Below are 50,125 nucleotides of genomic sequence, written 5' to 3'. Positions count from 1 at the left end.
CGTCCGACGCGAGGGCGCGGTCCCGGTCGGCGACCCCCGTCGCCCCTCCCGTCGTCGGGCAGGAGCAGAGCCCTGCGTCCACGGCCCCCGACGGCGCGGTCGCCGGGCGGGGCGCCGAGCCCGGGGCGACCCCAGCGTCCCGGCGGGACGCGGTCGCCCGACAGGGACCGCTGCTGTCACCGGAGTGGGGAAAGATCACGACCGGGGGGCAGGGCGAGGCGCGTCCCCGCACGGCCCCGGCCGCCCCGGCCCGCAAGAACGACGAGTCGGAGCAGGGCGGTAGCGGCGCAGGGCGCAGGCTGCCGTTTCGTTGGTGACGCCCGGGCGCCCGGGCGGATCGCAGCCCGGTCGACCGGTGCGCGTCCTGGTCCTCGACCACACGGGTGCGCTCGGCGGTGCCGAGCTGGCCCTGGTCCGGCTCCTCGAGGTGCTCGGCCCGGGCGTCGACGTGCGCGTGCTGCTGTTCTCCGACGGTCCGCTGGTCTCCCGGCTACGTGCGGCGGGTGCGGTCGTCGAGGTCCTGCCGCTCGACCCCGGGACGGCGTCCACGTCGCGGAGCGCGGTGGGGCGGGCTGGGCTCGCCCAGCTCGTCTCGCTGGTGCGGCTCGTCCCGTTCACGTGGCGGCTCTCCCGCCGGGTCCGCGCGCTGCGCCCGGACGTCGTGCACACGACGTCGCTCAAGGCCGACGTGCTCGGCGTGGTTCCCGCGCGGGTCGCGCGGGTCGCGCTCGTCTGGCACGTCCACGACCGGATCGCTGACGACTACCTCCCGGCGCCGGTCGCGAGGGCCTTCCGTTGGGCCTCGACGCGGTTCCCCGCGGAGGTCGTCGTGAACTCCCGCGCCACCGCGTCGACGCTCCCCGGCCCCTCGACCGTGGCGTACCCGGGGTTCGCCGTGGAGCAGGTGCGCGTGGGCGGACGTCCGCCGGCCGGTCGGTCGCCGGTCGTGGGCATGGTCGGCAGGATCAGCCCGACGAAGGGGCAGCTCGAGCTCGTGCGCGCGGCGCGCCGCGTGCTGGACGAGCACCCGGACGCGACCTTCCGGGTCGTGGGCGAGCCGAGCTTCGGTGCGGAGGAGTACGCGGAGCAGGTCCGCGCCGAGGCGCTGCGGCTCGGCGTGGCCGAGCGCATCGTCTGGGCCGGCTTCGTCGCGGACCCGTCGGCAGAGCTCGACGGTTTCGCCGTGTGCGTGCACGCCTCTCCCGTCCCCGAGCCGTTCGGCCAGGTCGTGGTCGAGGCGATGGTTCGCGAGGTCCCGGTCGTGGCGACCCGGGCGGGGGGCGTCGTGGAGATCCTCGCGGGGACGCCGGACGACCCGGCCCCGCTCGGCGAGCTCGTCGAGCCGGGGGACGTCGAGTCGTTGGCCCGGGGGATCTCGGCGGTGCTCGCCGACCCGGAGGCCGCGGCGGACAGGGCGCGCCGCGCCGCTGACGTCGCCCAGGACCGGTTCGCGGCGACGCGCACCGCGGAGGTCGTCAGCGAGGTGTGGCGGCGAGCCGCCAGGCCCGCTCGATGACGTCGCGCATCGCGCGACCCTGGGCGTCCCACGTGGGGATGTCGTCGTCCTGGTGGGTGTCGGTCGCGGCCGGTGCGGTGAGCGCGTCGCGCACGGCCTGCGGATAGTCCGCGGGCCCGGAGACCGTGACCCGGGGGTCGTCGGCGTCGCGGAAGCCCGCGACCGGGGTCGCGACGACCGGTCGCCCCACGGCCCGGTACTCGTAGAGCTTGAGCGGGTCGAGGCTGTCCGTGAAGTCGTCGACCAGGTGAGGGACGAGGAGCGCGGTCGCGTGCTGGAGGTAGGCGGGCACCTCGGTCCAGGGGCGCGCGCCGAGGAGCCGCACGCCCGCGGTCGTGAGGTCGTCGTACTCCTGGCTCGTCAGGTCGAGCACGGGCCCGACGACCACGACCGTCCCCGCCTCGGCCGTCGCCGTGGCGGTCCGGGCGACCAGGTCGAGATCGAAGCGGTCGCGGTGGACGGTGCCCAGGTAGAGGGCCACGGGCCCGGCGGGCAGGTCTGCGGGACGTTCCCTGGGCTGCCGGTAGCGATCGACGTCCACACCGTTGGTGAGGAGCGTGACGGCCCGTTCCGCGCCCTTGCTCGCGGCGAGGTGGGGCGAGCACACGGTCACCTCGTCGCACGCCTCGAGGAGGTGCGCCTCGTCCGCGAGGAGCCGACGGCGGATCTCGGGCGGTCGGTCGGCCGCGACCCAGTCGTCGGTCACGTCGTACAGTGACGGCCAGTCGGTGTCCCGGACCAGGGTCGACGCGGCGGGGTCGTTGACCCACAGCACGGGGCGCGTGAGCCCGACCCGGCGCGCGGTGCGGCGCACGAGCGACGCGAGGCGGGCGTCGACCCGGGGGTCGATGCGGCGCGGCAGGATCTTGGTGGGCTGGTAGAGCCAGAGCTGGTCGGGGCCGACGCCCTCGACGGGGTCCGCGCGACGGAGCCCGTGCCCGGCGCGCGGACGGAAGCCGCGACGGGCCTCGTGCAGCGGGTCGGCGGCGGGCTCGACGAACAGGACCACGAGCGACGGGTCGGCACGCAGCAGCTCGGTCACGAGGTACTGGTTGCGTCGCCACACGAGGTCCCAGGACTCGAGCGAGACGACGACGAGCTCGTGCACCGCAGAGGGAAGGTCGATCACGGCGTGGGGCTCCGATGCTCGTCGTGCGGGCGGCCCCCCGGACGGACGACGGTGCCGTAGACGGTCGCCGTCCCCCGGACCTGGGCCTCGGGCGTGAAGTGCGTGCGCTGGACCGTGCGCGCGGCCTCGCCGAACGCGTCGCGCCGGGCCGGGGACCCTGCCAGGGCCGCGAGGTTCTCGCCGGCGCGGTCGACGTCGGTCGACGGGTAGAGGGCGAGCGGGTCGAGCCCGGCGAGCGTCTCCAGGTGGCCGCCGGCCCCGGCGGCCACGACCGGCAGCGCGTTGGACATCGCTTCCAGGACGCTGAGCCCGAGGCCCTCGACCGGGCAGGGTGCCAGGAGGACCGCCGCGCGCTGCATGAGGTCGTCGACGTCGGACCGGGCGCCGAGGAACCGGACGTGACCGGCGAGCCCCTCGCGGGCGACGAGGGCCTCGAGGTCTGCACGCTGCGAGCCGTCGCCCGCGACGAGGAGCTGCCAGCCGTCGTCGTGCAGGCGGGACGCGGCGAAGGCGAGCACGCCCAGGTCGGTCCGCTTCTCGGGTTCGAGGCGCTGGACGAGCAGGACGGCCCGGTCGCGCCCGGCCGCGGGCGGGGAGGTGGGGCGGTCGTCGATCCCGGGGTGGACGACGACGCTCGCGCCGTCGACGTGGTCGGCGACGTACCGGCTGATGGAGATCTGCGCGCGCACCGGCCGGCGGGCGACCGTGGCGGTCAGCCCGGCGGCGGGCCCGCTGCCCCGGGTCCGTGCGAAGTGGCGCGTGGCGACGACGGGCGGCATGCCCCGGAGCGTCGCGCCCGCGAGCGAGGTCGCGATCTCGGCCGACGTCATGTGCGCGTGCAGGACGTCGGCGCCCGTCGCGGTCGTGCGGATCGTGCGCACGACCTGCGCGAGCGAGCCCGCGGGCAGGACCCGCACGGTCGGGTCGTCGACGGTGGCCCGCATGCGGGGCACGTCGCCGCCGACGACGACCACCTGGTCACCGTGCGCGGACTGTGCGCGCGCCAGCCGGGCGACGTGCCGTTCGACGCCCGCGAAGGCGTCGGAGTGCACGACGTGGAGCACTCTCACGGGGTGGGGTCCTTCCGGTGGCGGCCTGCGGGCTCGGGCTGGGGGGCGGGGATCGCGGAGGGGGTGAGCACCAGGTGCTTCGAGGGACCCGTGGCGTCGATCATCTCCTCGACCGACCGGAGGTCGTCCACGGGCAGCGTGTCGCCGGTCTCCTCGCGCGCGGCGCGCCGGGACTCGGCGTAGGCGTCGGCGCCCACGCAGACTCCCACGATGAGGAACGGCACGGACACCTGGACCGAGACCCAGAAGAGGTCGAACTGTCCCTGGATGAAGCGCATGAGGAGCACCGAGAACGCGAGCGTCCCGAAGCGCGGGTTGAGGCGCCACAGCACGACGAGCGAGCCGAAGAACAGCACGATGAACGCGACGAGCCCGACGATCCCGGCCGACGTGAGCACCTCGAGCTCGGCGTTGGGCGGCTGGAAGGTGTACTCGGTGCGGTTCGCGACCCACCAGCGCAGCCCGACGCCGACCCACGGGCTGCGTTCCCAGACGTCGATGGCCTGCTCGTACCAGGTGAGCCGCTGGTAGGCCGAGTTGAACTGGTCGTTGGTCGCGAGCTGCTCCTGGACCGCGGCCCACACGAAGTACACCGCGGGGATCGCGGCGAGCAGGATGAGCTTGGACCGCTTGCGGTCGGGGTCCGCGCGCAGGGTGATGAGGACGACGCCGATCGCGAGACCGATCAGTGCCTGGCGCGACTGCGACGCGAGGATCGCGAGGCCGAAGAGCCAGAACGCGGGGTACGTGAACGCCTTGGGCCACCCCACCCACCAGGGGCGGGCGTAGGCGAGCAGGGCCGCGCTCCCCAGGACGCACCCGACGAAGTTCTTGTGCATCGGGAACGGGATCTGGAGGTACACCGGTCCCGTGTCGCCGGCCGCGAGCTGCTGCAGGGCCGTGAAGCACGTCAGGGCCGCGATGATCAGGCACGGGATCATGAACAGCGTCAGGCCGAGCCGCGCGCGCCCCGCCCGGCCCACGGCCCACCCGACGAGCAGTGCGCCGCCGACGGAGAGCCAGGCGTGGAACCACTCGACGGTGTTCGCGGTGTACGGGTTGGCGATGACGGTGAAGAGCGTGGCGACCTGGTAGAACGCCGAGAGCCACAGGAGCGAGCGCATGGGGCGCGAGAGGGGCCGCTGCGTGAAGAAGAGCGCGAACCAGAACGCCCCGAAGAGCGCGAAGTCGCTCAACGAGAGGTTGACGGCGTCGCCGCCGACGCGCTGGACGATCACCATCGCGGGCATCGCGAGGATCGGCATGGCGGCCGGCTCGTAGATCGTCATCCCGACGACGAGGACCAGCGCGGCGACCGCGACCGAGATCGCGGTGTACTCGGGCACCAGGAGGCCGATCCCGACCAGGACCACCGCGACCGCGACCGATCCCGCGGCCCAGGCGAGGGACCGGCGGATCACGTCGTGGGGCCCGTGGTCGCGAGGCGGGCGAGCATCTCCGCCTCGGCGGACAGGGGGCCGCGCGCGTACAGCCGGAGCCGGAGCAGGGCCAGGTCGCGTCCGGTGCCCCGGAGCGCGACGGCTCGCGCGGCGGAGCCCGCGAGGACCCCGGCGCGTGCCACGTGCCAGCCCGCCGCGCCGAAGTGCTTGCGCAGGTACCGTTCCTGGGACGCGTGGAAGTGCGTCTCGCGGCGGGTCGGGTCACCGCTCGTGGCTCCGCCGAGGTGCAGCGCCTGCACCTCGGGCACGGCCAGGTGGCGCCTGCCCAGGAGTGTCGCCCGGTAGGCCCAGTCGGTCTCCTCGGCGTAGAGGAAGAAGTTCTCGTCGAACGGCCCGACCTGCTCGAGCGCGTCGGCACGGAGCATCAGCACGGACCCGATGACGAAGGACCGGTCGGCGGTGGCGCGGCGCAGCGAGCCGAGGCCCACGGCCTCGATCCAGGTCCCGGCCGGGGACGGATAGGGCCAGACGACGCGTGCGGTCTCGCCGTCGCCGTCCACCTGCGCCGGGCCGACGCTCGCGAGGTCCGGCGCCTCGTGGAGCCGGGCCTGGAGGGTCAGGACGTCCTCGGGGCTCACGACGGCGTCCGGGTTGAGCAGGAGGACGTCCGACCCGGGGGTCTGGCGGTGGTGCAGCGCGTGGTTGACGCCCGCGGCGAAGCCGCCGTTGCGCCCGGGATCGAGGTAGCGGGCGCCCGCGAGCTCGGCGACCTCCCGGATCTGCGGCAGGGACGAGTTGTCCACGACGGTCAGCGGGAGCTTGCCGACGAGGGGGGCCAGCGCGTCGCGCACCAGGTCGGGGGAGCCGTACGCGACGAGGACCACCTCGGGCGGCATCCGCCCGCCGCCCGACGGCGGAGCACCGGTTCCCGGGGTGTGCTCGCCGTCCGCACGGGTTGGGAACCCGGCGGGGGACGCGGGCGCGGGGTGCGCCGTCGCGTGCTGGTAGAGGGCGAGGTAACGTCGGGCGACCTCGGGCCACGAGCACGACGCGGCGCGCGCCAGGCCCCGCGCGCGGAGCGTCTCGGCCAGGCCGGGCTCGTCGGCGACCCGGACGAGCGCCTCGCGCAACGCCCCGGCGTCACCGGGTGGGACGAGCAGGCCCGCGCCGCCCACGACGTCGGGCAGAGCGCCCGAGTCGCTCGCCACCACGGGCGTGCCGCACGCCATGGCCTCGACCGCGACCCGACCGAACTGCTCGATCCAGCCGGGGGTGTCGAGGGACGGGACGGCCAGGACGTCGAGCGAACGGTAGAACGCGACCAGGTCGTCGCCCGCGAGCGGTCCGACGAACCGGACCCGGTCGCCCAGCGGCCGCGCCCGGTCGCGGAGCATGCGGGCCGACGGGCCGTCGCCCGCGAGCGTCACGTGCAGGCGGTCGTCGTCCCGGGCCGCTGCGAGCAGGACGTCGCCGCCCTTGTGCGGGGCGAGGCGCCCCGCGTAGCCGACGTGCACCGGCTCCCCGGCCGGCCCCGTCGCGGGGCGACCCGGACCAGGAGCGGGTGCGACGCCGTCGGGCAGGAGGGCGGACAGGCCGGGGGAGACGGCCTCGCCCGGGGAGAAGACCGACAGGTCCACGCCCAACGGGACCACCTCGACCGCCCCCCGGGCGCCCTTGTCGCGGACGATGCGCGCCGCGGCCTCGTTGCACACCGACACCGCGGCCGCGCCGCGCAGGGCCGCAGCCTCGAAGGCACGGAACGGCCAGGGGTAGCGCTTGGGGATGTTCTGCGCCGAGTACAGGACGTAGGGGGGCGCCGGGCGGTGGCGACGTCCCGGGAGGAGGGCGCGGAGCCGTCGCAGGGACAGGATCTCCGCCGTCGCGAGCGCGAACGGCTCCTCGTGCAGGTCCAGGACGTCCCACTCCTGGCCCAGGGCGCGCCAGAGCGGGCCCGGGGCGTAGACGAACAGCGCGGGGTGCGAGCCGAACGTCCGGACGCCCTCGACGGGTTCGCCCGCCCGGGGCGTCAGCGGGACCGTCGTGCCGCCCTCGTCCCACTCCCGCGCCGACAGGAGCCCGACGTCGAGCCCGGTCGCCCGGAGCTCGCGCTCCCGCTCTCGCCACGCGTCGACCACGGCGCTGTGCGAGACGCGGAGGATCCTCATGTGGGAGATTGTCCACCAGCGAGGGGTCCCCGCCCCTGCGATCTCACCGAATTCACCCCGACCGAACCGAGGAGCGCCGTGCCCGACCGAGGTCCTGACGCCGCGGGCGCGACCGTGGCCGAACCGCTCGTGAGCGTCGTCGTCGCCACCAACCGGGGCGGGCCGTTCCTGGCCGAGGCGCTGTCCTCGGTCGCGGCCCAGACCTACCCGCACGTCGAGCTCGTCGTGGTCGACGACGGGTCGCCCGACCCGGCCGTGATCCGCGGCCTCGTCGAGCAGGCGGGTGTCGGGACGGTCCTACGTCTCGACCCGTCGGGCGTCTCTGCCGCGCGCAACACGGGCGTCCGGCACACCCGCGGCGAACTGCTCGCGTTCCTCGACGACGACGACCGATGGCACCCCGACCGGCTGCGCCTCGCGGTCGACGCGCTGTCCGCCCGACCCGACGCCGTGATCTCCTACTGCGCGATGCGTACGGTCGACCCGGCGGGCGAGGAGCTCGTGGCCGCCGACCAGCGCCCGGCCCGCGACGCACGGGACGTGGTCCGCGGCCTGACGGGGATCATGCTGCCCAACCTCGTGATCCGCCGCGGCGCCTTCGACGCCGTGGGCGGCTTCGACCCCGCGTACCGGCAGGGCGAGGACCTCGACCTGGTCCTCGCGGCCGCGACGCTCGGGCCGTTCGTCTTCGTCGACGAGGTCCTCGTCGACTACCGGTACCACCCCGGCAACACGACGCGGGCCTACCGCGACCTCGCCGCGGGAATCCGGGTGATCCTGCGCGAGCGGCGCTCGCAGGCCCGCGTCGCTCGCCGGACCGGCAGTGCGCGCCGGGCCGGCCATGCCGATCTCGACCCGGCCTACCGTGACCGGCTGCGCGCCAACGACCGCTTCGCCGCGTGGAGCGCCGCCCGGGCCGCGCGGGCCGACCTCTCCGAGCGTCGGGTCCGCGCCGCGTTCGGGCACGTCGCCTGGGCTGCGCGGTTCGCACCGCTCGTGCCCCTTGACTGGGCCCGCGAGCGGGGGCGACGGCTCGTCGGCAGGGTGACGGGCGGGACGACAGGCAGAGCGACGGGCGCCGCCGCCGGCGAGACGAAGGACTAGGACGCGTCCTGCCGCCAGCTCGGCGGAGGGACGATCGGCGGAGCCGCCGGAACCCGCCCGAACGTCCACCCGGCGCTCCAGCTCAGCCGCCACACCAGGTCGGAGAGGTCTCCCGGGCGCCGGATGGTGGAAGCCTTGCGGAACGCCTTCCGGACGAACGAACCACCACGGACGGCGAACGCCCGGCCGCGCCGCGCGAGCCTCGCGAGGCGGCCCGGGACGCCCGCGGGCTGCTCGTCCGCCACCGGCGCGGAGTCCGCCCGCACGCCCGTCGGCTCGTCGTCGCCCGTCGTGCGCGGGGCCTGCGCGTACAGCAGCGCGTACCGGTGGCTCAGCCAGCGCTCGCCCGCGCCGTACGCGAAGGACTGCCGGGCGATGTTCCGCAGACCGTCGCGGCGCCGGACGTGCAGCACGATGTCCGGATCGAACACCAGGTCGTGCCCCGCGAGCTGGACCCGGATGCAGAAGTCGTCGTCCTCCGCGGTCCGGGCCCCCTCGTAGAAGCCCCCGACCTCGTCGAAGACCGCCGTGCGCACGCCCATGTTGCCCGAGCCCGCCGTGACGAACTGCTCCAGCCCGGGCTTGACCGTCAACCGGTCCGTCTGGGCCGTCCACGTGACCGACGACGTCAGGTCGGCGTTCAGCCGCGCACCCTCGAACGGGCCCGCGACGAACTCGTGCTCGGCCAGGGCGCGGTGCATCGCCTCGACCCAGCCGTCCGCGACCATGTCGTCGGCGTCGCAGAACGCCAGGGCCTGCGACCTCGCCTGCGCGACCGCGATGTTGCGGGCCGCGCTGGGCCCGCGACGGGCCGAGGCGTCGACGAGCCGGAGCTCGGGCATGCGACCGGTCCACTCCTGGACGAGCCGACGGGTCCCGTCGCTCGACCCGTTGTCGCTCACGATCACCTCCCAGGGCCACGCGGGACGCTGCGCGAGCAGCGCGCCGAGCTGGACCCCGAGGGTCGCCTCCGCGTCGTACGCCGGGATGATCACCGAGAGCTCCGGGCGGGCCTGCGCGCCGGTGGGTGTGCTCATGTCTGACGCATCCTCTCGCGGGCCATGCTCATGACGGGCTGGTAGGTCGTCACCAGGTCGTGGGCGGTCACGGTCCGGTAGCCGTCGGCCGCGAGACGGTCGAGCAGCAGGTCCAGGACCCGGGCGCGGTCGAAGGCCGGGAACACCTCGTCGGCCGCGAGCGTCTCCGGGTCGCCCCGGTCGTCGTGGAGCAGGAGCATGCTCCCGGGGAAGATCGTCGACAGGGCACGGTCGGCGATCCGCTCCTCCTCGTCGTCGACCCAGTCGAACGCGTCGCCCGACCAGATGAGCACGTCCATGCCCAGCCCCGCGATGCCGTACGCCTGACGGACCGTGTGCGCGCCGTACGGAGGCCGGAACGAGACGAGCGGTGCGGAGACGATCGACTCGACCTCGTCCTTCGCGTCCCGCACGTACCGGACCGCCTCGCCGTCCCCCATCGTCAGCAGCGACCGGTGGTCCTGCCCGTGGAGCGCGAGCTCGTGGCCCTCGGCGAGGATGCGGCGGGCGATCTCCGGGTGCGCCCGGACCTGCCGGGCGAGCGCGAAGAACGTCGCGGTCTCGCCGCGCGCGGCGAGCAGGTCGAGCAGGCGAGGCGTGTGCTCGGGGTGCGGGCCGTCGTCGTACGTGATCGACACGACCCGGTCCGACGTGTTGACGCAGAACGTGCCGAGCGCGCGGGTCAGCGCGCGGGGGAGCGGGAGGCGCGTGTACGCGACCTGCGCGAACCCGCCCCCCACGGGCGCGGGCCTGCTCTCGATGTCGCGGCGACGGACCACGATCCCGCGGGGGGCGCGACGGGCCGTGGTGCGGGATCCGCCGGGCAGGGACTCGGACATCGGCTGACCCTCTCTGGTCGTCCGGGACGGGGACCGCGCCGGACGGGCCGGGCGGGATGGTGCAGATGCTACGGGTGAGGCAGGGCGGGCGCGTGCGCGTCCCGTCTAGGTACGGACCCCGTCGAGCGCCTCGAGCCTCGCGCGGGCCGCGGGGTCGCCGGCGCTCGCGGCGACGAGCCGGGGCCGGAGGGTGTCGACCGCGTCCTGGAGGCTCACGCCGAGCATGTGGTGGAAGGACCAGTCGTCCTCGGGGTCGAACGCCGGGTCCAGGCTCCGGTCTCGCGGTCGCGGGTCGTTGCCCGTGATGTCCCCCGAGTCGAGGAACGGGATGCCCGGCGTCCGTGGCCCGAACGTCTCGAAGTCGGTCACGACGGGCCTGCCGTCGAGCATCCAGATGTTGTGCGGCTGCAGGTCGCCGTGCAGGTTGCCCGTGAGGTAGATCTCGAGCAGGACGTCCAGGGTCCACGCCCCCATCTCGACGCGCTCCTCCCGCGAGAGCTGCTGCCCGGCGACGTCGAGCCGGGAGTCGTCAGGCAGTCGGGGGACCGTGAACCCGCGGCGGTGCCACCGGACCACGGGCATGCGCCACGGTCGGTCGCCGAAGAGGTCTCCCGTGGCCTTCTCGGCGAGGAACGCGTCCTTGCCGACCCGGGTGCGGGCGAAGTACTTCGAGACGGTGGGCCGTCCGCCGGTCGTGGTGTAGACGGTCACCGAGCGGTCGGTGGCCTTGACGAAGGTCGCGCCGACGGGGCTGCCGAAGATGTAGACCATCCGCGCCCGGTCCACGACCCTGCGGACCAGCGAGCGGGGCGGCCCCTCCGCCTGGACGGCAGGCATGCTCATGACGACTCCTCGACTGGTGGTGTGCGGTCGCGGACCCCCACGATCGATCCGGCAACGGTAGCGGTGTGCGCCGCGGCGGGTCCATGGCAGGACGTCGCGGGAGCGGGCGAAATCGGCACGGGCGAGCGGGGCGTCGGCGTCGACGGTCCGCGCCGGTCGCGTGCCGGACGCCGACCGCGGCGTGCCCGACGCCGACCGCGGCGTGCGCGACGCCCCGTCAGGCCCGGCGGTCCTTGAGCGCGTGGACGGCGGAACGCAGGCGGTGGTAGGCGCCACGCACCACGCGGGACCTGCCCAGGGCTCGGGCCACGGGGCTGCGCTTCGCGGACTGCCACAGCTCGGCGGTCGCGACCTTGAGCGGCGGGTCGGCCATCGGCGTGAGCCGGAAGAGCGCGAGGAACTCGGCGTTGCGGTGCACCGCGGGATCGACGGGCAGCGGCACCGTGAACCCGTGCCCCGCGAGGTATCCGTCGAGCTGGGAGGCCGCGACCTCGTCCTGCGTCAGGGTGCGGGCGACCTGCTCGGGCAGCCCGACGTCGAGGGCGAGCTGCGTGAGCCGCCCGACGTAGGCAGGCTTGACGGCCGGCTTCTGCACCTTGGCGTGGTAGAGCAGCGAGAAGAGGTGGTCGTCGTGCCGGGGCACCGCGACCAGGTCGTCCCGCCACTCGCGGCGCGCGAGGATCTCGCGCTGCCACTCGGTGTCGAGGTAGCCGTCACCCACGTACCGGGTGTCGAAGAAGACCTCCTCGCCCCCGACGAGGGTCCGGAACTGCGCACCCTCGGGCCCCGGGTACACCTCGGTCGCGTTGAGGACGGCCGCGAGGTCCGTCTGGTCGTCGCACAGCACGTCGATCTCGTGGTCGTCCTCGAGGGCTCCGGGGAGCTCGTCGAAGTTGCGCAGCACGACGTACCGGGAGGTCCAGCGCAGGGTGCGGAACACCTGGTCGAGGCTGTGCCACCCGCGGCTGCCCACGACGTCCTCCGCGAGCACGGACGTCCCCTCGGCCGGACGCTCCTGCGCGATGATCTCGCGCAGGCGCTCGGGACCCAGGACGAGCGTCGCGTCGCGGAAGAACTCGCGGATGTTGTTGCTCGAGTGGATGCGGTACCCACCCGTGAGCGCGCGGGCCGCGGCCTTGACGCGTGCGACGTTGACGTTGGTGAGCTCGACGTAGCCCGTGACGTTCTGCCGGTAGGAGTAGGCCGGGGCGTGGTCCTCCAGTATCAGCAGGAGGAACGGGCCGTCGCCCACCTCCTCGTGCTTGGGGGACGTGCCCCACAGGGTCTGCCCGTAGAGCCGCTCGAAGTCGTTGACCATCTTCTCGGCGCTCCACCGGACCTCGACCTGCGCGAGGATCGTGAAGTCGGCCGCGACGCGCTCGAGGATCTCGGTCTCGTGCGCCCGGCCCCCGGACCACACGACCAGGAGCTGGAGGTCGCGGTCGTACTGGTGGGCGAACGCGCCGACCTCGGGTGACCAGCGGTAGGTCAGGTCCGCGGGGTCGTACGAGGAGACGGGCGTCCGGGCAGGGGGCTCGGTCCGCGCAGGGGCGAGGTCGCTGCCGGGACGGTTCATGGCGCGACAGTAACGCACACCTCGTGCGTGGCGCCGGGCTGCGACGCGCTGGGAGGGGGCTCTCGCCCGGGTGAACTTTGGCCGTCGACCTTCCGCAGGATTCCGCGCCGATGGTTCGATGGGACGTGGTGGCCGCTCCGGGGGTACGTCGCGAGCCGTCGCTCGCCGCGTACGGATCCACCACCAGTGACTCCGGACAGGATCGATCATGACGGCTCGCCCCGACGGCCCGCCCCGTCGACCGACGAACGCCCGCCGCAGGATCGCGCGCGTCGTGGCGCCCCTCGTGGTGGCCGGGCTCGTCCTCGCCACGGCCGGTTCGGTCGTCACCGGGGACGTGGGGCCAGCTTCCGCGTCGGCGCCCACGCCCGTCCCGGTCACCGCGGTACAGGGCGACAGCCGGTCGGAGAGCCGCGCCGTCGGCGGCATGGTCGGGCAGGACGTCGCACCCAACTTCTCAGCCGACGGCGCGGGCCCCGAGACGCCGTCGACGGTGGCGAAGTCGCTCTGGTGGCGGTGGACCGCCCCGGCGTCGGGCCCCATCAGCTTCTCGACGAGCGGCAGCGAGCTCGACACGACGGTCGCGGTGCGTCGGGCGTCGGCACCGAAGACCGTGGTCGCGACCAACGACGACGACGGCGACGTCTCGACGTCCCGGGTGACGTTCGACGCGGTCGAGGGCGAGGAGTACCTCGTCGAGGTCGGCACCAAGGCCGGCGAGCCGGGCCTCGTGACGCTGGCCTGGCAGGAGCCGGCCCCGTCGCTCGACGCGGCGCCGAGCGGCCCGAGCGCCCTGTCCGCCGAGAACGCCCTCACGACGACGGCGGTCCCGCTGAGCGGCAACACGGGGGAGAAGCCGCAGTCCAAGCTGTGGTTCGCGCACGACACGTGGTGGGCCGCGCTCGCGTCGACGAGCACGGCTCCTGCGGGGACGTGGGTCTGGCGCTACGACCAGACCGCAGGGACCTGGACGAACGTCGTGCGGATCTCGGACCGCACCGACGTGCGCGCGGACGTCAAGGTCGTGGGCGACGTCGCGCACGTCCTGCTCCACGGCCCGACGACGTCGCTCGTCTCGGTCGAGTACGTCGCCTCCTCGAACTCCTACCAGCCGTGGTCCCAGCGCCAGACCGCGACCGCGGTCTCGCTGCCGGGCAGCGAGACGGGCACGATCGACGTCGACACGACGGGCCGGTTGTGGTTGGTCTCCGACACGAGCACGAGCATCCAGGCGCGCTACGCCGACTCCCCGTACACCTCGTTCTCGGCCCCCGTCACGGTGGCATCGGGCGTCCTGGACGACGACATCGGCATGGTCACGGCGATGCCTGGCGGGAAGATCGGGGTGCTCTGGTCCAACCAGAGCACCGAGCGTTTCGGCTTCCGCACGCACGTCGACGGTGCCGCTCCCGCGACGTGGACGGCCGACGAGAAGCCCGCGCAGTCCTCGGCGCTGAACCTCGGCGACGGCATGGCCGACGACCACATGAACGTCGCGGTCGCGTCCGACGGCACCCTCTACGCCGCGGTCAAGACGTCGTACGACTCCCAGGGAGCCACGGTGATCGGACTCCTCGTCCGCCGGCCGAACGGCACGTGGGACCCGATCTACGAGGTCGACCGGCTGGGCACGCGCCCGATCGTCGAGATCGACGAGGTCACGGGCCTCCTGCGCGTCGTCTACACGCACAGCGAGGTCCTCGACGACATCATCGAGAAGGTGACGCCGCTCGCGTCGATCAGCTTCGCCCAGAACGCCACGACCGTGCTCGACGGGACGTACAACAACGTCACGGGCGCCAAGCAGAACGTGCCGGGCGCGACGCTCGTCATGGCGGCCTCGAGCTCGACCGCGGGCACGGCTCGGCTGGCGTGGATCGACCCGCGCGGGCCCGTCGCCACGGCAGGCCTCACCGCGACGTCCGTCGGGGTCGCCGCGACCGGGACCCTCAAGGGATCGTCTCCCGTGGGCGGGGCGCTGACGTTCGAGGTGGTGGCCGCTCCGTCGTCGGGCGCGGTGACGGTGACGAACCCGGCCACGGGGGCGTTCACCTACACGCCCGCTGCGGGCTTCGTGGGGGCGACGAGCTTCACGTTCCGGGTCAAGGCGGGCACGACGTGGTCGAACGTCGCGACCCAGAGCGTACGGGTCACGGAGGTGGCCGGGGCCCGGGGCACGTGGGAGCTCGACGAGGGCGCGGGCGTGCTCACGGCCGACTCCTCGGGCTGGGGGTTCCAGGGCACGCTGACCGGGGGGACGAGCTGGGTCACGGGCAAGGCGGGCAAGGCCGTGCGCCTCGACGGGTCGACGGGCAAGGTGTCCGTGCCGGACGCTGACGGGTTGGACGTGTCGTCGGCGCTGACGGTGTCGGCGTGGGTGCGTCCGGAGCGGACGGCGACGCAGTACGTGGTGAAGAAGGCGGTGTCGGGGTCTGCCGACGGCTACGAGCTGGGCATCTCGAGCGCGGGGAAGCCGTTCCTGCGGGTCAACCAAAAGACGTCGGGGGACACGTTCCGGGTCAACGCCCCCTCGGTGCTCCCGACGAACGGGAGCACGTGGGTGCACCTCGCCGGGACGTACGACGGGCAGCGCCTGCGGATCTACGTCGACGGCGTCGAGCAGGGGTCGACCGCCGGTCCCTCGTCGGTGGGCGTGAACACGCTGCCGCTGACGATCGGCGCGCAGCCCGACGGCCTGTACCCCTTCCAGGGCGCTGTCGACTCGGTGCGCCTGTCCGACCGGGCGCTCACCGCGGCCCAGGTCGCCGAGCTCGTCCAGGGCGGCGGCCCCGTGCCCACGACCCCGGTCGCGACCGACGGGGCCTCCACCACGACGACCGGCACCGCGGTCACGGGCACGCTCGCGGGCAGCTCGCCGGGCGGCGGTGCGCTGACGTTCGAGGTGGTGGCCGCTCCGTCGTCGGGCACGGTGGCCTTGACGAACCCTGCGACGGGGGCGTTCACGTACACGCCCGCCGCGGGCTTCGTCGGGACGACGAGCTTCACGTTCCGGGTCAAGGCGGGCACGACGTGGTCGAACGTCGCGACGCAGACCGTGCGCGTGACCGCGGTCGCGGGGATCCGCGGCCTGTGGGGCCTCGACGAGGGGGCCGGGACCACGACCGCCGACTCGTCGGGCTGGGGTCAGAACGGCACCCTGTCGGGTGGCACCACCTGGGTGACCGGGGTCGACGGCAAGGCCGTGCGCCTCGACGGGTCGACGGGCAAGGTGTCCGTGCCGGACGCTGACGGGTTGGACGTGTCGTCGGCGCTGACGGTGTCGGCGTGGGTGCGCCCCGAGCGCCACGCGACGCAGTACGTGGTGAAGAAGGCGGTGTCGGGGTCTGCCGACGGCTACGAGCTGGGCATCTCGAGCGCGGGGAAGCCGTTCCTGCGGGTCAACCAAAAGACGTCGGGGGACACGTTCCGGGTCAACGCCCCCTCGGTGCTCCCGACGAACGGGAGCACGTGGGTGCACCTCGCCGGGACGTACGACGGGCAGCGCCTGCGGATCTACGTCGACGGCGTCGAGCAGGGGAACGTCGCCGGCCCGGCGTCGGTCGGGGTCAATACGCTCCCGCTGACGATCGGCGCGCAGCCCGACGGCCTGTACCCCTTCCAGGGCGCTGTCGACCAGGTCCGGCTGTACGACCGGGCACTGTCCGGGGCGGAGGTCGCCGCGCTCCGCCAGGCCGTCCAGCCTCCGGCCTCCCCGCCCGTCGCGCAGGACGTGGCCGCGTCGACCGTGAGCGGGACGCCCGTCACGGGCACGCTCGCGGGCAGCTCACCGAGCGGGGGGACGTTGACGTTCGAGGTGGTGGCCGCTCCGTCGTCGGGCACGGTGACGGTGACGAACCCCGCCACGGGTGCCTTCACCTACACGCCCGCCGCGGGCTTCGTCGGGACGACGAGCTTCACGTTCCGCGTGGGCGCGAACGGGCTCTGGTCGAACGTCGCGACGGCGACCGTCCAGGTCGCGCCCGCCGGCGGTCTCCGCGGCGCCTGGGACCTCGACGAAGGCACCGGCCTCGCCGCGGCCGACTCGTCGGGCTGGGGCAACGCCGGCGTCCTCTCCGGCGGGACGACGTGGGTCTCGGCCGATGGCCGGTCCGCCGTGCGGTTCGACGGCGCGACGGGCAAGGTCACGATCCCCGACGCGAATGCTCTCGACGTCTCGACGGCCCTGACGGTCGCCGCCTGGGTGCGGCCCGAGCAGGTCGCGACGCAGTACGTCGTCAAGAAGGCCGCACCGAGCGCGACCGACGGGTTCGAGCTCGGCCTGTCGAGCGCGGGCAAGGCGTTCCTGCGGCTCAACCAGGCGACGTCGGGCGACACGTTCCGCGTCAACGCCACGTCGACCTACCCGTCCGACGGCACCACGTGGGTGCACCTCGTGGGCACCTACGACGGGCAGCGCATGCGCCTGTACGTCGACGGTGTCGAGCAGGGGAACGTCGCGGGCCCCGCGTCGGTCGGGGTCAACACGCTCCCGCTCCTCCTGGGCGGGCAGCCCGGCGGCACGCTCCCGCTCAAGGGGGCCGTCGACGGCGTGCGGCTCTACGACCGCGCGCTGAGCGCGGCCGAGGTCGCCACGCTCAGGACGCAGACTCCGCCGCCTGCCTGACGTCCCGGGTCGGGGGACGCTCGGCCCGGGAACGACGCTCGTCCCGGGCCGCGCGGACCCGGCTCGCGATCACCCGTCGGCCCTGGCCCAGGGCCACGATCTCCCGGAGCAGCAGCTGCCCCGGCCAGCGGCCGAGGGCGGCCGTGAAGGACACCGTGCGCAGCCGCGACGGGTAGAGCTCGTTCTGGTCGGGGTACAGCGACGGGTGCATGCACGAGTCGAGCAGGTCGAGGTCGCCCTGGGCGGCGAACCGCTTGACGGTGAGCAGGCGACCGAGCACCCCGGGCGCGTGCTGCGCCCACTTCTCGGCGTACTCGTCGTACCAGGCGAAAAGGGTGCCTCCGGAGCGCAGGAACGCGGCCATGTAGAGGGTCTCGCCCGCGGGCCGCAGGGCCAGGAGGGTCGCGCGCCCCGCAGCGGCGTGCGCCCGGAAGACGTCCACGAACCACTCGGGTCCCTCGCGCAGCCGGGAGAAGCCGACCCCGTTGCGGTCGGGGTCCGCCTTCCAGGTCTCGAGCTCGAACCGTAAGAACTCGGCCGGGTCCTCGACGACGTCGAGCGTCAGCGTGTCGAGCTCGGCCGGGACGCCCGCAGCCTCCGTGAGGCGGCGGGCCCGACGGCGGACGGCCTTGGCGCGCGACCTCGGGAGATAGCCGAAGCTCCCCGGTGACTCGACGTCGGCGAAGCGCACCGCAGCGCGTTCGTCGCCGCCCCAGACGTGGAGCGTCGAGCCCTCGTCCGCGAAGGCCCGCTGGAGCGCGGCACCGCCCGGGCCGTCGCCCGAGACGAACGCCATCTCGATGCTCCCGCCGAGCTCGTGCGAGAACCGCCGGAACGCCCGCACGAGGCCGGTCGCGGCGCGCCGGGTGTCGTCCGCTCGCAGGAGCGGGACGCCGAGCGAGGTGAACTGGTTGAGGATCGGTCCGTCGTTCGACGCGTGCCGGTGCGGCCAGCGGCGGTTCGCCGGGACCATCTCGTAGGGCATGAGCGCGAGCCACGAGCCGTCCGACTCGACGACCACCAGGCGCAGGGTACGGTCCGGGTCGAAGTGCGCGGCGGTCGGGACCAGGAAGTCGGGCCCGTAGAACACGTTCGGCTCGGCGGCATGGTCGGCGAGCTCCCTCCAGCGGGAGACGTCCTCGGGGCCGAGGGTGGAGACCGCGACGAGGCGGACGGACAGGCGGGGCGAGTAGATCGAAGGCATGGGTTCCCGTTCGAGGGGCAGGCGGCACGGAGGGCCGCACGGCGGAGCGAGCCCTTGCGGGCGGCGCAGGGGGAGCGGCGGGGGCGAGAGGAGATCCTCGATCGACCCGGAGTGGGAGGAGAGGAGGTGTCAGCGAACCGTCGGGAGGCCCGACGGCGGGCCCTCACCGGGGTGCAGGAGGCCGATCTCAGGGCCACGGTAGGTCGTGCGGTGGAGGTGCACGGGGGCGGCCGGTGCGGGGTCGGAGGACGCGTCGGTCCACGCCCTGCCCGTGTGCCCGAGCGTCGCGGCGAGGATGCCGCGGTCGTTCCATGCCATCGCTCGCCCTCCACCGGGTGTCGTCCCGATCATGACGCGTCCTCGGCCGTCTCGCGCGGTGTGCCCACGACGCGGTCGCGCAGCCGGCGCAGGGTCGGCACCGAACGCACGAGGAGGCGCGGGAGGAGACCGCGCGTCGCGAGCACGACCCCGACCAGCGTCCGGCGGTCCCGGTAGAGGCCGCTCGGGCCGACGTTCTTGGGGTGCAGACACGGGTCGAACCGGTCCGCGGTCGTGCTCCCCAGGACGAACTCCTGCTCCATGACACGCCCGATCACGCCGGGGCTGAACTTCGCGAAGCGTTCGTCGTACGTGTCCATGAGCGAGTACAGCGTCCCGCCGGCGCCCAGGAGCATCGACATGTACACCACCTCGTCGCCCGCGACGAGCGTGAGCAGGTGGAGGTTCTTGCGGTCGCGCAGGCCGTCGGTCACGTCGGTGAACCACTCGACGGCTCCCGGCGTCACGTCGAGCGCGCCGCCGTCCTGGCCGACGTCCCCCTTCCAGCCCGAGGCCTCGAGGGCGACGAAGTCCTCGAAGGCCCGCGGGTCCGCCCCGCGGTCCTCCATGACGAGCGGCCGCCCGGTCGACTCCTCGAGGCGGCGGATCAGCCGCTCGACCTGCTTGCGCTTGGAGCGGCTCAGGGCGTCCCGGGGGGCGGGCGCGTCGCTCGCACGGTCCAGGAAAGCCCGCTCGAAGCGCGATCGTTCGAGCATCGGGACGCCGGCGCGGTGGCAGGCGTCGTGGAGGGCGTCGCTCAACGCGCCGTCGCCGGGCAGCAGAGTGAGCTCGACGAGGGGTGGGAAGCCGTTGCGCCGGTCCGCGAGGTGGCCGAGCAGGTGGTCGAGCGCGGTCGCCGCGTGCTCCGTGTCGACGAGGGGCGCGCACAGCGGCGCGTCGTCCTTGAGGAAGGTGCCCGCGGTCGTCGCGTACCGCAGCGGCGTGCCGTGGAACCGCTCGTCACGGCTCAGGGGCAGGAGCGCGATCATGCGGTCGTCGCGCTCGACGACGAGCAGCACGATGCCCGTGGTCCGTGCGAGCCACCGGGATGCCGAGAGCAGGTAGGCGGGGGACAGGAACGGGTTGGGTTCGAGTGCGCGGTCCACGAGGTCGGCCCAGCGCTCGGCCTCGACGGGCGTCACCTCGCCCAGCCGCAGCGTCCGGGCGCGCACGACGCCGGCGGCCGGGTTCATGCCGACCCGCCTGCGCTGTGGGCCCGGGCGCCGGCGAGGACCTGGTCGAGCCGGGTGCGGGCACGGGACCAGTCCATCTCGGCAGCGTGCGCCCGCGCGGCCACCTGGGCGCGGACGAGCAGGGACTCGTCGTCGGCGAGCGCGGCGAGGGTCTCGGCGAGGGCGGCGACGTCGTCGGGAGGCACGAGGATCCCAGCGGTGCCGACGGCCTCGGGGATGCCGCCGATGTCGGAGGCCACGACGGCGGCCCCCGCGGCCATGCCCTCGAGCGCCGTCAGGGCGAAGGGCTCGGCCCAGCGCGAGGGGACCACGACGACGTCTGCCGTGCGCAGGACCTCACGCACCTCGCCGCGAGGGAGGAAGCCCGTGAAGGTCGTCGGCACGGTCGTCCCCGCGGAGCGTCGACGCAGGTCGCGCTCGTAGGGCGTCAGGGGGTCCGCGGCGTCGAAGCCCGCCGCACCGACCACGGTGAGCCGCACGTCGGTGCGCCCGAGGCGCCGGACCGCGTCCACGACGACGTCCACCCCCTTGTCCGGGATGGTGCGACCGACGAACACCACGTGCAGGACGTCGCCGCGCTCCCTACGGTCCGCCGAGGCGGCGCCGCTCGGCGCGTCGACCCCGTTGTGGACCACGGCCACACGGTCCCGGAGACCGGGCGGGAGCAGCGCCGTCGTCTCGTCGGCCAGGAAGGCGCTCACGCACACGATGCGGTGCACAGGCCCGAGGGTGCGCGCCAGCTCGCGGTGGCCGTAGGTGCGCAGGAGCTGGTTGTGCGCGTACAGCACGGGCAGGTGCCGGTCGGCGTCGACGAGCGGGACGAGCTGCGGGGCGTTGTGCGCGAACACGTACGACGGCGACCAGGCGGCCTGGTCGCGGACCGTCGCCGCGAACGCGCGGCGGGCCCCGTGGCGCGGCAGCCCCACGCGTGAGGCTGCCGCGTCGGTGTAGCGCTCCCAGCGTCGCGCTGACGCCTGCGGGTACTCGATGACGTGCGCGCCGTCGTAGCGGTCCGGGTAGGTGCCCCGCGCCACGACGACCGACGACGGCGCCGACCCTGCGGACGCCCCTCGCACCAGGCCGTCGACGACCGTCGGCACCGCGCTCCCCGTGCGCGGGGAGTAGTGGTCACCGGGCGTGAGGACATGGACGTGCCCGCGGTCACGCGTCTGGTCGGACCACTTCATCGGGATCCCTCCTGACCGGGTCAGATCACGTCGGCGAAGCCACGCTCGAGCTTCTGGAAGATCAGCGCGCCACCCGTGAAGGCGAGCCCCGACACCACGACGAGCGCGACGACCTGCCACAGCTCAGGGGCCGCCTGCCCGAGCAGCGACCAGCGGAAGCCCTCGAGCAGCCAGGTGAGCGGGTTGATGTTGAAGATCCACAGCAGGTTCGCCGGGACGGCCTCCAACGAGTACGCGACGGGGGTCGCGTACATGAGGATCTGGATGACCCAGGGCAGCGCGTACCCGACGTCGCGGTACTTGACCATGACGGCAGAGCTCGCGACCCCGATCGCGGCGCCGAGCAGCACGGCCAGGAGCGTCCAGAACGGCAGGAGCAGGATGGGCCACCCGGGGTTGATCCCGTAGACGAACAGCAGGATCACGAAGAGCCCGAAGGCGACCGCGTAGTCCACGAGGACCGCGAGGATCGTCGAGAGCGGAACGAGCATGCGCGGGAAGAAGACCTTCGACACGAGCGACTGGTTCGCCACGAGCGAGGACGACGAGCGGCTCGCGACGCCGCTGAACACGTTCCACGCGAGCTGGCCTGCGAAGGCGAAGATGAAGTACGGGACGCCGTTGCTCGGCAGGTCCGCGACCTGTCCGAACACGATCGCGAAGATCCCGGCCGCCGCGAGCGGCTGCAGGATGACCCAGGCGACACCGATCACGGTCTGCCGGTAGCGCAGCAGGACGTCGCGCCGACCGAAGCTGACGAGGACCTCGCGGGCCTCCCACAGCTCCTTGACCGACGGCAGGTCCCACCGCCCGGGCGGGGTGATCACGGTCTTGCTCATCGTCACCACCTCTCGTACTGGAAGTCGGCCAGCACCATGCCGTGGGTCAGCGCCTCGTCGGACGTGACCTCGGGGTACGGCGGGTTGGGCAGGACCTCGAAGGCGCCCGCGCCCTCCCAGGCGTCGAGGATGCCGGTCTTGCACACGTACAGGTCGTACGTGTACTTGCCGGGCTTGAGCCACAGGTCCTTGATGGTCAGCGCGCCGCGCTGGGGGACGGTCGGGTCGAGCCACAGGCCCACGAGGCGCGAGTCGCACTGGACGACGATGTTGCCGTTCATGTCGTTGACGTGGCACGAGACGAAGTAGTTGCCGACCAGATCCGGGTTGGCGCCCACCGCGAACTCGATGACCTTGTCCTCGGTGGGCTCCATCGTCTCCTCGGCGATCGTCGCCTCGGTGAAGCGGAGCTCGCCGGTGCCGGCCCGCCGGGACGCGTCCTGCTGGGCGACGTGGAAGCTCGTGAAGCTGTTGCGGTACTCGGCCAGCGCGTCCTCGACGTTGCCCGCGTACGTGAGCTTCCCCTGGTCGAGGTAGATCGCGCGGGTGCACAGCGCGGACACGGTCTGCGCCTGGTGGCTCACGTACAGGACCGTACGGCCGTCGCGGGCGACGTCGCGCATCTTCGCGAGCGACTTGGCCTGGAACTCGGCGTCACCGACCGCGAGGACCTCGTCGATCGCGAGGATCTCGGTCTCGAGGTGCGCGGCCACCGCGAACGCGAGGCGCACGTACATGCCCGACGAGTAGCGCTTGACCGGGGTCTCGAGGAACTTCTCGACCCCCGAGAAGTCCACGATCTCGTCGAACCGGCGCTGGATCTCCTTGCGGCGCATGCCCAGGAGCGTGCCGTTGAGGTAGACGTTCTCCCGCCCCGTGAGCTCGGGGTGGAAGCCCGTGCCGACCTCGAGCAGGCTGCCCACCCGGCCACCCAGCTCGATGCGGCCCGCCGACGGCGCGGTGATCCGGGTCAGGAGCTTGAGGAGCGTGCTCTTGCCCGCACCGTTGCGCCCGATGATGCCCAGCGCCTCGCCCCACGGGACCTCGAAGTCGACGTCCTTGAGCGCCTCGAAGTCCTCGTACTCCGGCTTGTGGAGCGGGTGCTTGACGCGGTTGATCATCGCCTCGGCGGCGGTCGTCGGCCGGAAGCCGCTCTTCGCGATGCGGTAGGACTTGCCAAGGCCCTTCACGGCAACAGCGGGATCCGCCACGGTGTCCCCTTCGGCATGGTGTCCGCGCGACTGCGGATCGTGTGGTGGTCGGAGGAGTCTCGACCGGTGAGAACCGGGCCTCCAGCGACACGGGCACACTATCAGCGGGTGGGCGCCGGATCAGGGCCTGGAGCGGGTGGAATTCTCGGACAGCCAGGCGACGATCGGCGCGGTCGTGCGTTCCCAGGGCAGCTCGTCCATCGCCCAGCGGTAGGTCCGTCGGCCCTCGTCGTCGGCGAGAGCGGGGTCGGGACCCAGTCGCTCGACGAGCCAAGCGACCCACTCGTCGGTGTCGTTCGTGACGCGCGCGGGGGAGCCCGGGTGGGCGCTGGCGCCGTCGGTGGTCGCGATCACGGGGCGTCCGGTCGCGAGCGCCTCGCCGAGCTTGACCGGGGCGCCGACCCCGGCGCGCACAGGCACCCCGACCACGCGCGAGGCCGCCGTGAGGTCGGAGAGCGCGGGGACGCGGCCGAGCCCGCGGAAGCCCTCGATCTCGGCGAACCGTGCGGGGGTGCCGTTCCCCGCGACGTGCCACTCGGCGTCGGGCACGGCCTCGCGCACGCGTGGCCACACGTCCTTGGCGAACCACGCGATCCCTGCGGTGTTCGGGGTCCAGGACCAGTTGCCGAACATGCCGACCACGGGCGGCGGCGCGGCGGCAGGGGGCGGCGGCCACTCGGACTCGTCGATCCCGTGCGGCGCGACGATCCGCTGCGCGGTCCCGCCGTCCGGCAGGCGGTCGAGCTCGGCGGGCGAGCAGACCGAGACGGCCGAGGCGTCGCGCAGGACGCGGTCCTCGATCTGGCGGAACATGGCGGCCTCACGCGTCCTGCCATACCGGGTCAGCCAGGGGCTCATGACGTTGTGGACGTCGACGAGGACCGGGACACCGAGCCTGCGCCCGGCCCCGCGCAGCAGCGCCCAGGACTCGAGGTGAGCCACGATCACGTGGTCGTACCGGCCCGAACGAGCACGGCGGCGCGCGAGGAAGTAGCGGGTCGGGTGGGGGAGGCGCTTGTGCAGGAACGGCGCGAAGCGCTCGACGGTCGCGATCTCCCGCAGGGTCGTGTCGTCCTGGTCCCCGGCGAGCGTCATGACGTGGACCGACCAGCCCGCGCGGACCAGGGCACGGATCTGGAAGTACTGGCGTCGTTGGCCGCCCTGACCGTCGCGGTCGGGGGTCTCGTTGCTGAGCCACAGGACCGAGCCCCGGGCACGGGCGTCGTCGCGCGGGTCCGTGTCCATGCGGTCAGCGTAGGGGATGGGCCCCCGCTCGGGCGGCCCCACCGTGGGGGTGAAATCCGCGGCCCGTCGCCCCGCCCGACGGGGGTGCCGGACGTACGATCGAGCCTTGGCCCACCCTTCCGGGCCCGACGGGAGCACCGACGTGACCGACCCGCCAGCGCCGAGCGAGCGCCCCACGCCCTGGTACCGACGACACCGGGCCTGGGTGGTCGGCGTCGCAGGGACGGTCGTGGTCGTCACGGCGGCGGTGCTGGTCGTCCGCGCGGTCGGTGACGGAGCGGCCGCGGACCCCGGGGCGTCCGGGCCGCCCATGCCCACGGTCGTCAGCGCGAGCGAGCCGGGCGCGGCCCCGGTGTGCGGGTTCCCTGTGGTCGACAAGATCACGCACGACGGCGTCGACCCGGCCGACCTGGGCGGTCGTCGCGACGTCGTCGACGACGTCGCGACCCTGACGGACGGCACGGTGCTCTCGATGCGGGTCCGTGACGGGCTCGCCTACGTCCTGGAGTGGGACAGGTCGAGCGCCTACCGCGTGACCCGCTACGACGTGACGACGGGTGAGGCGAAGGGCGCGACGGACTTCGAGCTGCAGCTCGACGAGGGCAACGAGGCGTTCAGCCCCGAGCAGTTCGAGGTCGACGACGACGGCGGCATCTACTTCCTCGACACCCTCATGCAGCGCCGTGACCTGGTTCGCTTCGAGCCCGACGGCTCCCGGTCCTGGACGACGCACCTGCCCGAGGGGGACCAGACCGAGGGCGGGGTCCTCGACCTGTACGGCATGGCGATGTGGGACGACCTCGACGGGCGGCCCGTGATCGGGGTGCACGAGACCGAGCGGACCATGCACCTCGTGGGGACGGACGGGAAGATCGTCGGCACCCGGGACGACGTCCCGGGTCAGGTGCTGGGTCAGCTCCCGGACGGCGGTCTGGTGCTCGAGTCGTCGGGGACGTCGGACGCGGGGGCCACGGACGACCTGACGGTCCTCGACCAGGACGGGGCCGAAGAGCTCCACCTCGGGGCCACGGCGAACGGCAAGTGGGCGTTCGCCAAGCCCTCGCAGCACTGGTTCGACTCCGTGGTCGGCGTCGCCCCGGCCCCCGACGGCGACGGGCTCGTGGTGATCGAGGACGGTCTCGGGTTCGAGCACGTCGGCGCCGACGGCGTCCACCGGGGCGTGTGGCCCGACGCGCGCGCCGACCTCGACGCGGACTTCACGCTCCTCGACGGCTCGCCCCTCGTGCTCGACGACGGCACGTACTACGCCCTCACGACGAGCGAGGGGGCCGTCGCGCTCACCGCGGTCACGGCCGACCGCATGGCGTACCAGCTCGGTGCGCCCGTGAAGTACAACGCGATCAACGACGGCTTCCTCTCGGTCATGGGCGCGGGGGCCGGGCTCGTGACCGACAAGGTCTACAACTACTTCCCGCCGGGAGAAGAGCCCGCGGTCCGCCTGAGCCTCGACGACTCGTGGGGACGCTGGGCCGACCGGTACGAGCTGCGCTTCCAGGTGCGGGGCGACCCGCGGGTGTTCGACCCCGTCGTGGGCGACGAGCAGGTCGTCGACATCCCGGCAGACGGCGGGGACGTGCCCGTGACGCTGCCCGCCACGCGGCCCGGGGTCTACGAGGTCGACGCGGCGCTGGTCGACCGTGAGAGCGGCGACCCGGTCTCGGGGACGTGCCTGCGCTACACGGTCGGGGCCCCCGGCGCGCCGCTCGACCTCGCCGGGCTGGCCGACGGCGCCGACTGGGGCGGGGCCTCCGTCCTGCGCGGGGTGCAGCTCGCCGACCAGCTCGGCGTGGGCAGCTTCCGCTGGCAGCTCGACTTCGGGGCGATCGTGCCCGACCCGACCGGTACCCCGAGCGCCGACGGGCTGGTCTGGGACTCGCTCCCGACCGCCGGCATGCCCGAGCCGGCGGAAGGGGTCGAGACCGACCCGTTCGCCGAGCTCTCGGCCGCCGCGGCGCTCGCGCAGGCGAGCGGCGTCACGCTGACGCTGCAGCTCGGGTCCGGCGGCGAGGCCGAGCGGGCGGCGGTCGACGCGGGCACCTGGGAGGGCTGGTCACGCGAGATCGTCGCGGCGATCACGCAGGAGGCACCTGGGGTCGTGGCGTGGCAGCCGTGGAACGAGCCCAACAACACGGGCTTCGACGACGGCGCGCAGTACGAGGAGCAGATCGGTGCGCCGTTCGCGGCCGGGGCGCGCGCGGCGTTCCCCGGCATCCGGATCGTCGGCGGGAACACCCTGGGCATCGTGCCCGACTGGTGGGCCGCGCTCGTCGAGGCCGGTGGGTGCGCCTCGATGGACGTGGTCGGCATCCACCCGTACACGGGGCTCAACCGCTCGTGGGAGGAGCAGGGCTTCTCCCGGCCGGGCGACGACCTCGACGCGCTGCGCGAGGCCCTCGCCCCGTGCGGGGACCTGCCCGTCTGGGACACCGAGTCCGGCTGGTGGTCCGACGGCGTCGCGAACTTCTGGGCGGGCGGCTCCGACGTCGCGCGCAAGCTCCTCTGGTACGGGTCCGAGGGGATCGACGAGTGGACGTGCTTCTTCTCCGAGGGGGGCTTCGGGGAGTCGGGCAACTCGTGGTCGCTCGTCCAGTACGGCAGCTACGTCAAGCCGTCCGGGGCGGCGTTCGCCGCGACCTCGGGCCTGCTCGCGCCCTACGGGGCGCCGACGTTCGTCGAGACCGGCGTCCCGGGGACGTTCGCGGCCTCGGCCGAGGGGCCGGCGGGAGAGCCGCTGCTCGCGGTCTGGGGCGACGACCTCTCGACCACGCTGCGCGTCACGGCCGACGGCGGCCCGGGCACGCTGCGGATGGTCGACCAGTACGGGGCCGAGACGAGCGTCGACGTCGGCCCGGACGGTGCCGACCTCCCGGTCACGGGAGCGCCGGTCTTCCTCGTCGGGGCACCGGGCCAGGTGCTCGCAGTCGGGGCCACCCAGCCGTTCGGCCCGGACGTCCTGGCCGGGCGGCCCGTCACGGCCACCTCGACCCACGAGGAGGCCGACGCGCAGGTCGTGACGTCCGGGACGTTCGACGTGCGCGACCCGTGGCGCTCGGGTCGACTCGCGGACGACGTCGTCGACGAGAACCCGTCGGTGACCGTGACGACCGACGGGCCGCAGACGATCGACCGCATCGGAGTCGCGACGGCCGGGATCCGGTGCTGCAGCATGGGGCTGCGCGACTACACGGTCTCGGTCCAGCTGCCCGACGGCACCTGGCAGGACGTCGCCCAGCAGAAGGACCAGTTCTCCGACCGGGTCGCGGTGTTCGAGATCGACCCGGTCGAGGTCACCGCGGTGCGCGTCTCGGTGCCCATGACGACCGAGCGGGGAGTGCCCGTGCTCGCGGCGAACTACTCGGGCGTCGTGGGCGGGCTGCACCCGTCCTTCCTGCCGCTGACCACCGAGAGCGCCTACGTCGCGACCGTGAGCGCTCTTCAGGCCTGGGGCCCCGGAGCCTGACCTGCGTCAGCGCGCGGCCACGGCCCGCCACACGGCTGCGTGCTGCGCCGCGCTGCGCTCCCACGTGAAGTCGGCCGAGCGGACCCGGCCGCGCTCGACCATGGCCGCGACCTCCGGGTCGTCGGAGAGTGCGAACAAGGTCGCCTGGGCGATCTCGTCGGGCGTGGGGTCCACCAACAGGCCGCCGTCGCCCACGACCTCGGGCAGCGAGCTCGTGCGAGCCGCGACCACGGGTACCCCCGCGGCCATGCCCTCGAGCGCCGGCAGGCCGAAGCCCTCGTAGTGCGAGGGCACCACGACGACGGCGGCGCCCGCGACCAGGCCGGGCATGACGTCGTCGGGCAGGCGGCCCACGAGGCGCGTGCCCGCGAGCGCACCGAACAGCGCGTCGCGCCGCGCGTTGCGGGGCCCGCTCATGACGAGCGTGAGGTCCGGGCGCGCGCTGTGGATCAGCGGCCACGCCGCGGCGAGGCTCTCGAGGTTCTTGCGCCGTGACGCGCCGCCCGCGTGCAGCACGTACGGGCCCGCGATGCCCAGCGCGTCGAGCGCCGCGACGTCGAGCGGCGGGGTGCGGAAGTAGCGCTCGTCGACCCCGTTGTAGGCGACGTGCGGGCGCTCGACGCCGAGCAGCTCGGCGATCTCGTCGGCGCTGAACTCCGAGACCGTGACGATCGCTGCCGCGCGCCGGGCCTCCTCGGCGGCCGCGCGCACCGGCCGGGACTCGTCGTCGAACCGCCAGGACACCACGTCCTGGATGGTCACGACGTCACTCGTCGGGTGCGGGGGCAGCTCGAGCCCGACGCGGTGCACGACGGCGCCGCGCGGGTAGACGACCCGGCCCGCGGCCCGGCGCAGCGCGGGCGAGGCGGAGCCGAGGCGGGAGAGCGGCAGGCGCAGCGTGCCCGGCAGGGGTGAGCGCAGGGAGCGGGCGACGGTGCGCCGCACGGTCCAGTCCTCGGCCCCTGCGGGAGCCTTGGTCGCGGTGGGTGAAACCGCTACTCCGGTGGGTGCGGAGAGGGCTCGGGCCGCCCGGGTGGCGACCTCCTCCTGATAAACTTGCGCGCCCATGGGCACCTCAACCGCGACGGTCGCGATCACCAGCTGCGGCATGCGGGGAGTCCGTTCTCTCGCGGCACGGGAAGAGCCCCACTCTAGCGGCGCGTGGCGCCCCGACGACGGTCTCCAGGGGGCGAAATGAGTCCCCGCACCGCGCTCGTCACCAGCTCCTACGCGCCCCGCACGGGCGGCGTGGAGACCCACGTCCAGCACGTCGCGCGCGTGCTCGCCGCCCGCGGGGAGACGGTCGAGGTGTGGGCCGTCGACCAGGGCGAGCACCTCGGGACCCGCGTGCTCGACGGCGTCACGGTCCGCTACCTGCCGACCCCCCAGCCCTCGCGCGGTGCTCGCGGCGTCCTGTCCTTCGCGGTCCGCTGGCCCGCGGCCGCCCGGCGATGGTTCGGCGCGTACCGTTCGCTGCGTCCTGACGTCCTGCACGTGCAGTGCTTCGGCCCCAACGGCGTCTACGCCACGGCCCTGGGGCGCCTCACCCGCACACCGCTCGTCGTCAGCTCGCACGGCGAGACGTTCGCCGACGACCACGACGCGCTCGGCACGTCCTGGTGGATGCGCACCTGGTTCGGCGCGGCCCTCGCCCGTGCGGACGCCGTGACGGGCTGCTCGACGATCGTCACCGAGGACCTGGCCGAGCGCTTCGGGTACCCGGGGGCCGTCGTCGTGCCGAACGGCGTGGAGCTCTCGGCGCCGGCCGCAGGCCCGACAGGTCCTCCGGCGCCCCGCGCGGGCCCGACCCGACCCGCGGACCCGCCCGACGCCGTCGGGCGTCCCGTGCTGCTCGCGGTCGGCCGCGTCGAGCACGTCAAGGGCTTCGACCTGCTGCTCGAAGCCTTCGCGTCGTCGAGCCTCGCCGACCGGGCGGGGCTCGTGATCGTGGGCGACGGGTCGGAGCTCTCGGAGCTGCGTCGACGGGCACGGGCACTCGGGGTCGAGGATCGCGTGTCCTTCCCCGGGATGCTGGGGCCGGACGCCGTCGCCGAGGCGCTCGCGGCGGCCACGGTCGTGGTCGTGCCGAGCCGCAAGGAGGCCGCGTCGATCGTGGTGCTCGAGGCCTGGCGGGCCGGGCGTCCCGTGGTAGGCACCGTGCTGGGAGGGCCCCGCACGCTCCTCACCGACGGCGTCGACGGCCTGCTCGTCGACCCCCGGGACGCCGAGGCGCTCGCGGGGGTGATCGAGTCGCTGCTCGACGCGCCGGACGTCGCGGCCGCGCTCGGGGCCGCGGGGCGTCGCGAGGTCGAGCGCTACACGTGGGAGGCCGTCGTGGACCGGTACGACGACGTCTACGAGCGCGTCCTGAGATCCCGGTCCGCCCGGCGAGCCCGCGCGCCGAGGTAGGACCTCCTGCACGAAGTAGAGCTCTGCGGGTACTACCCCGACGCAGGAGGTTCTTCCTCGCGGGCGACGACCCGGCGCTGCGTGAGCGCGAGCACCAGGCACGTGAGCGCCCCCACGAGCGCGAGGGACGCGACGACGTCGCTCGGGCGGTGCGCGTGCTCGAGCAGCGAGGCGACGCACGCCACGAGACTCACGACCACGGCCCACGCCACGAGAGCCCCCGAGCGACGCGGCCAGAGGAACAGGACCGCGACGCACAGAGCGGCCGTCACCGCGACGTGCCCCGAGGGCAGGGTGTTCTGGGGGTAGGCCAGGTCGGCGAGGTCCGGCCGGTCGAGCGCCCCGTCGCGGAGCCAGCGGGCGAGCGGGATCGTGACCACCACGACGGCCACCGCCCGCACGACCGCGCGCCATCGGCGGGCCCGCAGCGCGAGCACCCCGAGGACCGCGCACCCGACCCCGAGCGCCACGGGCAGGGCCGGTCGCAGGACCTGCGCGAACGACCCGAGGAACGGGTTGAGCTGCTGCCACGAGACGAACGCACCGTTGTCGAGCTGCTGCCCCGCGAGCGTGCGGACGGTCACGACGTACGTCGCCGCGAACACCGCGCCGAGCACCAGTGCCCCGGCGAGCAGGAGCGGGACGCGGGCCGATCGCCCGAGGCGGGTGCCGACGTCGTGCAGCTCGTCCGTGGTCACGGGCAGGCCTTCCTGGGAGTACGTCGGGCGGCGCCTGACGAGTGGCTGACGAGCGTCCACGGACACCCGACGGGCACTGTCGGAGGACGACGGCGCGGCGTGGGAATCCGGTCGGGTGAAATCAGTGCTCCCACTGTGGCCCCGGCGTCGTTCGGTGTCTACCGTCGTACTGCAGATGCCCCGGGCACCGGTCTCGCGAGGTCCAGGGAAAGCGATCGCCGGACGACAGAGGGTCCTTCATGGCACGGAGCCGTGTGCTGAGCATCATCGACCTGACGGATCAGGAGATCGAGGCGTGGCGGGCGCTCGCAGCCCGCGCCGCCGAGCCCAACCCGTACTTCGAGCCCGAGATGCTGGTGCCCGCGGTGCGCGAGCTCAGCGGTGGGTCCGAGCTGCGGCTCCTGGTCGTCGACGACCCGGGCGGGACCGCGCCCGGAGAGGTGGAGCCCGGCGGGGCAGACCCCGGCGGGGCAGAGTCCGGCGGGTGGTGGGCCGCGCTCCCGTTCGAGATGGTCCCGGGCGACACGCACTGGCCGTGGCGGCACGCCTCGACCGGGTCGGACTTCCTGGCGCTGTACTGCCCGCTGGGCACGCCGCTGGTCGACGGTGCGCGCGTCGACGAGGCCGTCGAGGCGCTGGTCGACGCGTTCCACCTGCGACGCCGCGAGCTCGGGCAGGCGATCGACCTGCACCTGCTGTCCCGTGACGGCCGGGTCGGCCAGCGGCTCGGAGAAGTGTGCGAGGAGCGTGGCGTCCCGGTGCACACGTGGGGCGGGGACCCCCGGGGTGCGGTCCGGTTCGACGAGGGGGATCCCGGGAGCTGGGCAGAGCGGATGCCTCGGGGCAAGTCGCTCGCGCGCGGTCGCCGACGCCTCGAGCGTGCGGTGGGCGAGACCCTGGTCCTGGAGGACAGGGGGGACGACCCCGAGATCGCGAAGGCGTTCCTCGACTTCGAGCAGCAGGGGTGGAAGGGCGACGCGTCGCGCGGCGGCCTGGGGTTCCGGAGCCGCCGCGGTGGGCAGGAGTGGTTCACGCAGATGCTCGCGGGCTTCGCCGAGACGGGGCGCGCGCACGTGTTCGCGCTCGTGGCCGGTGGGGTCCTGCTGCACATGGCGGTCATCGTGTGCACGGGGTCCACGGCGTTCGGCTACTTCGACGTGTACAGCGAGGAGTGGGCGCGGTACGGGCCGGGCGCGATCGGTCGCATGATGGCGTTGTCGTGGCTCGACGAGAACTCGGACGTCGAGGTGTTCGACAGCTCGATGAACCCCTCGCTCTACAAGGACGCGACGGACCTGTTCCCCGACCGGCTCACGATGGTCTCGTCGACCGTGGTCACGGGGGGCGTGGTCGCGCGCCTGACCATGCGGCTCATGCGTGCCGCCGCGCGCGTGGTACGGCGCTTCCGGTGACGACCTTTGCGGGCGCCCCGGGCCGGGCTCGGGCGACCGGGGGCGTCACGAGCAGGATCGTGCGCGTGGCCGACCTGAGTGGTGAGGGCCTCGCGGCCTGGCAGCGCCTCGCGGACTCCTCGCTCGAACCCAACCTGTACTTCGAGCCCGCCGTCCTGGGGGCGGCGGCACGCGGGATGGGGGGCGGACGCGCGGTCTGGGCGCTCGTCGTGGCCGACGGCTCGGGCTGGCTCGCGTTCCTGCCGTTCGAGACGGTGGGCCGGAGCCGGCTGTGGCCCGCGCGGCATGCGAGCCTCGACGGGCCGTTCGTCGAGCGGTTCGCGGCGCTGCGCGCACCGCTCGTGGACGCGGCCCGCCCGCGGCTGGCGGTCGCGTCGCTGGTCACGGCGCTCCATGCCCGACGGCGAGCGCTCGGTCAGGCGATCGACCTGCCTCTGCTGAGGGCGTCGGGGGAGACGACGACGTTGCTGCTGGAGGCCTTCGCCCGTGCCGGGATGCCGGTGCGCGAGTGGGACCGGATCTCGCGCGGGGCGCTCGTGCCGGGGCCGGGGCCGGGCCAGGAGGCGGAGCCGGGCGACGTGCTCGGTCCGCACCTGTCCGCCTCGCGGCGCAAGAATCTCCGCCGCGGGCGGCGACACCTCGTCGACGAGCTCGGGCACGAGCTGCGGATCGTCGACGCGACGGACGAGCCGGACGTCGTCGAGCAGTTCCTCGACCTGGAGGCCGCGGGCTGGAAGGGCGACCGGGCCAAGGGAGGGGAGGCCCGGCGCGTGGTGCCAGGCGCCGCGGCGTGGTTCACGGGACTGGTGGAGACGTATCGCGAGCGGGGTGAGGCGCACGTGCTGCGGGTCGGCCCGGCCGGGGCGCCCGTGTACCTCGCGGTGCGTGTCCGACGCGACGGCGTGGTCTTCTCGATCTCCGACGCCTACGACCCGGCCTGGTCCGCGCACTCACCCGGGGCGTGGGGGCGGCTGCTCGGGATGCGCCTGCTGGCCGAGGTCCCGGGGACGGTGCTGGTCGACAGCTGCATCGACCCGCGCCGGTACCCCGACGAGACGATGCTCTACCCCGACCGCGTGGACCTGGTCTCGGTCACGTGCGCGGTGGGGAGCTGGCCGTCGCGGGGGCTGCTGTCGGCGATCGTGGCGGCGGGGCGGGTCCGTAGGTGGCTGCGGGAGCGGCGGGCAGAGGGGCCGCGCCGCCGTGGGCGAACCACCGCGCCCCCTGTCACCCCCTCGGCGTAACCTGGTGCTCGCACCCTCAGCCCGGACCGCCGCCTCGACCTCGGTCCGGGCCGCTCGTGCTGTCCCGGCGTGCCCCGCCTCTCGCTGCGGGGCGCGTCGACCCGTGCCCTGCCCGTGGACGACCGCCGTCGGTGACCCTGCTCGAAGGAACTCATGAACCTCACCGGAATCCTGCCCGCCCTCCTGGCCGACCCGACCGCGCACGCGGTCGTCGAGCACGTGCGCCTGCGGGGCGCGGTCGACGTCGTCGGACCGGTGGGCGTGCGTCCGCCGCTGCTGGCCGCGATGGCGGGGGCGACCGCGACCGGGGACATCGCCGGGGCGCAGAAGGGCGCCCCTGCCCAGGGCTCCCGCCCCCTCGTCGTGGTGACCGCGACGGGCCGTGAGGCCGACGAGCTCGCCGCGAGCGTGCGCGCCTACCTGCCCGACGAGCTGGGCGACCTGGTCGCGGTCCTGCCCGCGTGGGAGACGCTGCCGCACGAGCGCCTGTCGCCGCGCAGCGACACGGTCGCCAAGCGGCTCGCGGTGTTCCGCCGCCTCGCGCACCCGACCAGCGAGATCAGCCAGTCCGGGCCGGTGCGCGTCCTGGTCATGCCGGTCCGGGCCCTGCTGCAGCCGGTCGTCGAGGGCCTGGGGGACCTGGTGCCCGTCGAGCTCAGCACGGGCGAGACGGCCGACCTCACGGACGTCGCCGAGCGCCTGAGCGCGGCCGCGTACCAGCGCGTGGACATGGTCGAGCGGCGCGGCGAGTTCGCGGTGCGCGGCGGCATCCTCGACGTGTTCCCGCCGACCGAGGACCACCCGCTGCGCGTCGAGTTCTGGGGCGACGAGGTCACCGAGATCCGCTGGTTCGCGGTCGCGGACCAGCGCAGCCTGGAGATCGCGGACCACGGGGTGTGGGCACCGCCGTGCCGCGAGATCCTCCTGACGGACGCGGTCCGCGCCCGCGCGGCGGAGCTGATCGAGACGCTCCCCGGCGCGACCGACATGCTCGACAAGCTTGCCGCCGGCATCGCGGTCGAGGGCATGGAGTCCCTCGCGCCGGTCCTCGTGGACCGCATGCTGCCCGTCCTGGAGCTCGTCCCCGACGACGCCCTGCTCGTCATCAACGACCCCGAGCGCGTGCGCCGCCGCGCGCACGACCTCGTCGCGACGACCGAGGAGTTCCTCGCCGCCGCCTGGACAGGCGCCGCCGCGGGCGGCTCGACCCCGATCAACCTCTCGGCCGCGTCGTTCGAGACGTTCGCCGACGTCCACGACGTCGCCGAGCGTCGCGGCCTCGGGTGGTGGACGCTCAGCCCGTTCGGCCTCGACGAGGGCTCCACCCCCGACGGCGAGGCGCACCCGGGCGACGAGCTCCCAGGAGGCGAGGGCCCGACGTCGGGCATGGGCACCGACGGCGTGACCACCTTCACCGTGCCCGCGCGCAACGTCGAGTCCTACCGCGGCGACGTCGAGCGCGCGCTCGACGACCTGCGCTCGCTCCAGCACGCGGGCTGGCGCCTGGTCCTGACGACCGAGGGCCACGGCCCCGCGCGCCGCATGACCGAGCAGCTCTCCGCGGTCGACACCGCGGCGCGCCTGGTCGCGTCGATCGACACCGAGCCCGAGGGCGGCGTCGTGCTCGTGACGCCCGCCCCCGTGGGGCCGGGCTTCGTCGCACCAGAGCTCAGGCTCGCGGTGTTCAGCGAGTCGGACCTCACGGGACGCCAGGGGTCGAGCACGCGCGACATGCGCAAGATGCCCTCGCGGCGGCGCAACGTCGTCGACCCCCTCGCGCTGCGCGCGGGCGACTACGTGGTGCACGAGCAGCACGGCGTCGGGAAGTTCGTCGAGCTCGTGCAGCGCACGCTCGGCACGGGCGGCAACGCCGCGACGCGCGAGTACCTCGTCATCGAGTACGCGAGCAGCAAGCGCGGCCAGCCGGGCGACCGCCTGTTCGTGCCCTCCGACCAGCTCGACCAGGTCACCAAGTACACGGGCGGCGAGTCGCCCAGCCTGAACAAGATGGGCGGCTCGGACTGGGCCAAGACCAAGAGCCAGGCGCGCAAGCACGTCAAGGAGATCGCGGGCGAGCTCATCCGCCTCTACAGCGCGCGCATGGCCACGCAGGGGCACGCGTTCGGCCCCGACACCCCGTGGCAGCGCGAGCTCGAGGACGCGTTCGCGTACGTCGAGACGCCCGACCAGCTCGTCACGATCGACGAGGTCAAGGCCGACATGGAGAAGCCCGTCCCCATGGACCGGCTCGTGTGCGGCGACGTCGGGTACGGCAAGACCGAGATCGCGGTCCGCGCGGCGTTCAAGGCCGTGCAGGACGGCAAGCAGGTCGCGGTCCTCGTGCCCACGACGCTCCTGGTCCAGCAGCACTTCCAGACCTTCGCCGAGCGCTACTCGGCGTTCCCCGTCACCGTCAAGGCGCTCTCGCGCTTCCAGACCGAGGCCGAGTCCAAGGAGACGGTCGAGGGGCTCAAGGACGGGTCGGTCGACGTCGTGATCGGCACGCACCGCATCATCTCGGGGTCCATCAAGTTCAAGGACCTGGGCCTGGTCATCATCGACGAGGAGCAGCGGTTCGGCGTCGAGCACAAGGAGACGCTCAAGCAGCTCCGGACCAACGTCGACGTGCTCGCGATGAGCGCGACCCCCATCCCGCGCACGCTCGAGATGGCCGTCACGGGCATCCGCGAGATGTCGACGCTCGCGACCCCGCCCGAGGAGCGCCACCCCGTGCTCACGTACGTGGGGGCCTACGAGGAGAAGCAGATCTCGGCGTCGATCCGCCGCGAGCTGCTGCGCGAGGGCCAGGTCTTCTACGTGCACAACAAGGTCGAGACGATCGACCGCACGGCCCAGCGCCTGCGCGAGCTCGTCCCCGAGGCCCGCATCGGGGTCGCGCACGGCAAGATGAGCGAGGCCCAGCTCGACCAGACGATCACGGCGTTCTGGGAGAAGGAGCTCGACGTCCTGGTCTGCACCACGATCATCGAGACCGGCCTCGACATCTCCAACGCCAACACGCTCATCCTGGAGCGTGCCGACATGCTCGGCCTGTCCCAGCTCCACCAGCTTCGCGGTCGTGTGGGCCGTGGACGCGAGCGCGCGTACGCGTACTTCCTGTACCCGCCCGAGCGCCCGCTGACCGACACCGCGCACGACCGCCTCGCGACCATGGCCGCCAACACGGACCTCGGCGCGGGCATGCAGATCGCCATGAAGGACCTCGAGATCCGCGGCGCGGGCAACCTGCTGGGCGGCGAGCAGTCGGGGCACATCGCGGGCGTCGGGTTCGACCTGTACGTGCGCATGGTCGGGGAGGCCGTGGCGTCGTTCAAGGGCGAGGTCGAGGAAGAAGCCCCCGAGGTCTCGATCGAGCTCCCGGTCGATGCGCACATCCCGCACGACTACATCGCGCACGAGCGCCTGCGCCTCGAGGCGTACCGCAAGATCGCGGCGGCCCAGGACGAGCCCGCGCTCGCCGAGGTGCGGGCCGAGCTCGTCGACCGCTACGGTGCGCTCCCCGAGGTCGTCGAGGCGCTGTTCGCGGTAGCGGACTTCCGCAACCACGCGCGCCGCGCGGGGCTCGCGGACGTCACGGCGCAGGGCAAGTTCGTGCGCTTCGCGCCCGTCGACCTCCCGGAGTCCGCGGAGCTGCGACTCAAGCGCCTCTACCCGGGCACCATGCTCAAGCCCGCGATCCGCGCGTTCCTCGTCCCCTTCCCGACGACGGCGCGCATCGGAGGCCGTCCGCTGCGGGGCATGGAGGTGCTCGCCTGGGCGCGTCAGCTCATCGACGCGGTCATCACGGGCGACGTCAGCGCAGCGGCGACGGTGGGGACGTCGAAGCGGTAGCCGTCTCCGGTGCGGCGGCGGGGACCGCGGTGGGCGACGTGCCCGCGTCGGCGAGCGGCGTCGTCGGGCCGGGGGAGTCCGGCGCCGCGCTCGCCGCCGCGCGCCGCCGCCGCCCCCAGCGGTTCACGATCAGGTGGCGGGCGGGCTCCTCGACGAACCGGTAGAGCGCGTAGGCCAGCACCCCGGCGGCGACCGTGATCACGGCCGCGGCGAGCACCCCCGTCAGGGGGGTGTCGAGCACACGACGGATCACGAGCTCGTGCACCAGGTAGAACGCGTACGAGGCCGAGCCCGCGACGATCAGGATGCGGTGCGTCAGCACGGACCGCCGGCCGCGCAGGTCGCGCTCGGCGCAGAGCATGAGGAACAGCGCGAACGGCAGGACGAGCCCGACCCGGGCCACGGCCTCGGTCGCGTGCGTGAGCTCGGCCGCGACGAGCACCGCCGCGAGGATCCCGAGCACCCCGGCCCACGGGACCCGGGACCGGTGGCCCTCGACGAACGCGAGGCCCGCGACGACGCCCAGCACGAACTCGGGGAACCGGGCGAGGGGGAAGTGGTAGAGCACCTGGTACGTCGTGGGGGCCACGAGCGTCGCGGCGAGCGGGATCGCGAGCGCCACGAGGGTCACGACCAACCGGGTCCGGGGCGACCAGCGCCGCAGCAGAGGCAGGAGGAACGGGAAGGCGAGGTAGAACGCGAGCTCGCACGACAGCGACCACGCGACGCCGTTGAGCCCGTACACGACCGCCGGGTCCAGGGACCAGGCCTGGAGCAGCAGGACGTTGGCGCCGATGATGCGCCCGGTCACGGGCGGGCTGCCCAGGACCAGGGCGATGACGAGGGCCGCGACCAGCGTCACGAGGTGGTCGGGGTAGATGCGCGCGACACGGCGCAGGTAGAAGCCGCTGCGGGGGAGCGCGGGGTTGGCGGTCCACGTCAGGATGAAGCCCGACAGGACGAAGAACAGCGCGACGCCGGTGCTGCCGTAGTAGGCCCCGGGGATGTCGAGCACCTGCCAGTAGTCCAGGTGGAACACCAGGACCGCCGCGGCGGCGACCGCGCGGATCGCCGTGAGGGAGGGGAGCTGGCGCGGGGCGCTGCTCGTCTCCGCCGGAGTCGTCATCGAGGTCCCCTGCCGCTGGTGCGCGGCCCCGTCGAGAGGCCGCTCTTGCATCGTGGGCGCCCGGGCGGCAGGGGGTCAAGGATGAAGTGTGGTCCCGTCCTCGGGCGCCCCCGCCGAGGACGAGCGCCCCTCGACGGCGGCGACGCCCCCGTCGAGGGCGTCGCGGTAGCGCACCACGGCCACGAGGAACACGAGCACCGCGATCATCTCGAGGGTCTCCTCGCCGAGCACCGCGAGCTGTCCGACGAACGTCGCCCGGTCGAAGCCCTGGTCCTCGAGCAGCCCAGCGATCGCCTCGAAGCCGACGGCACCGGCCACGTAGAGGACCCCGGCGAGCGCCATGGGGCGCAGGAACCTGCTCGGCAGTCCCCACAGGAGCGGGACGACGATCGCGGCCACGACGAGCGCGAGCGGGCCGTAGAACGCGATCCAGCCGTTGAAGGGCAGGTCGGCGATGCTCCGGAAGTGCTCTTCGAGCGAGGTCCCCAGGTGCTCGTGGAAGCTCGTCATCTCGTCGATCGACAGGTAGAGGAGCACGAACGCGACGAGCCCCCAGGCCCAGCGCCGAGCGGGGACGGGCTCGACGTGCAGCAGGTCGCCCGTGACGAGGCCCGTCGAAGCCAGCAGGACCACGGTGAACCAGGTGGGGACGTTGACCTCCTCGTCCATGCTGAAGTAGTGGACGAGCGGCTCGATCACGCCGCCGTGCAGGTCGGCGCCCTTCTCGAGGAAGTTGGCGAGGAGGTGCAGCACGGCCAGGATCGCGATCGCCAGCGCGAGGCGGCGGACGAGGACCCGGACAGGCACGGTGACACGCAGCATGAGTGCTCCATCGACGACCCAGGCGAGCTCACGCTCGGCTCGGCGACCCTAGCAGCGGAGCCGGGGACGTGACGACCGCCACACCGGTCGTGCGCATCCATACCGCCTGGTCGGTGAGATAGTTGTCGCATCATGTTTCTCGACCTGAGCGCTCCCACGCGCACCCCCAGCACCGGACGGCACGGCTCGACGAGCGCCGCCCGCTGTTGTCGCTGTCTCTGAACAGCCGCTGACAGGCGGCGTCCGTCGTGGGTGCCCCCCGACGTGACCGCCCCTGACGCACAGGTCTGATCCTCCGGCTCTCCCGTCGCACGCGTCGTCGTGCCCCGTGATCGCAGCGCCCCGCTCCGTCGGCCGCGCTCGTGACGCCCCGAGCCCCTCCCGGTCTCCGCCGCCCGGCCCCCGCCACCCGTCGGACGACCGTGCTCCACGAACCCCTCACCACCTCGTCCCGTGACCTCGCGGGAGCGGGGTGGTCCCCGTGCAGCCCCGCTGCACCTTCTGGAACGGAAGAACCCCCATGAGAACCCTCAAGGCAGCCGCCGCGGTCCTGGCGACGACCCTCCTGCTCGCCGCGTGCGGCTCGGGCGGGTCCGGCGGTGCGAGCAGCAGCGCTGCGGCAGGCGCGGACGCAGAGATCGTCATCGGCTCGACCAACGAGCCCACCGGGCTGGTCCGCAACGTCGGCGGCAGCTCGGGCGTCTCGCAGACCATGACGCGCAACGTGTTCGAGGGCCTGACCTCGGTGGACGTCGACGGCGAGGTCGTCCCGACCCTCGCGAAGGACTGGGACGTCTCCGAGGACGGCCTCGTCTACACGTTCCACCTGCAGCCGGGCGTCACGTTCCACGACGGGTCCGCGCTGAGCGCGCAGGACGTCGTCTGGAGCATCTCGCAGACCATCGCGCCCGAGTCCAAGAGCGCACGCAAGAACGACCTGTCGGTCATCTCCGCGATCACGGCCCCCGACGACGCCACGGTGCAGCTCGACCTGTCGCGCCGCAGCCAGTCCCTGCCGTTCTACCTCGCGTCGGTCACGATCGTCCGGGACGGTGACACCGAGCTGACGAGCGAGAACGGCACGGGCCCCTACCGCTTCGTCGAGTGGACGCAGGGCGACCACCTCACGATCGAGCGCAACGACGACTACTGGGGCACCCCCGCCAAGAACTCGGGGGTCACGTTCCGCTTCTTCCAGGACACGACCGCGCTCAACAACGCGCTCCTGACCGGCGACCTCGACCTGGTCATCGCCGAGGACTCCCCGGACCAGCTCGTGCAGTTCGAGGGGAACGACGAGTTCACCATCACCGAGGGCACCTCGACGACCAAGCAGATCTGGGCCTTCAACGACCGCGTCGCGCCCTTCGACGACGTCCGCGTCCGCCAGGCGCTCTACAAGGCGATCGACCGCGAGAAGATCCTCGACGCCGTGTGGGACGGGCGTGGCCAGGTCATCGGCTCGATGGTCCCGCCGACCGACCCGTGGTTCGTCGACCAGGCCGACGTCCACGCCTACGACCCGCAGGCAGCCAAGGACCTGCTCGCGCAGGCCGGCGTGAGCGACCTGAGCATCGCGGTCGACTACGTCGCGGGCGACCCGTCCGAGACCATCGCCCAGCTCCTCCAGGCGGACCTGAAGGCCGTGGGCGTCACGCTCACGCTCAACCCGATCGACGACGCGACCTGGTACCAGAAGATCTACACGGACCACGACTTCCAGACCACGCTCATGGGCCACGTGAACCCGCGCGACGTCGTCTGGTACGCGAACCCTGACTTCTACTGGGGCTACGACAACAAGGACGTCCAGCAGTGGGTCGCGGACGCCGACCAGGCGGCCACGACCGACGAGCAGACGGCCCTGCTGACGAAGGTCAACGAGACCATCGGGCAGGAGGCGGCGAGCGCCTGGCTGTACCTCGACCCGCAGATCCGGGTCGCGCGCGCCGAGATCACGGGCTTCCCGGTGAACCAGGTGACGGAGAGCTTCTACGTCGCCGACATCGTGCGGGAAGGCTGACCGAGCACCCATGTCCCGCTACCTCCTGACGCGCGTCGGCACGCTGCTGCTGTCGTTGGTCCTCGCGAGCGTCGTGGTCTTCGCCGTCCTCCGGTTCCTGCCGGGGGACAGCGCGGGCACCTCGCTCGGTGTGGGCACCACGAGCGACCAGCTCGACCAGCTGCGTGCCGACCTCGGCACCGACCAGCCCCTGTGGACGCAGTACGGGCAGTGGGTCGCGGGACTGTTCTCGGGCAGCGCGGGGACGTCGTTCGTCTCGCGCCTGCCCGTGGGGGAGCTGATCGCGAGCAAGCTGCCGATCACGCTGCCGCTGAGCCTCGCGGCCTTCGCGGTCTCGGTGCTCGTGTCGGTGCCGCTCGGGGTGGTCGCGGCGGTCCGGCGCCGCGGCGTCGTGGGCGTCGCGGTCTCGGCCGTGTCCCAGCTCGGCGTCGCGGTGCCGGTCTTCTGGGTCGGCGTGATCCTGGTGTGGGTCTTCGCGCTCGAGGCGGGGGTCCTGCCGCCCGGCGGGTTCCCGCGCCAGGGCTGGGAGGACCCCGCGGCGGCCGTCCGCTCGCTCGTGCTACCCGTGGCGACCGTGGCCATCGCGATGTCGTCCGTCATGGTGCGTTACGTGCGGTCGGCGACGCTCGACGTCCTGGACCAGGACTACGTCCGCACGGCCCGATCGCTCGGCTACGGCCGGTGGCACGCCCTGGCGCGCCACGGGCTGCGCAACGGCGCGGTCCCGGTCGTCGCGATCCTCGGCATCGAGCTCGCGACCTCGCTCCTGGGGGCCGTGGTCGTGGAGAACGTCTTCGCGCTGCCCGGCCTCGGCACGCTCCTGGTGTCGTCGGTCGCGGGGCGCGACCTGCCCGTCGTGCAGGCCCTCGTCCTAGGTCTGACGGCCTTGGTCCTCGTCACGAACTTCCTGGTCGACCTCGCCCAGCGCGGCATCGACCCCCGGCTGCGTGCCGGTTCTGCCCTCGGAGGCGCACGATGAGCATCGACCTGGGCGGGGAGATCCCCGTCGTCGAAGGATCCGGGCGCCTGGCCCCGGTGCGGGAGGAGGGAGTGCTCGCGCCGTCGCCCGGGGACGGCGGTGCCTCGCGTGCCCGACGGCGGAGCGTCAGCCCGTCGTTCGTGGCGGGTCTCGTCATGGTCGGCCTGGTCGCGGTCGTCGGTGTCGTCGCGGTCTTCTGGACGCCGTACGACGTGGGCGTGGGCGCGGCCGGCACGGGCGGGCGGCTCGAGGGACCGAGCGCCCAGTTCTGGGCGGGCACCGACCGCCTCGGGCGTGACCTGCTGAGTCAGCTCATGGGAGGGGCCACGGTCGCGATGACCGTGGCGATCGCCTCGGTCGTCATCGCGGGCCTGCTGGGCATCACGATCGGCGTGGTCGCCGCGGCGACCACCCGGTGGGCCGACGTCGCGCTCCTCAACGTCATCGACCTGATGATCGCCTTCCCGACCCTGCTGCTGGCCATGCTCATCGTGACGGTCCGCGGGGCCTCGCTGACCTCGGCGATCGTCGCGATCGGCATCTCGGGGGCGGCGGTGATCGCGCGCGTCACGCGGGTCAACGCCGCGCGCGTGCTGCGCGAGGACTACGTGACGGCCGCGACGGCGTCGGGCACCGGATGGTGGGGGACGATCCTGCGCCACGTCCTGCCCAACGTCGCGCCCACCCTGCTGGTGCAGCTCATGCTGCTCGCGGGTGGCGCGATCCTCGCCGAGGCGTCGCTGTCCTACCTGGGGCTCGGCTCGCCGACCGCCCTGTCCTGGGGGCGGCTGCTCAGCGCCGCCCAGAAGTCCGTCGCGGTCCAGCCGCTCGGGGCGATCCTGCCCGGGCTGCTCATCGCGTGGACCGTGCTCGGCCTGAACCTCCTGGGAGACGGCATCCGTGAACGGACCGACCCGAGCCTGCGAGGCGACCGATGACCGCGAGGGACCCGATGACCGCGACCCCCACGACGAGCCCCACCGGGCTCGAGGTGCGCGACCTGACGGTGCGGACGTCGTCGGGCCGGGTGCTGCTCGACCACGTGAGCTGGCGCGTCGCGCCCGGCGAGCGGCTCGGCGTGATCGGCGAGTCCGGCTCGGGCAAGTCGCTCACCGCGGCCGCGGTCCTCGGGCTGCTGCCCGACGGCATGACCGCGACCGGGCAGGTCCTGCTCGACGGGACCGACCTGCTCACGCTCGGCGAACGCGCGCTGCGACGCGTGCGCGGGGCGCGCATCGCCATGGTCTTCCAGGAGCCCCTCACGGCGCTCGACCCGCTCATGACGATCGGTCGGCAGATCGCCGGGCCGCTGCGCCTGCACCGCAAGGTCTCGCGCGCACGTGCCGCCGAGATCGCCGCCGACCTGTGCCGCCTCGTGCGCCTCGACGACACCGAGCGCATCCTCGGGTCGTACCCCTGGCAGCTCTCGGGCGGGCAGCGCCAGCGCGCGTGCCTCGCCATGGCGCTCGCGTGCGAGCCCGACGTGCTCATCGCAGACGAGCCCACCACCGCGCTCGACGTGACCGTCCAGGCCGAGATCCTCGACCTGCTCGACGACCTGATCGAGCGCACCGGCACCGCCCTGGTCTTCGTGTCGCACGACCTGCCGGTCGTCGCCCGCGTCACGCGCGATCTCGTCGTCATGCGGCACGGGAAGGTCGTCGAGGCCACGAGCGTCGACCGTGCGCTCACGGAACCCGAGGACCCGTACACCCGGACGCTGCTCGCCGCCGCGCGCGCCGTGACCCACCTGCCGACCCTGCACCCGACCGCTCCCGCCCTGCACCCGACGACCCTGGAGGACCGATGAGCGACCAGCCCGCCGAGGGTGACGCCCTGCTCGCCGGGGGTGACCGGAACCCCGCCGAGGGTGACGCCCCACCGTTCGTCGCGCTCGACGGGGTGTGGCGCGAGTTCGGCGGATCTCGCCGCACGCCCCCGACGGTGGCGCTCGCGGGCGTCGACCTCGCGGTCCGTGCGGGCCGCAGCGTGGGGATCGTGGGGGAGTCGGGCGCGGGGAAGTCGACGCTGCTGCGTCTGCTGCTCGGGCTCGACAGCCCGACGCGCGGCACGGTCTCCTACCGCGGCGCGCCCCTGGACCGGCGGGACCGCGCACTCATGCGACGGTACCGGCGGGAGGTGCAGGTCGTCCTCCAGGACCCGCGCACGTCGCTCGACCCGCGGATGACGGTCGCCCGGATCGTCGCCGAGCCGCTGCGCTCGCTCAAGATCGGCGGCGACGTCTCGGCGCGCGTGGACGAGGTGCTGGGATGGGTCGGCCTCGACCCCGACGCCCGGACGAAGTACCCGGCACAGTTCTCGGGCGGCCAGCGCCAGCGCATCGCGATCGCCCGCGCCCTCGCGCCGTCGCCGTCGGTCCTGGTGGGCGACGAGCCCGTGAGCGCGCTCGACGTGTCGGTCCGCGAACAGGTCATGGACCTGCTGCGCCGTCTCCAGGGCGAGCTCGGGCTCACGCTCGTCCTGGTCAGCCACGACATGGCGATCGTCGGGCAGCTGTGCGAGGAGGCCGTGGTGCTGCGCGGGGGAGAGGTCGTCGAGGCCGGTCCGACGCGCGATGTGCTGACCCGGCCCGCGGCCGCGTACACGCGCGAGCTGCTCGCGGCGGTGCCGACGCTGCCGTGAGCCACCCGGCCTGCCGGGGAAGGCGCGCCGTCGACGCGACGGCGCGCTCCGCCGTCGGGCCTGCGCGCGAGCTCGCGGGGGATCGAGGGACGCGCGCCCCGCGCAGGACGACCTGCAACCTTCTTGCCTGTCCGAAAGGGCTGACACGTCCCATCCGTCTGTGTAATCTTTCAGCAAGAATCCGCAAATCTCTGCAAAGCGGCAGGATGCGGGCTCAGCCGGTCGATCGGACCGGGGCACGAGGCAGGGGAAGCGGTAGACGCGCCGGCGCCGACGCCGGGGCGAGGACGGGCAGCCACGCGCCGATGCGGGGCTGTGCGCAGCACCGAAACGGAGAACGCAGCAATGATGCTCAACCGAACAACCAGACCTGTCCGGACCAAGCCGCGGCGCAGACTTCTCGCCGGGCTCACGGCGCTCGCCGTGGTCACGTCGGGACTCGTCGCCGGGGCCCTGCCCGCCGCAGCCAAGGCACCGACCCCCTCGCCCGTGGTCGCGTCCGAGAACGGTCGCGGAAACGTCGTCCTCAACATGTTCCAGTGGACGTGGGACGCGGTCGCCGCCGAGTGCACCAGCACGATCGGGCCCGCCGGGTTCGGCTACGTCCAGGTCTCCCCGCCCCAGGAGCACATCCGGGGCACCGCGTGGTGGACCTCCTACCAGCCCGTGAGCTACAAGATCGAGTCCAAGCTCGGCAACCGCGCCGAGTTCCAGAACATGGTGAGCACGTGCAGGACCGCCGGCGTGGGCATCGTGGTCGACGCGGTCGTCAACCACATGGCGGGAGCCGACACCGGGTCGGGCACGGGCACGGGCGGGACCGGCTACTCGATCGACAGCTTCCCCGGCGCGCCCTACGGGTACGACGACTTCAACGACTGCCGCGCCAACATCACCAACTACGGCGACCGGTACAACGTCCAGAACTGCCGCCTCGTCTCGCTCCAGGATCTGCGCACCGGCTCCGACTACGTGCGCGGCAAGATCGCGGGCTACATGAACGACCTGCTCGGCCTGGGCGTCGCAGGCTTCCGCATCGACGCGGCCAAGCACATCCCGGCCGCCGACCTCGAGGCCATCAAGGCGAAGCTGACCGACCCGAGCGTCTACTGGGTCCACGAGGTCATCGGGGCCGGGGGAGAACCCGTTCAGCCCTCCGAGTACCTGGGCAGCGGGGACTCGCACGAGTTCAACTACGCGCGCACCCTCAAGAGCCGCTTCGACGGCAGCATCGCGAGCCTCGACGAGATCGGCAACGGGCTGCTCACCTCCGACCGCGCCGGGGTCTTCGTCGACAACCACGACACCGAGCGCAACGGCGAGACCATGAACTACAAGTGGGGCGCCAAGTACAAGCTCGCCAACGCGTTCATGCTCTCCTGGCCCTACGGCTCGCCGTCGGTCTACACCGGCTACACGTGGACCGACAAGGACGCGGGCGCCCCCGGCGCCACCACCACGTCCGTCCCCGACGCGAGCTGCTCCGACAGCGCGTGGACCTGCACGCAGCGCTGGACCGAGATCGCCGGCATGGTCGGCTTCCACAACACCGTCGAAGGCACGTCCGTCACGAACTGGTGGGACGACGGCAGCAACAACATCGCGTTCGGCCGCGGGGCCAAGGGCTACGTGGCGATCAACAACACGGCCTCCGCCGTGACGCGCACCTACCAGTCCTCGCTGCCCGCGGGCACGTACTGCGACGTCGTGGCCGCCAAGGACTGCTCCGTGACGCGGGCCGTGAGCGCGTCGGGGACGTTCACCGCGACCGTCCCGGCCTACGGGGCGATCGCGCTGCACGTCGGGAAGACGGGCGGCACGCCGTGCACGGTCGACTGCCCGACCACCTCGGCCACCACGGTCTACTACTCGACCACGAAGGGGTGGAACGCGTACAAGGTCCACTACAAGGTCGGGGCGGGCGCCTGGACGACGGCCCCCGGGGCCGACATGACGGCGGCCTGCACGGGCTGGGTCTCGCGCGAGATCCCCGCGAACGGGGCGACGATCACCGCCGCGTTCACCAACGGCTCCGGCACCTGGGACAACAACGGCGGCAAGGACTACGCCCTGACCGGGCAGCATGCCCAGGTCTCCGGCGGCGTCGTGACCGCGGGCAACCCGTGCGCGGGGAGCGGCGGGGGCGCCGGTGAGACCGACGGCGACGCCAGCTTCTCCGTCGACGCCACGACCGTCCTGGGGCAGAACGTCTACGTCGTGGGCAGCATCCCCGCCCTCGGCTCGTGGGCGCCCGCCGCGGCCAAGCCCCTGTCCTCGGCGACGTACCCCGTGTGGAAGGTCGTGCTCGACCTGCCCGCCGGCACCACCTTCGAGTACAAGTACGTCAAGAAGGACGGCGCGGGCACCGTGGTCTGGGAGAGCGGCGCCAACCGCACGGCGACGGTCGGGGCGAACGGGGCGGTGACGCTCACCGACACCTGGAGGTAGCCGGCTCCCGCCAGACAGCGGACCGGAGGGCTCCCGTCCGGGGCCCTCCGGTCCGTCTCCCTACGATGGGCGCATGACCACGAGCGAGCCGAACCACCCCGGTCCCGTCGACCCCCTGCGCGAGTCCGTCGCCGTCATGGACAGGCTCTACTCGCCCGGCGGGTGCCCGTGGGACCGCGAGCAGACGCACGAGACCCTCGTCCGCTACCTTCTGGAGGAGGCGCACGAGCTCGCCGAGGCCATCGAGACGGGCGACCGCGCGGGCATGCGCGAGGAGCTCGGTGACCTGCTGCTCCAGGTCCTGTTCCACGCGCGCATCGCGAGCGAGGACCCGGTCGCCCCGTTCACGGTCGACGACGTCGCGGCCGACCTCGTGACCAAGCTCGTCAGGCGTCACCCGCACGTGTTCGCGGACGCCGCCGTCACCACGGGCGACGGTCACGCTGCCCTGTACGCGCAGTGGGACGAGATCAAGCAGCAGGAGAAGCAGCGCGAGTCGGTCCTCGAGGGGATCCCCCTCGCGCAGGGCGCGCTGGCCCGCGCGCAGAAGGTCCTGTCCCGCGCGCAGCGCGCTGGGCTGGGGGAGGCCGTCGGGGGTCCCGGCCCGACGGCGGTCGTCGCGCCGGTCCCTCCCGTCGTCCCGGGTGAGACGGGGGACGGGAGGGGAGCGACGTCGTCGGGCATGCCGGGCGACGCGCTGGAAAGGGCGTACGGTCACGAGCTGCTCGAGGTCGTGCGTCGCGCCCAGGCCGACGGGGTGGACGCCGAGACGGCGCTGCGGGTCGCGCTGCTCGAGGTCGAGCAGGCGATCGTCTCCGCCGAGGGTGACGCGCCCGCCCGCCGGGGGTGACGCGCCCGCCCGCCGAGGGTGACGCGCCCGCCCGCCGGGGGTGACGGACACGCCCACCGAGGGGGACCGAGGCGTCACCCTCGGCATCACAGCACGTCACCCTCGGCGCGCCAGGCGTAGACGGACGGCCGACATGCGGGCGATCGTGTCCACGAGGCGACGCCCGAAGCACTATGTGTTCCCGACCACTAGGCTGGGTTGCGACAACCCCGGACGCGCCCGACCGCCATCGTCGCCTGCCCTGCGCTCCGGACCTGGAAGCAGCTGAAGGAGCAACCGTGGCAAGCATCGAAGCCGTTGGAGCACGCGAGATTCTCGACTCGCGCGGAAACCCCACCGTCGAGGTCGAGGTCGTGCTCGACGACGGTACCTTTGCCCGCGCAGGCGTCCCCTCGGGCGCCTCGACCGGCGCTTTCGAGGCCGTCGAGCGTCGTGACGGCGACAAGTCCCGCTACCTGGGCAAGGGTGTCGAGGGCGCGGTCAACGCCGTCATCGACGAGATCGCCCCCGAGCTGCTCGGCTTCGAGGCCGAGGACCAGCGCCTCATCGACCAGGCGCTGATCGAGCTCGACGGCACGCCGAACAAGGGCAAGCTCGGCGCGAACGCCATCCTCGGTGTCTCGCTCGCGGTCGCGAAGGCCGCCGCGAAGAGCTCGGGCCTGGACCTGTACCGCTACGTCGGCGGCCCGAACGCGCACGTCCTGCCCGTCCCGATGATGAACATCCTCAACGGTGGGTCGCACGCCGACTCCAACGTCGACATCCAGGAGTTCATGGTCGCCCCGATCGGCGCCACGTCGTTCCGTGAGGCGCTGCGCACCGGTGCAGAGGTCTACCACTCCCTGAAGTCCGTGCTCAAGAGCAAGGGCCTCGCGACGGGTCTCGGCGACGAGGGTGGCTTCGCCCCCAACCTGCCGAGCAACCGTGACGCGCTCGACCTGATCCTCGTCGCGATCGAGCAGGCCGGCTTCACGCCGGGCAAGGACGTGGGCCTCGCGCTCGATGTCGCCGCGACCGAGTTCTTCAAGGACGGCGCGTACCAGTTCGAGGGCAAGGCCACGAGCTCGGACGACATCATCGCCTACTACAAGCAGCTCGTGGCGGACTACCCGCTGGTCTCGATCGAGGACCCGCTGTCCGAGGACGAGTGGAGCGCCTGGTCGCAGCTCGTGGCCGAGGTCGGCGACAAGGTCCAGATCGTCGGCGACGACCTGTTCGTCACCAACCCGGAGCGTCTCGCCAAGGGCATCGAGCTCAAGTCCGCGAACTCGCTGCTCGTGAAGCTCAACCAGATCGGCACGCTCACGGAGACGCTCGACGCCGTCGAGCTCGCGCAGCGCAACGGCTTCACCGCGATGGTCTCGCACCGTTCGGGCGAGACCGAGGACACGACGATCGCGGACCTGTCCGTCGCGGTCAACGCCGGCCAGATCAAGACCGGTGCTCCCGCCCGTGGCGAGCGCATCAACAAGTACAACCAGCTCCTGCGCATCGAGGAGGCCCTGGACGACGCGGCTCGCTACGCCGGTGCCTCGGCGTTCCCGCGCTGGAAGGCGTGAGCTGACGCTCTCCCGCTGAGCACGGTCTGACCCTCCGGTCCGACCGCAGTCGGCGCCCGGACGCCCGGTGGTTCCTCGG

Annotated in this window: 36 protein-coding genes; 17 read left to right on the top strand and 19 right to left on the bottom strand. The window is 73.3% G+C overall.

The annotated features are described in order from the left end of the window. A partial coding sequence (locus ACFRCR_RS00985) for a hypothetical protein (protein WP_377674718.1) occupies window positions 1-317 on the top strand: 317 nt, incomplete at its 5' end. Window positions 318-355: 38 nt separating this feature from the next. Next, window positions 356-1,516, top strand: coding sequence for a glycosyltransferase (locus tag ACFRCR_RS00980; protein WP_377674716.1), 1,161 nt, complete (start codon window positions 356-358; stop codon window positions 1,514-1,516). Here the strand turns inward: ACFRCR_RS00980 and ACFRCR_RS00975 are convergent. From ACFRCR_RS00975 to ACFRCR_RS00960, 4 genes are read right to left on the bottom strand one after another with little or no spacing between them, the layout of a single operon-like run. Beyond that, window positions 1,476-2,645 carry a glycosyltransferase gene (locus tag ACFRCR_RS00975; RefSeq protein ID WP_377674714.1) on the bottom strand — a complete coding sequence of 390 codons (1,170 nt, stop codon included), beginning with the start codon at window positions 2,643-2,645 and terminating at the stop codon, window positions 1,476-1,478. The genes ACFRCR_RS00980 and ACFRCR_RS00975 overlap by 41 nt on opposite strands. Further along, complete coding sequence (locus ACFRCR_RS00970; protein ID WP_377674712.1) at window positions 2,642-3,715, bottom strand: glycosyltransferase family 4 protein; 1,074 nt, start codon at window positions 3,713-3,715, stop codon at window positions 2,642-2,644. The genes ACFRCR_RS00975 and ACFRCR_RS00970 overlap by 4 nt, the downstream gene beginning before the upstream one ends. Then, a complete protein-coding gene (locus tag ACFRCR_RS00965; RefSeq protein WP_377674710.1) occupies window positions 3,712-5,136 on the bottom strand; it encodes an O-antigen ligase family protein in 1,425 nt (474 codons plus the stop codon). Before ACFRCR_RS00965 ends, ACFRCR_RS00970 begins: the two co-directional genes overlap by 4 nt. After that, window positions 5,133-7,280 (bottom strand): glycosyltransferase, encoded by a 2,148-nt coding sequence (locus ACFRCR_RS00960; RefSeq protein WP_377674708.1) that lies wholly within the window; start codon window positions 7,278-7,280, stop codon window positions 5,133-5,135. Before ACFRCR_RS00960 ends, ACFRCR_RS00965 begins: the two co-directional genes overlap by 4 nt. Window positions 7,281-7,358: 78 nt before the next feature. Here ACFRCR_RS00960 and ACFRCR_RS00955 point away from each other — a divergent pair, with 78 nt between their 5' ends. Next, window positions 7,359-8,384 (top strand): glycosyltransferase family 2 protein, encoded by a 1,026-nt coding sequence (locus ACFRCR_RS00955; RefSeq protein WP_377674706.1) that lies wholly within the window; start codon window positions 7,359-7,361, stop codon window positions 8,382-8,384. On the opposite strand, the gene ACFRCR_RS00950 is transcribed toward ACFRCR_RS00955, so the two are convergent. The 4 genes from ACFRCR_RS00950 to ACFRCR_RS00935 form a co-directional block, all read right to left on the bottom strand. Beyond that, a complete protein-coding gene (locus ACFRCR_RS00950; protein WP_377674704.1) occupies window positions 8,381-9,421 on the bottom strand; it encodes a glycosyltransferase in 1,041 nt (346 codons plus the stop codon). The genes ACFRCR_RS00955 and ACFRCR_RS00950 overlap by 4 nt on opposite strands. After that, complete coding sequence (locus ACFRCR_RS00945; protein ID WP_377674702.1) at window positions 9,418-10,260, bottom strand: polysaccharide deacetylase family protein; 843 nt, start codon at window positions 10,258-10,260, stop codon at window positions 9,418-9,420. The genes ACFRCR_RS00950 and ACFRCR_RS00945 overlap by 4 nt, the downstream gene beginning before the upstream one ends. A 105-nt stretch (window positions 10,261-10,365) precedes the next feature. Then, the gene (locus ACFRCR_RS00940; RefSeq protein WP_377674700.1) at window positions 10,366-11,103 is read right to left on the bottom strand and encodes a hypothetical protein; all 738 of its coding nucleotides are present in this window, start codon (window positions 11,101-11,103) and stop codon (window positions 10,366-10,368) included. Between the two features lie 217 nt (window positions 11,104-11,320). Continuing rightward, window positions 11,321-12,679: a hypothetical protein gene (locus tag ACFRCR_RS00935; RefSeq protein WP_377674699.1), complete on the bottom strand. Its 1,359-nt coding sequence runs from the start codon at window positions 12,677-12,679 to the stop codon at window positions 11,321-11,323. 208 nt (window positions 12,680-12,887) lie between these two features. On the opposite strand from ACFRCR_RS00935, the gene ACFRCR_RS00930 reads away from it, so the two are divergent. Beyond that, window positions 12,888-17,303 (top strand): LamG-like jellyroll fold domain-containing protein, encoded by a 4,416-nt coding sequence (locus ACFRCR_RS00930; protein ID WP_377674697.1) that lies wholly within the window; start codon window positions 12,888-12,890, stop codon window positions 17,301-17,303. On the opposite strand, the gene ACFRCR_RS00925 is transcribed toward ACFRCR_RS00930, so the two are convergent. The 7 genes from ACFRCR_RS00925 to ACFRCR_RS00895 all read right to left on the bottom strand — a co-directional run bounded on the left by ACFRCR_RS00925 (window position 17,275) and on the right by ACFRCR_RS00895 (window position 24,500). Continuing rightward, on the bottom strand, window positions 17,275-18,507 hold the full coding sequence (locus ACFRCR_RS00925; RefSeq protein ID WP_377674695.1) for a GNAT family N-acetyltransferase: 1,233 nt from the start codon (window positions 18,505-18,507) through the stop codon (window positions 17,275-17,277). The genes ACFRCR_RS00930 and ACFRCR_RS00925 overlap by 29 nt on opposite strands. 129 nt (window positions 18,508-18,636) lie before the next feature. After that, on the bottom strand, window positions 18,637-18,825 hold the full coding sequence (locus ACFRCR_RS00920; protein WP_377674693.1) for a hypothetical protein: 189 nt from the start codon (window positions 18,823-18,825) through the stop codon (window positions 18,637-18,639). A gap of 29 nt (window positions 18,826-18,854) precedes the next feature. Beyond that, complete coding sequence (locus ACFRCR_RS00915; RefSeq protein WP_377674691.1) at window positions 18,855-20,018, bottom strand: GNAT family N-acetyltransferase; 1,164 nt, start codon at window positions 20,016-20,018, stop codon at window positions 18,855-18,857. Next, complete coding sequence (locus ACFRCR_RS00910) at window positions 20,015-21,205, bottom strand: glycosyltransferase family 4 protein (protein ID WP_377674689.1); 1,191 nt, start codon at window positions 21,203-21,205, stop codon at window positions 20,015-20,017. Before ACFRCR_RS00910 ends, ACFRCR_RS00915 begins: the two co-directional genes overlap by 4 nt. A gap of 20 nt (window positions 21,206-21,225) precedes the next feature. Next, window positions 21,226-22,044: an ABC transporter permease gene (locus ACFRCR_RS00905; protein WP_377674687.1), complete on the bottom strand. Its 819-nt coding sequence runs from the start codon at window positions 22,042-22,044 to the stop codon at window positions 21,226-21,228. Between the two features lie 2 nt (window positions 22,045-22,046). Then, complete coding sequence (locus ACFRCR_RS00900) at window positions 22,047-23,234, bottom strand: polysaccharide ABC transporter ATP-binding protein (RefSeq protein ID WP_377674685.1); 1,188 nt, start codon at window positions 23,232-23,234, stop codon at window positions 22,047-22,049. Between the two features lie 141 nt (window positions 23,235-23,375). After that, window positions 23,376-24,500: a glycosyltransferase family 4 protein gene (locus ACFRCR_RS00895; RefSeq protein WP_377674683.1), complete on the bottom strand. Its 1,125-nt coding sequence runs from the start codon at window positions 24,498-24,500 to the stop codon at window positions 23,376-23,378. Window positions 24,501-24,606: 106 nt separating this feature from the next. Between ACFRCR_RS00895 and ACFRCR_RS00890 the strand changes: the two genes are divergently transcribed. Continuing rightward, window positions 24,607-27,981 (top strand): hypothetical protein, encoded by a 3,375-nt coding sequence (locus tag ACFRCR_RS00890; RefSeq protein WP_377674681.1) that lies wholly within the window; start codon window positions 24,607-24,609, stop codon window positions 27,979-27,981. A 6-nt stretch (window positions 27,982-27,987) separates the two neighbouring features. On the opposite strand, the gene ACFRCR_RS00885 is transcribed toward ACFRCR_RS00890, so the two are convergent. Continuing rightward, a complete protein-coding gene (locus ACFRCR_RS00885; RefSeq protein WP_377674679.1) occupies window positions 27,988-29,091 on the bottom strand; it encodes a glycosyltransferase family 4 protein in 1,104 nt (367 codons plus the stop codon). 84 nt (window positions 29,092-29,175) lie between these two features. On the opposite strand from ACFRCR_RS00885, the gene ACFRCR_RS00880 reads away from it, so the two are divergent. Continuing rightward, complete coding sequence (locus ACFRCR_RS00880; protein ID WP_377674677.1) at window positions 29,176-30,390, top strand: glycosyltransferase family 4 protein; 1,215 nt, start codon at window positions 29,176-29,178, stop codon at window positions 30,388-30,390. A gap of 32 nt (window positions 30,391-30,422) precedes the next feature. Here ACFRCR_RS00880 and ACFRCR_RS00875 read toward each other — a convergent pair whose 3' ends face one another. Next, window positions 30,423-31,088 (bottom strand): phosphatase PAP2 family protein, encoded by a 666-nt coding sequence (locus ACFRCR_RS00875; protein ID WP_377674675.1) that lies wholly within the window; start codon window positions 31,086-31,088, stop codon window positions 30,423-30,425. A 239-nt stretch (window positions 31,089-31,327) separates the two neighbouring features. On the opposite strand from ACFRCR_RS00875, the gene ACFRCR_RS00870 reads away from it, so the two are divergent. The 3 genes from ACFRCR_RS00870 to mfd all read left to right on the top strand — a co-directional run bounded on the left by ACFRCR_RS00870 (window position 31,328) and on the right by mfd (window position 37,596). Further along, a complete protein-coding gene (locus ACFRCR_RS00870) occupies window positions 31,328-32,500 on the top strand; it encodes a GNAT family N-acetyltransferase (protein ID WP_377674673.1) in 1,173 nt (390 codons plus the stop codon). A gap of 65 nt (window positions 32,501-32,565) precedes the next feature. Next, complete coding sequence (locus tag ACFRCR_RS00865; protein WP_377674671.1) at window positions 32,566-33,744, top strand: GNAT family N-acetyltransferase; 1,179 nt, start codon at window positions 32,566-32,568, stop codon at window positions 33,742-33,744. Window positions 33,745-33,897: 153 nt separating this feature from the next. Then, window positions 33,898-37,596: a transcription-repair coupling factor gene (mfd, locus tag ACFRCR_RS00860; protein ID WP_377674669.1), complete on the top strand. Its 3,699-nt coding sequence runs from the start codon at window positions 33,898-33,900 to the stop codon at window positions 37,594-37,596. On the opposite strand, the gene ACFRCR_RS00855 is transcribed toward mfd, so the two are convergent. Next, window positions 37,559-38,722 (bottom strand): acyltransferase family protein, encoded by a 1,164-nt coding sequence (locus tag ACFRCR_RS00855; protein ID WP_377674667.1) that lies wholly within the window; start codon window positions 38,720-38,722, stop codon window positions 37,559-37,561. The two genes, mfd and ACFRCR_RS00855, sit on opposite strands and share 38 nt — an antisense overlap. A gap of 75 nt (window positions 38,723-38,797) precedes the next feature. Then, a complete protein-coding gene (locus ACFRCR_RS00850) occupies window positions 38,798-39,544 on the bottom strand; it encodes a hypothetical protein (RefSeq protein ID WP_377674665.1) in 747 nt (248 codons plus the stop codon). A gap of 520 nt (window positions 39,545-40,064) precedes the next feature. Here ACFRCR_RS00850 and ACFRCR_RS00845 point away from each other — a divergent pair. The 8 genes from ACFRCR_RS00845 (at window position 40,065) to eno (ending at window position 50,046) form a co-directional block, all read left to right on the top strand. Continuing rightward, on the top strand, window positions 40,065-41,567 hold the full coding sequence (locus tag ACFRCR_RS00845) for an ABC transporter substrate-binding protein (RefSeq protein ID WP_377674663.1): 1,503 nt from the start codon (window positions 40,065-40,067) through the stop codon (window positions 41,565-41,567). Between the two features lie 10 nt (window positions 41,568-41,577). Then, window positions 41,578-42,546, top strand: coding sequence for an ABC transporter permease (locus ACFRCR_RS00840; protein WP_377674661.1), 969 nt, complete (start codon window positions 41,578-41,580; stop codon window positions 42,544-42,546). After that, window positions 42,543-43,484, top strand: a complete 942-nt coding sequence (locus ACFRCR_RS00835) for an ABC transporter permease (RefSeq protein WP_377674659.1) — start codon at window positions 42,543-42,545, stop codon at window positions 43,482-43,484. Before ACFRCR_RS00840 ends, ACFRCR_RS00835 begins: the two co-directional genes overlap by 4 nt. Window positions 43,485-43,498: 14 nt before the next feature. After that, the gene (locus ACFRCR_RS00830; protein ID WP_377674657.1) at window positions 43,499-44,356 is read left to right on the top strand and encodes an ATP-binding cassette domain-containing protein; all 858 of its coding nucleotides are present in this window, start codon (window positions 43,499-43,501) and stop codon (window positions 44,354-44,356) included. Continuing rightward, the gene (locus ACFRCR_RS00825; RefSeq protein WP_377674655.1) at window positions 44,353-45,189 is read left to right on the top strand and encodes an ATP-binding cassette domain-containing protein; all 837 of its coding nucleotides are present in this window, start codon (window positions 44,353-44,355) and stop codon (window positions 45,187-45,189) included. The genes ACFRCR_RS00830 and ACFRCR_RS00825 overlap by 4 nt, the downstream gene beginning before the upstream one ends. 345 nt (window positions 45,190-45,534) lie before the next feature. Then, window positions 45,535-47,637 (top strand): carbohydrate-binding module family 20 domain-containing protein, encoded by a 2,103-nt coding sequence (locus ACFRCR_RS00820; protein ID WP_377674653.1) that lies wholly within the window; start codon window positions 45,535-45,537, stop codon window positions 47,635-47,637. Window positions 47,638-47,710: 73 nt separating this feature from the next. Continuing rightward, complete coding sequence (locus ACFRCR_RS00815; protein WP_377674651.1) at window positions 47,711-48,487, top strand: MazG family protein; 777 nt, start codon at window positions 47,711-47,713, stop codon at window positions 48,485-48,487. Between the two features lie 278 nt (window positions 48,488-48,765). Continuing rightward, the gene (gene eno / locus ACFRCR_RS00810) at window positions 48,766-50,046 is read left to right on the top strand and encodes a phosphopyruvate hydratase (RefSeq protein ID WP_377674649.1); all 1,281 of its coding nucleotides are present in this window, start codon (window positions 48,766-48,768) and stop codon (window positions 50,044-50,046) included. Window positions 50,047-50,125: the final 79 nt, after the last annotated feature.

The sequence above is a fragment of the Oerskovia sp. NPDC056781 genome, assembly GCF_042789955.1.
Classification (GTDB): Bacteria; Actinomycetota; Actinomycetes; order Actinomycetales; family Cellulomonadaceae; genus Oerskovia; species Oerskovia rustica.
Note: the sequence above shows the minus strand (reverse complement) of the source record. Positions and strands in the feature narration are given on the sequence as shown.

What these genes read in the sequence shown, in the direction of transcription:
- ACFRCR_RS00960 (WP_377674708.1), bottom strand. Translation starts at nt 7,280, where the DNA reads ATGAGGATCCTCCGCGTCTCGCACAGCGCCGTGGTCGACGCGTGGCGA.
- ACFRCR_RS00950 (WP_377674704.1), bottom strand. Translation starts at nt 9,421, where the DNA reads ATGAGCACACCCACCGGCGCGCAGGCCCGCCCGGAGCTCTCGGTGATC.
- ACFRCR_RS00945 (WP_377674702.1), bottom strand. Translation starts at nt 10,260, where the DNA reads ATGTCCGAGTCCCTGCCCGGCGGATCCCGCACCACGGCCCGTCGCGCC.
- ACFRCR_RS00940 (WP_377674700.1), bottom strand. Translation starts at nt 11,103, where the DNA reads ATGAGCATGCCTGCCGTCCAGGCGGAGGGGCCGCCCCGCTCGCTGGTC.
- ACFRCR_RS00935 (WP_377674699.1), bottom strand. Translation starts at nt 12,679, where the DNA reads ATGAACCGTCCCGGCAGCGACCTCGCCCCTGCGCGGACCGAGCCCCCT.
- ACFRCR_RS00930 (WP_377674697.1), top strand. Translation starts at nt 12,888, where the DNA reads ATGACGGCTCGCCCCGACGGCCCGCCCCGTCGACCGACGAACGCCCGC.
- ACFRCR_RS00925 (WP_377674695.1), bottom strand. Translation starts at nt 18,507, where the DNA reads ATGCCTTCGATCTACTCGCCCCGCCTGTCCGTCCGCCTCGTCGCGGTC.
- ACFRCR_RS00920 (WP_377674693.1), bottom strand. Translation starts at nt 18,825, where the DNA reads ATGGCATGGAACGACCGCGGCATCCTCGCCGCGACGCTCGGGCACACG.
- ACFRCR_RS00915 (WP_377674691.1), bottom strand. Translation starts at nt 20,018, where the DNA reads ATGAACCCGGCCGCCGGCGTCGTGCGCGCCCGGACGCTGCGGCTGGGC.
- ACFRCR_RS00910 (WP_377674689.1), bottom strand. Translation starts at nt 21,205, where the DNA reads ATGAAGTGGTCCGACCAGACGCGTGACCGCGGGCACGTCCATGTCCTC.
- ACFRCR_RS00905 (WP_377674687.1), bottom strand. Translation starts at nt 22,044, where the DNA reads ATGAGCAAGACCGTGATCACCCCGCCCGGGCGGTGGGACCTGCCGTCG.
- ACFRCR_RS00895 (WP_377674683.1), bottom strand. Translation starts at nt 24,500, where the DNA reads ATGGACACGGACCCGCGCGACGACGCCCGTGCCCGGGGCTCGGTCCTG.
- ACFRCR_RS00885 (WP_377674679.1), bottom strand. Translation starts at nt 29,091, where the DNA reads ATGCCGCAGCTGGTGATCGCGACCGTCGCGGTTGAGGTGCCCATGGGC.
- ACFRCR_RS00880 (WP_377674677.1), top strand. Translation starts at nt 29,176, where the DNA reads ATGAGTCCCCGCACCGCGCTCGTCACCAGCTCCTACGCGCCCCGCACG.
- ACFRCR_RS00870 (WP_377674673.1), top strand. Translation starts at nt 31,328, where the DNA reads ATGGCACGGAGCCGTGTGCTGAGCATCATCGACCTGACGGATCAGGAG.
- mfd (WP_377674669.1), top strand. Translation starts at nt 33,898, where the DNA reads ATGAACCTCACCGGAATCCTGCCCGCCCTCCTGGCCGACCCGACCGCG.
- ACFRCR_RS00855 (WP_377674667.1), bottom strand. Translation starts at nt 38,722, where the DNA reads ATGACGACTCCGGCGGAGACGAGCAGCGCCCCGCGCCAGCTCCCCTCC.
- ACFRCR_RS00850 (WP_377674665.1), bottom strand. Translation starts at nt 39,544, where the DNA reads ATGCTGCGTGTCACCGTGCCTGTCCGGGTCCTCGTCCGCCGCCTCGCG.
- ACFRCR_RS00845 (WP_377674663.1), top strand. Translation starts at nt 40,065, where the DNA reads ATGAGAACCCTCAAGGCAGCCGCCGCGGTCCTGGCGACGACCCTCCTG.
- ACFRCR_RS00840 (WP_377674661.1), top strand. Translation starts at nt 41,578, where the DNA reads ATGTCCCGCTACCTCCTGACGCGCGTCGGCACGCTGCTGCTGTCGTTG.
- ACFRCR_RS00835 (WP_377674659.1), top strand. Translation starts at nt 42,543, where the DNA reads ATGAGCATCGACCTGGGCGGGGAGATCCCCGTCGTCGAAGGATCCGGG.
- ACFRCR_RS00830 (WP_377674657.1), top strand. Translation starts at nt 43,499, where the DNA reads ATGACCGCGACCCCCACGACGAGCCCCACCGGGCTCGAGGTGCGCGAC.
- ACFRCR_RS00825 (WP_377674655.1), top strand. Translation starts at nt 44,353, where the DNA reads ATGAGCGACCAGCCCGCCGAGGGTGACGCCCTGCTCGCCGGGGGTGAC.
- ACFRCR_RS00820 (WP_377674653.1), top strand. Translation starts at nt 45,535, where the DNA reads ATGATGCTCAACCGAACAACCAGACCTGTCCGGACCAAGCCGCGGCGC.
- ACFRCR_RS00815 (WP_377674651.1), top strand. Translation starts at nt 47,711, where the DNA reads ATGACCACGAGCGAGCCGAACCACCCCGGTCCCGTCGACCCCCTGCGC.